The sequence below is a fragment of the Bifidobacterium sp. ESL1130 genome (genome assembly GCF_058507935.1).
In genome coordinates this window covers 1,786,786-1,844,456 of sequence record NZ_CP196379.1, presented here as the reverse complement: position 1 = coordinate 1,844,456, position 57,671 = coordinate 1,786,786, and the positions used below count along the sequence as shown (strand labels likewise).

Sequence of the window (57,671 nt, the reverse complement as noted above, 5' to 3'; positions counted from 1 at the left end):
AAAAATAAGTGCAACATGTTGCGGTATGGCATACATACCCGAAGGCCTACCGCGGTAGCGAACCGACAGCCGGACGGCGAGAGCAAAACCGATGAGATACATGAAGCAGGCACCGACCGCACCTGCCAGTGCTTCCATGACGGAGACAGACGGCCTGAGGGCGCTCGCCGCTGCTGCGAAGAGGCTTGGAAGACCAACGCATACGGCAGCGATTGGCATTAGTTGCTTGCGCAACAGTATGGCAATGTTCATGCCTTCGCGCCGCAGCGTGGCTAGCTCGGCATGCTGCCCTGCAATCGCGTTCAGCGCGAACTGGTCAAGCGCTGCAAGCGAGACGAGCAGCCCGCATACGAACCACAAGCCAGAGATATGAGGTTCGAGCCACACCATTATCGCCATTGCGCAGGCGGCGAAGAACACTATTTGAATGACGGCGGCCTTGGGGTGGGGGATAGGTGCCAGTGCGAGGCGGGCGTTGAGGCGCCAGCCTGACGAGGAGTGTGAGATGATGCGGCGGGCGGTGCGCAAGTGGTAGCGCGCACGGTCGCGGGCGTGCAGCGTCTGTGCGCCGGTGACCGCTGTCAGCGCGATGACGGTGATGAGTACTGCTGGCAGAGTGCGATTGACGAGCATAATGGCGCACGCTGCCACGGGTAGGGTGAGTTCTACAACCGGCACGCTTTGACGGCAACAAGATATATCGGCAAGAGCAGTGCTGACGCGGTGAGGAACCAGTAGAGCGTGGATGCTGAGCGGAATATCAATGCCAGCGGTGCCAGAAGCAGCATGCCGGAAAGAGTGGTGACAACGAAACGAAGCCATCGATGCGCGCCAACGCGAAAACCGGCGACAGTGTTGGCAAAGAAGCGGTCTTGCTCAGGGTCGTCGGTGTACATGACATAGAACAGAACGGTCATCGCCGAGAGCAGACTCAGTATGGCTTGTACCATGGTGAGGTTGATGCCGCTGCCGGCACTGTTGGCTCCGATGCTTAAGCCCCACGCGGCCAAAATTGCGGTTCCTTCGATGACGATGCCAGGGATAACGGTTTCGCTGAGCAGCTGCTTAATACTGCGGTGTTGGTACCGAAACTGCGTGGAGCGCGCCCGGGCGGAAGCCGCCCACGGTGGCGGGCCTGATGCCGCTCGATGGTTGAGCGAACGTTTGCTCACTGCGGCGTGTTTTCCCATATGCCTAGCGTAAATGATGCACTGCACAGCATGGTGCTGGAGTCTCGGATGCTAAGCGTGGAGCAGATGTGCAGCGCGTCATCAGGATAATGGATAACGGTTATCGTGATTGCTCTTGACATGCATATGATGCGTCGTTCATAGTGGTTATGGCGATTTTGCTGTAAAGGATATTGATATGAATCCCAATTCTCAGGTTACGCAGGCGGAGGTTGCGTATTTGCGTCACGAAATCGAAGGCCTTCGTGAGGAGGTTGCCAGTTTGCGTGGTCTCATACGCTCGTTTGCGGTCTCTGTCAAGTTTCGCCCTGATCAACCGTATGAGGCTTTTATGGCTGAACATATGATTGAGGACGATCAAAGGGGCACGCTGGGCGTTTTGATGCTGATCATCTTGAACCGCGCGGCTGAGGGTGACCCGCTCATTCCTTTAGGACCGCATGCGTCGAAGGTTGAGATTTATCGCGAGGCATACAAGAAGGAGCCGATTACTACTGATGAGGCGTTGCGCCTTATCGGCAAGCTGCTCGGTGGTGATACAGAGTTTGCGCGCAAGCTGCTGATCGCCCATCGTGATGCGGGTTTCGCTCCAGAGGCCTACGCGAAGCTCGACCTGTGACTATGCGCAGTCCGTGAGACAGCGGCCGTCCATCACTCCAGCCGTCCACGCCGCCACAGGTTGGCGCCGTGATGAAAGTCCCGGGCGGTGGTGTTGAGGTTGGATGCGGTGGCGAGTAAACGTGAGGCGTCAACGGCGTCACTGCTTTTGCCTCGGCGTTCCAAGGCTTTTGCCCGCAGACTCAAACCGCGCACGATGACCTCCGTGAACGCGGACGCGCGTTCGAGTGCCACGGCGAAATCACCGGTGAACGCTCCGGAGAGAATCGAATCGGCAGTACGGGCGATGTCCGCCTCGTCGGGTGCCTGGTCGACCCCGGCAATGGCTGAGGCTGCACTCAAGGAAGGTTCTCCCGCACGCCATAAACGAGCGATGAGGTCGCTGTGCCGGCGCATCCAAGTGCGTAGCAAGTAAAGGCGCCAGAGGATGCCGGGCAGCGATTCCGGTTCGGAATGGCTCCACAATTCGGCGATGATGTCCACGCCTTCGGTATCGACCAGCGTGACCACGCGTTCCACGATGTGCGGATCCTGCGTGTGATGTACTCGGTCGAGCAGCGCCGCGGCCGACGCATGGCTCATCTCGCTGATCTCCTCGGGATCGAGCCCGCCGGCCATGTGCTCGGTGAGCGCCGGATCCAGCTGAGTGGGACGGGACGGTCTGGATGAGCCGGTGCGGGCAGGAGCAAAGCCGGGGCGTGCAGAATTGACCGAGCCGGAACTGTAGTGCGTGGAGGAAACGGTGCGCACGTGGAAGCTGGAACCGCCAACGATGCCGAGGCTGCCGAAACCATTGAACACTGCGGGGAAAGCGAACGAATTAATAGACAAGTGGGGCCATTCTTTGAATATCGATAATGCGCGGTCCGTCCGGGGTTCGAACCAGGAACAAGGCTACGGCATTGCCGGTGGCCATGTACGGGGATTTCGCAACGAGCTGCTTTGCGTTCATCTTTGAACGGCATAAGGTTCGTAGATGTTCGAAAATGCCGCCGATGACCGGACGATGCAAGCAGATGAGTGTGGATCCGCTGCGATACGCGGCACCGGTTTCAAACATGCCGTCTTCGCCGCATTCGGTGCCTAGGGTGGTTTCGATTTCCTGCTCGATGCGCTGCCAAGCGGCCTGAGGGGAGTCGGCGAAAGCGTCTTCGGTAAGTTCTGGCGCGGTGGTGATGCTTAAACCGGTGTGCCATGCGTAGGATTCGATGGTCTCCATGCACCGCAGCCAAGGCGAGGAAACCAAGTTGGAAGGGTTGAAGCAGGCGAGTTCGCGTCCCAGCGCATAACTGGCCGCCGCCCCTCGCGGGGTGATGGGGCGATCGGCATCAGTGCCGTTCCAACGTTTGCGAGGTTCTGCCTTGCCGTGGCGCACGATGATGAGCGGGTGAGCGTTCAACGCCCCGTCTTCGACCCGAGCCACAAACTGGTCAAGTACGTCACGGTCGATGGAGTGCGAAAGTTTTTTGCGCGCTTTGGGTACAGAAAGCCATATCACATCATCTACTTCAGACTGTTTGGCACGGCGAATCGGCCCCAGCACTGGCCTTCGGCGCTCGGCTTCCTCGCTGCTGATAGGTTGCGCCATCCAGTAGGTCACGCGTTTAATAGTGACCGCGGACTTGCTTTTGGCCTTGGTGTGCTTGCTGTTCTGCCCCTCAGCTCCCAGCGCGTATTCCACCTGTCCCAATGTCGGGCCGAGCATCACCGCGGTGCCGCTTTCCTCCTCAATCTCGCGTACCGCAGCGTGTATTTTTGACTCTCCCTCTTCCAGTTTGCCTTTGGGCCAGCTCCAGTCGTCGTACTTTGGGCGGTGCACCAAGCACACTTCCAAGCCCTTGTAACGATTGTGCTCATCTGGTTCTGCCTTGGCGTTCCATCGATAGGGGATGCCACCTGCTGCTTCCACGACTCGTGGAGGTTGCGTATTCATGATCGTCCTGGCTTTCTGGAGTGGTACGTCAGCTGTGCTGATGTGCTTTGATGAGAAACTCTTGACAATCGATCAGTGGCTTGCCGTCCTCACTGCGAGCGTGGCGCACGTATGTGCCGTCGGGCTGCATGTGCCAGGAGGCAGTGGTGTCGGCCATCTGCAGGTCAACATAGTTGACGAGCGCTTCGACCTCATCCGGATCGTTGATACGCACCAGCGTCTCCACTCGGCGGTCGAGGTTGCGGTGCATCAGGTCTGCTGAACCGATCCACACCTCGGGGCCTTGGGTCGGTCCCTCACCGATCTGCGGGCCCACCGTGTTGGCAAACGCGTAAATGCGGCTGTGCTCAAGGAACCGGCCCAGAATGGAACGTACGCGAATGGTTTCGCTCAGCCCTGGCACCCCGGGTTTGAGCGCGCAGATGCCGCGTTCCACAATGTCGATTTTCACCCCGGCTTGGCTGGCGCGGTACAAGGCATCGATGGTCTGTTCATCCACTACCGAATTCACCTTGATTTTGATCCAGGCCTCATGGCCGGCGCGAGCTGCGTCTTCCTCTCGCCGGATGCGCTTGATAAGGCCGCTGCGAGCGGTACGCGGTGCTACCAGCAGGCGGTGGAAGCTGGACTTGGGCGCGTAACCGGAAAGCTGGTTGAACAGTTTGGCCACATCTTGGCCGACCACCGGGTCGCAGGTCAGCAACCCCAAATCGGTGTAGAGCCGTGCAGTCTTCGGGTTGTAGTTACCGGTACCCACGTGGCAGTAGCGGCGCAGCCCATCGGCGTCTTGTCTCACTACAAGCGAGAGTTTGCAGTGCGTCTTGAGTCCTACGATGCCGTACACCACGTGTACGCCCGCACGTTCGAGCTTGCGTGCCCACGCGATGTTGGCGTCCTCGTCGAACCGAGCCTTGATTTCCACCAATGCCAGCACCTGCTTGCCTGCCTGTGCTGCGTCAATCAGAGCGTCGATGATGGGCGAGTCGGCCGATGTGCGGTAGAGCGTCTGTTTGATGGCCAGCACGCGCGGATCGGCCGCAGCTTGGGTAAGGAAGGCCTGTACTGAGGTGGAGAATGAATCGTATGGGTGATGAAGCAGAATATCGCGCTCGCGGATGGCGGCGAAAATGTCCTGCTGTCGGCTCGACTCCACCGTGGCTATCTGGCGGTTGGTGATGGGGATGAACGGTTTGTTCTTCAAATCCGGCCGGTCCAGACTCTGCAGCTCGAACAAGACCGTGGCGTCGAGCGGTGCCGGCACACGGTACACCTCGTCCTCGCTCACGCGCAGCCTGCTGGCCAGCAGTTGCGAGAGCATCGGGCTGGTCTGATCGGAGAGTTCGAGGCGAATCGGCGGTCCGAACCGGCGGCGCAACAGCTCCTTCTCCATGGCATTCAGCAGGTTTTCGGCATCGTCTTCCTCCACGTCGATGTCTTCGTTACGTGTCACGCGGAAGGAACGTGCCTCCTTGATGGTCATGCCGGGGAAGAGCGACTCCAGATGGGAGATGATGAGGTTCTCCATGGTGATGAAGCCGTAACGCTCTTCGCGGCTCTCCTCGTCGGTCAGATCGTCGACGGGCACCAGGCGGTTCAGATTGTCGGGAATCTTGACTCGCGCAAAGTGTGTCTTGCCGCTTGCCGGGTTCTCGACGAGCACTGCCAAGTTGATGGAACCGCCGGAGATGTACGGGAACGGGTGTGCCGGATCCACGGCCAAAGGGGTGAGCACAGGGAACACCTGCTGGCGGTAATACTTGGAAAGGCGCTCCTGCTCGGCGTTGGAGAGCTTGTCCCAACTCAACAGCACGATGTGTTCGTCGGCGAGTTCCGGCAGCAGATGATTGATGACCTGATCGGCGTGCTCGTCCTGAAGTTCGTGCGCGCGCTCGCTGATGGTGCGTAGCTGCTGGCGTGGGCTCAGGCCTGATGCTGAGGTGACGGCGATGCCCGAGTCGATGCGGCGTTTCAGACCGGCTACGCGCACCATGAAGTATTCGTCGAGGTTCGAGGCGAAGATGGCGGCGAAATTGGCGCGTTCCAGCAGCGGTTGATCCGGGTCTTCGGCAAGTTCCAGCACGCGCTGGTTAAATTTGAGCCAGCTGAGTTCGCGGTCGAAGAAGCGGTCTTTGGGCAAGGGTTGCTCTTCGGGCACCCCCTCACGTTTGGCGGGTTTTTCCGTCTCGGCGATATGCTCGGCGATCTGCTTGCGCAGCTGCGCTTTCGAGGGTGCATCAAATATCTGGGCCATGATCCTAGTGTAGACGCACGTATAGAGGTTGTGTGATGTTTATCTCGCGCCGCTTCGCGTCTGATTCCAACCGTTGGAACCCTGCTGCTGCAAGGTGCCCCAAGACCATGTGGTGCCGTTCTGGTCTATGGCCAGAGCATAGGTGTCTCCAGCGGCCATGTCGCTGAATGCGGAGTGGCTGGGCATACGTACTTGCACTGGGCTGTCTTGGTTTTCGCCGCTGCCGTCCCCGAGTGCTCCCGCATTGTTCTTGCCCCACGACCACGCGGCCCCGTCTCGGCTCAGTGCGAATGAGTTGTTGGTGCCGGCGTGTACTTCACTGAACACGGTGTTTGCGGGCATGTGCACTTTGGTGGGGCTGATTTCGATGGAAGTGGTGCCGTCGCCAAGTTGGCCAAAGTCGTTATATCCCCAGCTCCAAACTTGCCCCTTGCTGTCAAGTGCCAACGAGTGCATGCCTCCGGCGTCGACCTGCATGAAAATGGTTTGTTCCTGTGTGCGTACTTTGAACGGCACGGTGGAGTCTGCAGTGCCATCGTTGCCCAGTTCGCCGTCGCTGTTGTATCCCCACGCGTAGATGTCTCCGGTGTCGTTCAAGGCAAGCGTGTGGTAGAGGCCCGCCCTGATTTGTGTGAATTTGCCGTGTGCGGGCATGGTGACTTGTTGGGGGCGCAAGGAGTTGGTGATGGTGCCGTTGCCCAGTTCGCCCTCTCCGTTGTATCCCCATCCCCAAGCGTTGCCGTTGCTATCAAGCGCCAACGATTGTTTGTATGAGGCGCTGATTTGGGTGAAGGTCAATGAGGAGGGGGTTTTAACCCGTACCGGCTTGTGCCGGTCAGTGGTGGTGCCGTCGCCGAGTTGTCCGGCATTGTTCAGTCCCCAAGCCCAGATGTGGCCGTCGGAGTCGAGCGCGAGGGTGTGCCAGTTCCCGGTGCTGATTTGGGTGAAGGTGATGCCGCTGGGGGCATCGGCTTTGACTGGTGTGGTGGTATCTTGCGTGGTGCCGTTGCCCAGCTCGCCCTTGAGATTGAGTCCCCAACTCCAGGCCTTGCCGTCACCGGTGAGCGCGACGGCGTGGTAAGTCCCTACGGCGACGTCGGAGAAGGTGCTGCCGGAGGGGGTCGGTGCCGGTCGCATGGTGATGTTGCTGGAACTGTTGGGATTGGCTTCCTGCGCGCGCTTGTCGGCGGCTTGCCGAACGGAGAATACGTCGAAAGCGTAGAGCCCTATGGCGAGCATCGCCAGAATCAGTATTATCGCGATGATGGTGTGGAAGAGGCGCCGACGTATGGGATGAGCGCTGTGGTTTGCGTGGCCGCGTTTATGTTCGCGCCTACGCCTTCTGGCGCGCGTATCTTTGATGATGAAGTTACCGTCGTCATCGTCACCGATGCCGGTGAAGTCCGACGTGGTAATGCTGTGCGGTTGCCTGTTTTCGCTCTCGTCGAGCCAGTTCAGCGTTGTATCGCTGTTGGTGATGGCGTGGCGTGGATCGTTTGTGTGGCTGTCCGCTTTGGCGGTATGGGGCGTTGCGTGTGAATCTTCGTGCGCACCGTTGGTCCCCATGTTCTCCTGCTGTTCGTCTATGCGTATGTGACCCAGTAACAGTGTTGTGCGTCACAGATAAATTTTATACATCTTAGAATGCTGTCACTTGTGGACAGTGCGCACGGCCGATGATGGACATATTGGCGGCGAATGTCCATAAGCGGCGCATGTGGAGGCGAAGAATCGCATAATATGAGGGTTTGCTGAGATGTTCTGATGATTTTCATGGAAAAGCGCGTGTCCGCCCAAAGGGTTGTGGGTGCAGGGTAGGCTACCTAAATATCAGCTGTCACGGCATCGTGCGCGTCTGGATTCGCTCCATGGCTGCCGACGCTGGATGATGGAATATATGAATTTATGTAAGGGGTGTCCATGAGCGAGAATACTAAAGATGATTACTTGGACTACATGCCTGAAGGCGACGGGCGAGGCGTTGCGCTTGGCGATGTCCCCAATGCCCGAGGTATAGGAGGGTACCCCACCACCGACGGTCACACCGTGCGTAGTGGTCTGTTCTTTCGTTCCGCAGGGCTGAATTTCCTGGGCGATAACGGACTTGAGGATCTGCGTGCGCTTGGGGTCAAGGAAGTGGTTGACCTGCGTGACCCGGCCGAGGTGAAACTGTGGCCTTACGAGTTGCCCGAAGACATCACTGTGGAGAATATTCCGCTGATTAAACGCGATACCGAAGCGCTTGATGCGGATGCCCTGCAGTCCAGCGACCCTGCCACTGCACAGCGTGCGGTGGGGGACATCAGTATGGAAGCGATGTATCACGACATTGCATTCAAATCCGGTGAGGAAATCGTCAGCATTCTCAAGAGGCTGCTTGAAGAGAATGGTCGCCCCATGCTCATCCATTGCACGGCGGGCAAGGACCGCACCGGTATCACTTCCGGTGTGCTGATGAGCCTGCTCGGCGTGAGTGACGACATGGTGGTGTCCTGCTACGCACGTTCCGGTGCCAATCTGGGTGAGGCGTTCAAGAAGACGGTGATGGGAGGCCTGGCGCAGGATGAGTCCGGTGCCGCAGAGGTGGATGCCGCCCAGACCGCGGTGCTGGCTTCCCCGCCCGAGCTGATGCGCGGCCTGCTGGGCGAACTTCATGAGGCGTATGGCACCGTTGAAGAGTACTGCCTGCAGCATGGCATGGCGCAGAGCGAAGTGGATGGTCTTAAGGATTTGTTCCTGCAATAACATGCAGTTGGCTTGCGGGCTGTAACCAGACTGATGGGTGACGTTGCTGTAGCCGGGACATGCGCAGGGCTGTCTGAATGATTGCTTGTCGCTGTGTCCTAGGCCACGTTTCGCTGGAAGGTAAGACCCTACTTCGTTTGGTGGCAGTAAGCTAGGAGACAGTAAGACTTAACGAAAGGCAAACAATGGCAGAAGCAAAGGCAAACATCGGTGTTGTGGGATTGGCGGCTATGGGCTCGAACCTGGCGCGTAACCTGGCGCATCACGGCAACACTGTGGCGCTCTACAACCGTCACTACGACCGCACCGAGACCCTCATCAACGAGCATGGCACCGAAGGCGACTTCGTGCCCGCCAAGACGGTGGCGGAGTTCGTCGGTTCTCTCAAGCGTCCCCGCACCGCCATCATCATGGTGAAGGCCGGCGGCCCCACCGATGCGGTCATCAACGAGCTGGCGGATGCGATGGAACCGGGCGATATCATCGTCGACGGTGGCAACGCCTACTTCAAGGACACCATCCGCCGTGAAAAGGACATCCGCGCTCGCGGGCTGCACTTTGTGGGCTGCGGTGTTTCCGGTGGTGAAGAGGGCGCTCTCAACGGCCCCTCGATGATGCCCGGCGGCACCGATGAGTCCTGGGAGACCTTGGGACCCATTCTGCGTTCCATCGCCGCACAGGCCGAGGGTGAACCCTGCGTCACTCACATCGGCGAGAACGGTGCGGGTCACTTCGTCAAGATGGTGCACAACGGCATCGAATACGCGGATATGCAGCTCATTGCCGAAAGCTACGACTTGATGCGTCGCGGCCTTGGACTCAACCCCGACGAGATCGGCGACGTGTTCGCCAAGTGGAACGAGACCGAACTGAACTCCTACCTCATCGAGATCACCGAGCAGGTGCTGCACCAGAAGGATGCCAAGACTGGCAAGCCGCTCGTTGACGTCATCGTTGATCAGGCCGGCATGAAGGGCACTGGTACTTGGACCGTGCAGACCGCTCTGACGCTGGCCACTCCGGTTACCGGCATTGCTGAGGCCGTGTTCGCCCGTGGTCTTTCCGGCCAGTCCGAGCAGCGTGAAGAGGCTCAGAAGCAAGAACTGACCGGTCCGACCGGTGACCTGCGTATCCCCGATTCCGAGCGCGATGCGTTCATCGAGGACATCCGTCACGCACTGTACGCGTCGAAGATCGTGGCCTATGCCCAGGGCTTCGATGAGATCAACGCCGGTGCCAAGGAATACGGTTGGAACATCGATCTGGCTGCTGTGGCGCGCATCTGGCGCGGTGGCTGCATTATTCGTGCACAGTTCCTCAACGTGGTCTCCGACGCATTCGAGTCCGGCGACGCCAAGGTGTCCCTGCTCTTCGCTCCTTACTTCAAGAAGGCCGTGGAAGAGGCTCAAGCTTCCTGGCGCCGTGTGGTGGCCCGCGCTGCCGAGTACGGCATCCCGGTTCCTGCCTTCTCCAGCTCGCTGTCCTACTACGACGGTCTGCGTTCCTCCCGTCTGCCTGCGGCCCTGATTCAGGGCCAGCGCGACCTGTTCGGCGCACACACTTACGGACGTGTGGACGAGCCTGGCGCCTTCCACACCCTGTGGGCGGAAGAAGGACGTAAAGAAATCAAGATGAGCTGACTGCTGTAGTAACTCCCGGTAAGGGAGTGTGGCAATAAAAATGGGGTCGGACACGCACAATGTGGCGTGTCCGACCCCACATTGTTTCTATGGATACGTGTGGGTTTCTCGCGGTTAATCGCAGTAGGGTTCGTTCCAAAAACCGCGCAGATGCCCGTCATGTTGCCGGCTCTGCTGCAATCGGTCGAAAACGGCATTGATGGTGGGTGCCATGGTGGCGAACGACATGGTGGCCGGCTCGTCCACATTGCGGCGGATGAGCGACAACAGGCCGCCCAACACAAATTCGATGGTGGTGTGTGTTTCAGTGTCGTCATCTTCAAAACTGATGCCGAGCATGGTCATCAGAGTAATGCGAAGAAATGTGCGTAATGCGGTTGCTAGGCGCATGGTGCTGTGTGAACTCGCCAACAGATTGATACGGTTGAGTTGGTGTTGCATACCTGGGTGTTCTATGGCTTTCTCGAATTTGAGGCGCGGTGTGCCATCGCTGTCATCAATGAATTCTTGTGTCAGCGCCAACGTTTTAATCTGGTCGATGACGTGTGCGATCGATGCGTCCGCCAAGTTCTGCAGATTGTCGAAATAATGGTAGAACGAGGTTTTGCTCACACCTGCCTGCGCAAGCACATCCTGCAGTTTTATGTCTGCGTATGGTTTGTCCGCCAGCAGCGTCCAGAAAGCATCCTCGAGCGCGATTTCCACGCTGGGCTGAGCGGTAGATACTCGCTTGGCGGAATGCGACACAGATTACCTTTCGTTAAAAATCGTTGATATTTCAATGATTCTGTGATGAACAAAATCCAGTGTATGACTTTTTATGGCGTTTCGTCAATTGTTGCCTCTGCGCGAGTCAAATATCGTGTCCTCTTGCGAAAAGAGCAGTTGGCGCAAAGCCTGTGAATCTCTGCTCGGCAGTGCAATACATTGATCAGTAAATTATAAGAGAGGCAACGTGTCGCAAACAGCGAACATAACGGATACCAAACGTACATCAGGGGGCAAGGGCTCCCTTATCGGCGGACTGATGCCGCTGATTTTCATCCTGTTCATGGCCTTCGGCATGACGTTGATGTTCTACCCGATGATGCACATGAAAATCGAGGGACTGCCTGTGGCGGTGGTCTCCTATGACGCTGGCGCGCAGAGCCCCCAAGGCAAGCTGAACGCCGGTGCGCAGATGTCTGAAAAGCTTATTGAGAGCGGTAAGCAGGCGCATGCTGCGATGGTATGGAGCAAACTTGACAGCAAAGCTGCGGCAGATAAGGCGATTGCCGATCACAGCTATTACGCCGTGCTGAGCATTCCCAAGGATTTCTCGGCCAAGACGCTCGCAGCCAAGCAGGCGCAGGCACAAGCCCAAGCTCAGGGCGCATCGAGCGCTGCGGCGCAGCCCCAGCAGGGTGCCAAGCAGCAGGCCGCCGGCCCCTCGGTCGATGTGACCGTGGACAACGGCAAGAGCCCGATGGCTGCCACGATCATCCAGTCCGCGCTGCCGCAGGCCATGCAGCAGTCCGGCATCACCGCGAACGTCAAGACCATCAACACCGGCACTCCCAGCAAAGACGGCGGCTTCAACTCAGCGATGATCGGTCAGAATGCCATCATTATCCCCGTCTATGTCTTCTCCATGCTCGGCGGCATGCTCACCGCCACCGTGTTCTCTCGCAAGAAGGTCTTCTCGAAGGGGGCGAGCTGGAAGAAGATGTTCACGCAGCTGCGTAACATCGTGGTGCTGTCTCTCATCGTTGCGCTCGTCATGGAGCTTATTCAGCGAGTGCTGACCGGCAATTGGATGAACGCCGCAGCCATCCCGTTCTTCTGGCTCTCCAGCTTCGCCGTCATGTCGATCGTGCTCTCCTTGGGCAACATCACACCGATGCTTGGCCAGTTCTCGGCCATGCTCATCATGTTCTGTGGTGTCAGCTCGGCCATGTTCCCACCCGAGATGCTGCCTGAATTCTGGCACAAGTGGCTCTACCCGTGGGTGCCTCACCACTTCATCGGTGATGGCTACCGTGCCATCAACTTCGATGGTGATGGCTTCTGGAACACCGGAACCGGCCCGATGTGCATCTTCCTGATTATCGGTCTGGTGCTCTTCGTGCTCGTCGGCCTGCTCAATGCGCACAAGGCTGAGAAGGCCGGCAAGGCCGAGGCTGACGCGTCTGTTGAAGCACAGGCGTGAGTCGGTTCGTCCAATGCGGACGGCGTAGGAGATATGGCTGTACGGTTGCGCGCGTAGGCGCGTAGCGGTGCAGGCAACTGTGGTGGCGGTGACCTCTATTGCTGGGGTTGCCGCCACCGTTTGTTTGGATGGGGCGGTCGAATCTCATGCTGCTATAGGTTCTGCCCGTTCAATGAAATCGTATGTACCGCGCGGCATTGCAAGCCTTACATGTGATGTGAGCGTGATAACACCGTATCGTATATCGCCCAAAGCGATACCTTGCGGCCTGCAAGACGCTAAACTGGAGACCATGACTGAACAATCTTGGGTAAACCCCTTGCGAGACCCTCGCGACCTGCGCCTGCCGCGCATCGCCGGCCCCTGCAGTGTGGTGATTTTTGGCGTCACTGGTGACTTGGCGCGCAAGAAGCTGCTCCCCGCCATCTACGATCTCGCCAATCGCGGCCTGCTCTCCTCGAGTTTCGGCCTCACCGGTTTCGGGCGTCGCGACTGGAGCAACGAGGAATTCGCTGAATTTGTGAAGGACGCCGTCAAAGAGCGCTGCCGCACACCTTTCCGCGAGTCAACGTGGGTGAACTTGGCCAAGGGCATCCGCTTCGTGCAGGGCACGTTTGACGATGCCGAGGCTTTCGAACGGTTGAGCCAGACGGTGAAGGAACTCGATCGCGACCGCGGCACGCGTGGCAACCACGCCTTCTACATGTCCGTTCCGCCTAGCGCCTTCCCCAAGGTCTCCAAGCAGCTGGCTGATTCCGGTCTGGCCAAGTCCAGCGAAGATGCCTGGCGCAGGGTCATCATCGAGAAGCCGTTCGGCCACGATTTGGAAAGCGCCAAGGAACTCGACCGTGTGGTCTCCGAGGTCTTCGACCCCAGTTCCGTCTTCCGTATCGACCACTACCTGGGCAAGGAAACCGTGCAGAACCTGTTGGCGCTTCGCTTCGCCAACTCCATGTATGAGCCCATCTGGAACTCCAACTACGTGGATCATGTGCAGATCACCATGGCCGAGGACATCGGCATCGGCGGTCGTGCGGGCTATTACGACGGCATCGGCGCCGCTCGTGACGTCATTCAGAACCACCTGTTGCAGCTGATGGCTCTCACTGCCATGGAGGAGCCGGTGAGCTTCTCGGCCAGCGACTTGACCGCGGAGAAGAAGAAGGTGCTTTCCGCTGTTCGTCTGCCCAAGGATCTGGGTGCGCACACTGCTCGCGGCCAGTACTCTGCCGGTTGGCAGGGCTCTCTGGAAGTGCCTGGATACCTGGACGAAAAGGGCATCGATCCCAAGAGCATTACCGAGACTTACGCTGCCATCAGGCTCGATGTGGACACCCGCCGCTGGGCCGGCGTACCGTTCTACCTGCGTACCGGCAAGCGTTTGGGTAAGCGCGTCACCGAGATCGCCGTGGTCTTCAAGCGCGCTCCGCATCTGCCGTTCGAGCAGACTTCCGTGCGCGAGCTCGGCAACAACGCCATCGTCATTCGTGTGCAGCCCAACGAGGGTGTCACCATTCGTTTCGGAGCCAAGGAACCAGGCGCTGCCAGCATGGAAGTGCGTGACGTTTCCATGGACTTCAGCTACGGCCGTTCTTTCACCGAGAATTCTCCTGAAGCTTACGAGCGCCTGATTCTTGACGTACTGCTCGGCGACCCGCCGCTGTTCCCCACCACCGACGAGGTGAACTTGAGCTGGAAGATTCTGGACCCGATCGAGCAGTACTGGGCGACGCTCGATCAGCCGCAGCCTTACCGGGCCGGCACTTGGGGGCCGAAGGAAGCCGATGATATGCTGGCGCGCGACGGCCGCCATTGGAGGATGCCATGATTATCACAATGCCGAACACCAACACCGGCGCCATCGCCCGCAAAATCGACGAACTGCACGCCGAGCGCGGTGAGGCCGCCAACGACCGCGTGCTCACCCTGCTTATTTCCACGGCCCAGTCTGACCTCGAACAGGCGCTCGAAGTGGCCAATGCAGTGAGTCGAGAACACCCCTGCCGCGTCATCGCCATCGTTCCCGACGCTTCTGCAGAAGCCGACAGCGTTGCAGATAGCACAGAGAGCCAGGCTACCGATTTAGATGCCGAAGTGCGTTTCGGCGCTGATGCCGGTGCTGGTGAGGTTATTATCCTGCGCCCGCGCCGTGGGCTGATTAATCATGCCGATACGCTGGTCATCCCGCTGCTCGTGCCCGATATTCCCATTGTTACGTGGTGGCCGACTAATCCGCCGGCCAATCCGTCTGAGGACCCGCTCGGTGCCATGTCAGCCACGCGCATCACCGATGCGCTACGTGCAGACGATACCGATGTGACGTTTGCTCAGCTGCAACGCAACTGGGGGCCGAATGACATTGACTTGTCTTGGACGCGTCTGACCATTTGGCGTGCCATGCTGGCCACCATGATTGACCAGCCCCCGCATCTGCCAGTCACGGCTGTCAAAGTGACTGGGCAGTCGGATTACCTGCCGGTACCGATGCTGGCAACTTGGCTCGAGCAGAGCTTGAATGTTCCGGTTGAGGTTGAGACCAGTGCGGATGCCACTGCTGTCACCGGCGTATATCTGACGCGCGAAGACGGTGTGATTTCCCTGGAACGCCATAGCCAAAGCGAGGCGGTTATCAGCCAGCCGGGGCAGAACCCGCAGCCGGTCGCGATGCCGTTGCGCACGTTGGAGGACTGCATGAGCGAGGAACTGCGCCGCATCGACCCGGACGAGATCTATGCCGAAGTGGTGAAGCGCGATCTGAAGCGCTGAGCTGCTGATGTTGGGCCGTTGCGGCTTGAGTGTAAACGAGAGGAACGATTATGAGCGAACGTACCCTGATGGTGTACCGGGATGCGAGCACCGTCGCCGAGGCGGTGGCTCAGCGCACGCTGCTGGCCATATTGGAAGGTACCAGCGAGCGGGCAGGGAGTGGTGCCGGCACCGCCGAAGTCTTGACGCGCAAGCGTTTTGACGTGGGTCTGACCGGTGGTTCCGATTCTCTCCTTTCGCTGCAATGCATGGCTAGGAATCCCTTGGTGGAGTCCATTGACTGGAGTCACGTGCACTTCTGGTGGGGCGACGACCGGTTCTCCGCTCCCGACAGCGATGACCGTAACTGCCTGCAGGCGCGTCATGCGTTCCTCGATTCATTGGTGGAACGCGGTCTGCTGCCGGAAGAAAATATCCACGAGATGGCTGCCGACACCCGTACCGCAGCGCAGGTGGCTGCTGCCAGTGACGAAGAAAACGATCGTCTGCTGGCTGCTGCGGCTGCGGCATATGAGCGGGAATTGATTGCTCAACTTGGTGGGGATTTCCTGGCTTCTCATGGCGCTGTCGATGCTGTGGACGATGGTCTTGACGACCCCACCCCGGCTGCCCAGGTGGAGCTTTCCCCCCAGGATGCTGCCCAGGCATTGGCAACGATCAAGCCGCTTGATGTGCTAGTTCTTGGCATGGGTCCCGACGGTCATTTTGGTTCGCTGTTTCCCGGGCACGATGAAATCAACGTTACCGATCGTCTGGCGGTCGGTGTCTCGCATTCCCCGAAAATGCCACCGCTGCGTGTCTCGCTCACCGCACCCTTCATGGCTCGTTCGTATGCCACATGGATGATGACCAAAGGTGAGGGCAAAGCGGCCGCCACAGCCGGGGTGTTCGGCAAACGCAACAACCCCGAGTTCCCCTCGAGTTTTGCCGATGGTCAGCACGAACTCATCTGGTTCACTACGCCAGATACGTTGACCCGGCTGGAGCGCTGACGTTCCGGAATGTGGCTGAGGGTGCCTGCCGACTGCGGTGGGCACCCTTGTGTATTCCGGTGTGCCTGCACGGTTTTGGAACACTGATCGTTCCATAGTTGTGCCGGTCTCTGCTCCTGCCTGGCCCGGTGACTCTGCCGCGCGTTAGGGTAGAGGGACAAAGTGAGGTGAATGATGGCAAAGGCAACGGACGAGACCGCAGGTGAGGCAATCCAGAAGGACGACCAGCGCAACGCCAATCAGGTCGTGGAGATCGTGCACGGCAAGGTGGCAGCGGTTCCGGTCTCCAAGCATCCCGTGGCCACCATTCCTGAGACCGATCTCTCGTGGGCTGATATTCAACGCCGTCGTGCCAACCCTTGGGCGTGGGCTGTGTACGTGGTGATGGTATTGCTTGCCATTGTGGTGCCCTACTGGTTGGGGCGTAATCTTGCGGTGAACCATACCGCAGGCGTGCTGCGCTTGATGAGTCCGTTCTCGGCACAGGGTATGGCGCTGATGTCCTGGACGGTTACGGTGGTGGCGTTCGCCTGCCTGGCATTGGCCATCGTGGAGTCGCACACGTGGGTGTGGCGCATTCTCTTCGCCGTGGCGTTGGCCGCAGTGCAGCTGGTGAGCGGGGTATCGCTGTTGAAATTCAACTTCTGGTATTCCACGCGCGTGGTCTACGGTGACGCGGCTTTATTACCCAATGCCGTTAACCTTGGGGTCATCGCCGCGCTCGCGGCTATAGCGGTTTATGCCGTCCTGTTTGTGGGGCTGCTGGTTGCCATCCGCAAAGATTCTCCGCTTAACGTGTTGACGCGCAGCTGGGCCTCGTTTATCTTGTTCTTTGTGCTTGAGGCTGTGGCACTGCTTATTGTGCTGTTTACCGGTATTCCTTCAGTGGGCTGATTCTTGGGTTCCTGGGTTTCTGGCTTCTTGGGTTCCGGGATGCGGATGGTCGAGGATTTCTATGTGAAGTCGGCTCTTGTTAACGGTGTTTAGACTGTTGTGAATTGTGCTGGCGTTTCTCTATGCCTTTCGCTAGTATGAGTGGTCTGGCGTGATTTCGCCCGCGGAATCAGAGCGCTTCTGGCATCGGGCCAGGGGCACCGCGCAGCAACAAAGGAGGATGCCGTGGCACTTACGGCTGAAGAGAAGCAGAACATTATTTCCGAATATGCGACGCACGAAGGTGACACCGGTTCCCCCGAGGTTCAGGTTGCGCTGCTCACCAAGCGTATCGCGGATTTGACCGAGCACTTGAAGATGCACCAGCATGATCACCACTCCCGTCGTGGTCTGCTGCTCATGGTCGGCGATCGTCGCCGTCTGCTGGACTACCTGAAGCGCGTTGACATCAACCGCTACCGCTCGCTTATCGAGCGTCTTGGTCTGCGTCGATAGCTGATATGCGCCCGAGCCCTTGTGCTCGGGCGTTTTGCATCGGTGGGGAAGCGGTCCGCACGCTGGAATCGTTCGGCTCCAAGGTGAGAGCCGGGGCTATAACTGAATGTGTACAGGTAACTGAAGCTGAGAAGTGAAGAACGGCATACGGAGCGACGTTTGCATATGCGGCAGGTGCCGCGGTCGGTTCGCTGCAATGGACATTTTGAAGTCTGTAGGATACAAGGAACAAACAAAGGAGGAGCCCGTGGAGGGTCCCGAGATTAAGGCTGTAGAAGCCGTTATTGACAATGGAACATTCGGCAAGCGCACGCTGCGCTTTGAGACGGGTCGCTTGGCCCAGCAGGCTGACGGCGCCGTGGCTGCCTACCTGGACGATGATTCGATGGTGCTGTCCACCACCACCGCCGGCTCCAGCCCGAAGGAAAACTACGATTTCTTCCCCCTCACGGTTGATGTGGAAGAGAAGATGTACGCTGCGGGCAAGATTCCCGGGTCGTTCTTCCGTCGTGAAGGCCGCCCCTCGTCCGAGGCCATCCTGGCATGCCGCATCATCGATCGTCCGCTGCGTCCGCTGTTCCCGCACACGCTGCGCAACGAGGTGCAGGTTGTTGAGACCGTGTTGTCCTGCAACCCGGAAGATACCTACGACATGATTGCCCTGAACGCGGCCTCCGCTTCCACTATGATTTCCGGACTGCCGTTCGACGGCCCGGTCTCTGGTGTGCGCCTGGCGCTTATCGACGACCAGTGGGTCGCCTTCCCGCGCTGGAGTGAGCGTGAGCGCGCTGTCTTCGAGATCGTGGTGGCCGGTCGTGTCGTTGACAACGGCGACGTGGCTATCGCCATGATTGAGGCCGGTGCCGGCAAGAACGCTTGGACGCTCATCTATGATGAGGGTCAGACCAAGCCGGACGAGGAAGTTGTGGCCGGTGGTCTCGAGGCTGCCAAGCCCTTCATCAAGGCTATTTGCGAGGCGCAGAACGAGCTCAAGGAGCAGGCTGCGAAGAAGACTCGCGAGTTCCAGCTCTTCCCGGAGTACACCGAGGATCTGTACAACTGCATCGACCAGATCGCGCACGCCGATCTCAATGAGGCGCTCTCCATCGCCGAGAAGCTGCCCCGACAGGATCGCATCCACGAGATCAAAGAAGGCGTCCGTACCAAACTGGCCAACGAGTTCACTGATATGGACGAGGCAGAGAAGGACAAGGAACTGGGCAATGCGTTCAAGGAACTGCAGCGCCAGATTGTTCGCCGTCGCATCCTCACCGAGGACTTCCGTATCGATGGCCGCGGCCTGAGCGACATTCGTACGCTTTCCGCAGAGGTCGGTGTAGTGCCTCGCGTCCACGGTTCTGCGCTCTTCCAGCGTGGTGAGACTCAGATTCTCGGCGTTACCACGCTCGGCATGCTCAAGATGGAGCAGACCATCGATGCCATCTCCGGACCTGCCACCAAGCGTTACATGCACAACTACGAGATGCCGCCGTATTCGACCGGTGAGACCGGACGTGTCGGTTCCCCCAAGCGTCGCGAGATTGGCCACGGTGCGTTGGCTGAGAAGGCTCTGACTCCGGTGCTGCCAAGCCGTGAGGACTTCCCGTACGCCATTCGTCAGGTCTCTGAGGCCATTGGTTCCAACGGTTCCACTTCCATGGGCTCGGTCTGCGCCTCCACGCTGTCGCTGCTGTCCGCAGGCGTGCCGCTCAAGGCTCCTGTGGCGGGCATTGCTATGGGCTTGGTGTCCGGAGATGTGGATGGAGAGCATGTCTACAAGACACTCACCGACATTTTGGGCGCCGAGGACGCGTTCGGTGACATGGACTTTAAGGTGGCGGGCACATCCGAGTTCATCACCGCGCTTCAGCTCGACACCAAGCTCGATGGCATTCCTGCCGACGTGCTGGCATCTGCGCTGCAGCAGGCCAAGGAAGCGCGCGCCACCATCCTCGACGTGCTTGAGGATTGCATTGACGCTCCGGCTGAGCTGAGTGAGAACGCTCCGCACATCATCACCACCTCCGTCCCGGTGGACAAGATTGGCGAAGTCATCGGACCCAAGGGCAAGATGATCAACCAGATTCAGGAGGACACCGGTGCCTCGGTCACCATCGAGGACGACGGCACTGTCTACATCTCCTCCGAGGGCGGCACTGGTGCCGAAGACGCCAAGGCCACCATCGACGCCATCGCCAACCCGCATGTGCCGGAAGTCGGTGAGACGTTCAGCGGCAAGGTAGTCAAGACCACGAGCTTCGGCGCGTTCGTCAACCTGACCCCGGGCACCGATGGCCTGTTGCACATCACTCAGATCCGTAACCTCACCGATGGCGAGCGTATCGATGCGGTCGAGGACGTGCTGTCCGAAGGCGATCAGGTTGAGGTCGTGGTGCAGAGCATCGACGAGCGCGGCAAGATTTCTTTGGCGATTCCCGGCTTCGAAGAGCAGCAGGATTTGCGCAATGAGCGTCGTCGTGATGACCGTGACGATCGTCGTGGCGGACGCCGCGAAGGTGGACGTGAAGGCGGGCGTGGATATCACGACCGCGAGCGTGGCCATGGTTATGAAGAGCGTCGTCGTGATGACCGTGACGATCGCGATGATCGTGATTTTGATGATCGTCCTCGCCGTCGTCGTGATGACCAGGATGATCGTGGTGAGCGTGATGACCGTCGCCGCGATTCCCGCCGCCGTGACCGTGATGATCGCGCAAGCCGTGATGATCGTGATTTTGATGATCGTCCTCGCCGCAGTGAAGGTCGTTATTCCGATCGTCGTGGCGGTGGCCGTCGTGATGGTGGACGTGGCGGCTACCGTGGTCGTCGTGACGACCGTAATCCGCGCTACGCATCTGATGATCACTATGATGAGTACCGTGCCGAGCGCACGGAACGCTCCGAGCGTCCTCGCCGCCGTGTGGTGCGCGACTTCGATCCGTACGAGGACTGACATGTTGCGCTGACACGCCTACAGGCGTGTCAGCCATGTCATCTTCTCCAGCCGTGTCACCTCCCTGCCATGCCACCTTGAGTGGCCTGTCACCTCCAACTGTGTCACCTTGACGCGGCATCAAGCAGATTGCAGATGGAGGAGTTACGGAGAGTGAACGCGTCGCAGCAACTACTCCAGTGAGTAATTCGTCTGGCGCCGAGATGACGGCAGATATATAACAACAGGGGTGCAGCCCACGCTGCCCCCTGTTCGTGTTCATGCAGATGACCTTGTGTTGACTTGCCTCATGTTGACAATCTTGTGCAGACGGCCTTGTGCAGACAACCCTACGTTGCTGGTCTTGTATGTCTGGTTCTGCGTTTACTGACTTTGTGTGCACTGACTTCGTCTTGACTGGTCTTGTGTTTGCTGTTCTTGTACTGACTGACTTTGTGCGCACTGATCTTGCATTGACTGACTTCGTGCTTACCGGTCTTGTATTGACTGGTCTTGTGCTCACTGATTTGTGTCGGCTGGCTTTGGTGCTCATAGCGTTGGATGGTCGACTTACGTCGCTTCAGTCGTTGCTGAGTTGTGAGTGACGTTTCTGTTGCGCGAGACGGCGACGTCGCATCATTTCCGTCTCTGATGGGCTGCAAGCGACGTTTTTGTTGCGTTAGGTAGCGGTTATTGCATCGTTTCGGTCGTTGAGAGCTTGTCGGTGACGGTTTTGTTGCGGCAGGTTTTGCGTGTGCATCGTTTCCGTTGATGATATCTTCTGAGCGACGTTTTTGTTGCGTGAGAGGGTGGCGTCGCATCATTTCCGTCTCTGACATGCTGTCAACGACGTTTTTGTTGCGTTAGGTAGCGTCATCGCATTATTTCCGTCTTTGCCGGGTTGTAGGCGACGGTTTTGTTGCGTTGGATGGTGGTATTGCGTTGTTTCCGTCTCTGACGGGCTGCAAGCGACGGTTTTGCTGCGTTAGGTAGTGGTTATTGCATCATTTCGGTCGTTGAGAGCTTGTCAGCGACGGTTTTGTTGCGGCAGGTTGTGCGTGTGCATCATTTTCGTCGATGGTATCTTCTGAGTGACGTTTCTGTTGTGTGAGAGGGTGGCGTCGCATCGTTTCCGTCTCTGATGGGTTGTCAGTGACGTTTTTGTTGCGTGAGACAGTAGCGTCGCATCATTTCCGTCTCTGACGTGCTGCCAGTGACGTTTTTGTTGCGTTGGATGGTGGTATCGCGTCGTTCCCGTCGTTGATGAGCTGTCAGCGTCGTTTTTGTTGCGTTGGGCAGCGGTGTCGCATCGTCCCCGAAGTCACGCTCGGCAAGTGACGTTTGCGTTACGCGGTTGCCGCCATATCGTGAGTAAACATCAATCAATGTGGACGAATAGACGCCGATTTGACACGCCGCTGTGCTGCGCCTCGTTTCCGCTGCACTGCGCGGCTTTTCCGTTGCGCTGTGCCTCGTTCCCACCGTGCCGCTCTTCTTTCCCACGAGTTGCTTGGACAGCAACGTTTGTTGACCGCGCGCTTACTTGGGGACAATGACAATGAATGCCCGGCAAGCAATGTGTTGATGTGGAACGAAAATCCAGTGCGCTTTCTACGCTGGAATCAGGATTATCGCGGCACCTGTCGCGTGCGGATGAAGAAACGGATGGGACATCATGGTGATGCACAGAAATCTGGGAACGGTAGATACCACAGCCATTGGCTTGGGAGAGATGCCGCTGACCATCGAGAACAATCTTGGTGAGGCTAAAGGCATTGAAACCATTCACGCAGCGCTTGACGCCGGGTGCCGTCATATTGATACTGCTTGGGCGTACTACTGTTCTGGTGGTGAGGAGCAGGCCGGCGAGAAGCTGGTGCGTCGTGCTATGGAGACGTGGGACGGTCCGCGCGGTGAAGTCACCATAGCCACCAAAGTCGGGCATTATCGCACGTTTGATGAGGCCGGAACCCCCATTTGGAAGGTCGATGGTCGCCCTGAGCGTTTGATTGAACATGCGAAGCAGTCGGCTCTGGCGCTCGGTGTCGACGCCATCGATCTGCTGTACTTCCACCGTCCCGACCCCTCGGTTCCGTACAACGAGTCCATCGAAGCCATCAATCAGCTGGTCGATGAAGGCGTGGCCAAGCAGGCGGGCATATCCAATGCTTCCGTCGAGCAGATTGATATTGCTCGGGGCATTTTGGGTGAACGTTTGGTGGCGGTGCAGAACCAGTTCTCACCTTCCTTCCAAGACACTCGCGATACGTTGGATTACACGGCCGGCAAGGGTATTGCATTTGTGGCGTGGAGTCCGTTGGGTGGATACCGCAAGACCAAGGATGAGAGCAAATATGATGTGTTCCGTGAGGTTGGCGAAGCCCATGGTGTGAGCTACCAGCAGGTGGTGTTGGCATGGGAGCTTGCGCTCGGTGACCACATGTTCGTCATTCCTGGCGCGCACCGTCCCGAGACGATTCTTGACAGTCTCCATGCCGGCGACTTGGCGTTGAGCCAGGACGAGATGGCGAAGTTGGGTGCATGAGCGATATGACGCAAACAGTACATGCAGGTGACAACGCGGCAGACGGGCGTGAGTTCGACGAGGCGATCATGGACAGCAACGCCATCAGCCCGGTGGATAAAGCCGGCAATCCCATCCCGGTTACCATTCCGATCGCCTTGGCGCCCGGCATCACAGCGGTGTATACGACCAGGCTTGGGGGAGTCAGTGAGGGTGATTGGGCCTCATGCAATCTCGGCGGCAAAGTCGGTGACGATGCCGTTGCGGTGACTCGGAATCGTGAGGCTTTGTCTCAGGCGCTTGGCATGCCGATCTCTTTGGTGAACCAAGTGCATTCCGGTGAGGCGGTTGACGTAGACGAGCTTGGTATCGACACCATTGGTACGATGGCTGAGGGCGGTGTTCTGAGCCTGAGAGTTGATGCCGATGCACAGGTGAGTTCTCGCAGTGGTGTGGCATTGGGCATGTTCGCTGCGGACTGCTTGCCGGTACTGTTGGCAGATCCGCAAACAGGCGTCATCGCCGCCGCGCATTGCGGTCGCCGCGGCTTACAGGCTGGTGTGCTGCGGCACACGGTAGAACTCATGGAAACCAAGGGTGCCAGCCCGGAGCGCATCGTGGTCACACTCGGCCCGAGCATCTGTGCCGATTGCTATGAGGTGGGCGATGAGATTGCCGACGAGTTCGATGCGCAGTTCCCCGGTACGTTCAGCCTGACTCGTTTCGGCGGACCGGGTATCAATATTTCCGCTGCTGCGTTGCAGGAGTTGCGCCAAGCCGGCGTGCCTGCCGACAATGTGGTTTCTTCGCTGCCTCGCGTAGCTGCCGCCGCGCAATATTTGGCAGAAGATCCGGAACTGGAAGGGTTGTGTGCCACGGATGGTGAGGGTGATGCCAGTCTGCACAAGCGAGTGCAGTCCGTTCGCGAGGGCATGTGCACTGTGGAGAACCCGTTGTGGTACTCGCACCGTCGGGCGGCCTTGGCTCACAAACCTCATGAGGGCCGTATGCTGGCACTCATCATGAGGGAAGGATAAAACATGACGCGAATCAACGTGGTGATTTCGGGATTTGACCCCTACGAGGGCGTTGAGGACAACCCGTCACGCATTGTCATTGAGCGGCTTGCTGAGCAAGGAGTCAGCGCCGACGGAAGTGACGATGTGCTGCATGGCGTTGATTTCGCGCTTACCTCGGTGTTGCTGCCGGTGAGTTTTGAGCGGGCATGGCCCGAGCTGAAGCGCACGCTGGACGAGGTGCACCCGGACATTGTGGTGGCGACTGGCCTCAAACGCACCGCCCGTGGCATTCTGCTCGAGCGGTGCGCCACCAATATGGTGGATGTGGTCCAGGCGGGTGCTGCTTCCGTCTCGTCTGACCTCGCCGAGGTGCGCGACCGCTCCGCTGACCGGCAACCTATCGATGCCAGTGGTCCAGCCGCTTTGTGGACGCGCCTGCCGTTGCGCTCCATACTCCACGATTTTGGCGAGCATGGTATTGCTTCGGCGCTGAGCTCGGATGCTGGTACGTTTGTGTGTAATACGCTGTTCTACCATCTCATGAACTGGACGGCTTTGCGTCCGCGTGTGCTTTCCGGGTTCGTCAGCCTGCCTGTCATCTCCCAGCATGAGTTGGACGCCATGGGTTTGACTGTCGAACAGCAGGTCGCCGCATGCCGGGACGTGGTGCTGGATACGGCACGATACTATCTCGAGCCCACATCGGCTGATATTCTGCTTGCCTGATTTTCAAGCATCAGAGTGGCTTTGACCTTTCTCGAGGTGCAAGGAACCATTGGGCAACGAGGATGAGTACGAAATATATTGTCAAAATTTTGTGTGCGGAGCGAGTTTTTTGGTCGTCCGTGCATTAGAATTGAAAACAACGATAATCGGTGTGCGTGCTCGGCGGTTGTGAGCCCGGCTTTCCAATGAAAGGAACCAATATGGTGGATCAGTTCCCAATTGTCATGCGAGGTTACGATAAGGCTAAGGTGGACGAGGCGCTTGCCGCAGCTCAAGATACCGTAAACCGATTGCGGGAACAGGTTAGTTCAAGCGATGAGACGATTCTGCGCTTGCAGGCCAAGTTGCAGGAAGAGAAAAACAACGTCAAGAAAGCGTCGAAGGGCGGTTCCTTCGCCTCCTTGGGTGCCAATGCGCAGCAGGTGCTCGCTTCGGCCGAACAAACCAGTGCCGAGTTGGTGAACCGTGCCAAGCAGGACGCCGCAAGCACTCGTGCGGCCGCTCAGTCCCAAGTGCAGACGCTCATCAACAACGCCAAACTTGACTCGCAGCACATCATTGACGAGGCCAATGCCAAAGCCGCCACGATTCTCGCCAAAGCCAAAACCGAGTCGGATTCCATCTCCACCAGCGCCAAGGAGGATGCTGCCAGGCTGCGTGACGAAACCGCAAAGGCGGTCACTGAGCAACGAGACACCGCCGCTATCGAGGTGCGTAACTCCCGAGAAGAGCACGATAAGCGTCTTGCATCCGAGAAGGCAAAGCACGAGCGAGAGATGTCCGATTTGAAGGCCAAGACCACCGAAGAGGTCGCCACACTGCGCAAGGACGCCAACGACGAAATCGCCAAGCTCAAAAGTGATGCCAGCGACCAGATCGAGGCCGCCATTGAGGAAGCCAACAAGAAGTTGGCCAGCGCTCGCGATCAAGTCTCTCGTATGACGTCTACTGCCCAGCGCAAAGCCGGTGAGATTACCGACGAGGCGCAGTCCAAAGCACAGGAGATTACCGACAAAGCTCAGGTCGAGGCCACCAAGACCAAAGCGCAGGTCAATGCCGAGGTGGAGCAGATTCGTGCTGATATCTCCGCCCAGCAGGACGATGCCACCAAGAAGGTGACCGAACTGCTCCAGCAGCTTGAAGAGCGCCGTGCTGCCGCCAAGGCTGAGGCTGACGGCCTGGTTTCCAAGGCCAAGGATGTGCGTGACGAAGCGGATGCCTATGCACTTTCCAAGCGCAAGGGTGCTGATGCGGAAGCGTCGAAGATTGTGGAGCAGGCCGGCGACGACGCACAAAAGAAGATCGATGAGCGTCGTGCTGCCGCTAAGGAGGAGCTGGATAGTCTTGACGCTCGCATCGCACAGATGCAGAACCGTGAGGCTGATATCACCAAGCGGGTCACGGAACTCAAGTCCATGTTCGCCAACGCCTTCTCAGGGTTCAACTTTGATTTGGAAAGCAAGCCCGAAACGAGTCCAGCACAGCCTGCGCAAGCCGAGCCGGAGCAGAGTGAGGAAGCCGCAGGGCTTGCAGCGTTGAGTGCTGCAGCGAACCAGGCGAATGCCGAGGCTGCACAGGATTCCGAGCAGTAAGCCGAATAAGAAAGAAAGTCAAATCGCATGGCTGACACAGCACCGGGCAGCAGGAACAATAATGAAACTCGCTGGGAAGACCAGATGGGCATGAGCCGAATCATCAATCGGAGGGTTTTTGAGCTTGAACCGCTGCCCACTCCGGCTGAGGTGCTGTCGAGTTACCCCCTCAGTGAGCAGTCCCAGGCGTTGGTGGCGAGTTCTCGTGATGAGATTTGCGCATGCCTGCGTGGAGAAGACGACCGGTTGCTTGTGGTAGTGGGGCCATGCTCGGTGCATGACCCCGAAGCCGCCCTCGACTATGCGCGTCGTCTTTCAGCACTGAACGGCGAGCTGAAGGACCGTTTGCTCATTGTTATGCGGGCGTACTTTGAGAAGCCACGCACCACCGTGGGCTGGAAAGGGCTGATTAACGACCCCGATATCGACGGCAGCTACCACATCGTAAAAGGTTTGCTCTTGGCGCGGCAGACCATACTGGGTGTGCTGGGTGCTGGGCTACCAGCCGCCACAGAGTTCCTGGAGCCTACCAGCCCTCAGTACATCTCTGATGCAGTGAGCTGGGGTGCCATCGGCGCGCGCAACACCGGTTCCCAAGTGCACCGGCAATTGGCCAGTGGCCTATCCATGCCGGTCGGTTTCAAAAACGCCACTGACGGTTCGGTGAAAGTGGCTGTTGACAGCTGCTTCACTGCGGCTCGTCGGCAGACATTCTTCGGCATCGACCACAATGGGCGTGCCAGTGCCGTGGAGACGCTGGGCAACCCGGACTGCCATGTGGTGTTGCGCGGTTCGAGTACCGGCCCTAACTATGATGCTGATTCGGTACGTCAAGCCATGGAGATTGTGCGTTCGCAGATGCCTGAAGATTGTGCGGCCTCACGAGGTCTGGTCATTGACTGTTCGCATGGCAACTCCGGCAAGGACGAAGAACGTCAGGCGCAGGTGGTCGAAGAACTGACTGAGCGTATCGCACACGGCGAGCCGGGCATTACCGGTTTGATGATGGAAAGCTTCATCGAAGGCGGTAATCAAGAGCCTGCACCGTTGAGCGAATTGGAATACGGCAAGTCTATTACGGACCGTTGTATCTCGTGGGAGCGCACCGAAGAACTACTGCGTGGCCTTGCCAGCGCGGTAACGTCTCGTCGCACGCGCCAGGAGTAGGGCTATTCTCACTTATCCATCAACCATCAACTCGAGAGGAATCTCATGAAGACCATCGCCATCATCGGAGCCATGGAAGAAGAAGTAGCCCACATTGCCAAGTCACTTGACGATGTTCGCCACGTCAAGGCCGCCAGTCTCGACATGCTCTCAGGTACCATCACCAACCGTGAAGGCGAACCTGTGCGGGTAGCGGCCACGGTCGGTGGCATGGGCTTGGTGAATGCCGCGGCTACCACTCAATGCCTTGTCGACACGTTTAGCCCCGAAGCGGTCATCTTCACCGGCATTGCCGGATCGCTCAACAAGAGCATGCATATCAACGATGTGGTGCTCGGTGGCACGCTGCGGTACTTGGATTCTGATATGCGCCTGATCGCTCAGTGGGAGCCGGTGACCGAGGAATTCCACAGCGACCAGCACCTGCTGGACGTGGCTCAGGACGCTCTGAACGATATGGGCATCCACCACATGGTCGGCACTATTGCCTCGGGCAATTACTTTGTCGATACTCCGCAGAAGATTGCTGCGGTCATCGAGGAGACCCAGGCGGATGCTGTGGAGATGGAAGGCGCTGCCGTGGCGCATGTGGCGGTGCGTAACGGTGTGCCGGTGCTGGTGGTACGTGCCTTGTCTGACAATGCAGACACTGATTATGAGGAATTCAAGGAGTTTGACATCTCCGAGTACGCCGATACGGCGGCCAAGTTGGCGGTCGATATCGTCACTCGCCTCTAGCTAAGTTCCGACCGAAGTCGCACTATTCTCGGCGTGTCGCGGCTTTCGGAGCGCGTGCCCAGCCCGACCGACACCTGTTTGGTCGCGCTGGGCTATGTGTTTTGAGACAATAGGGAGTAATGAGCATCAAGCGAACCTCCATATGGTGCCGCGCCTTGGCGGCTGTGTCGTGTCTCGCCCTGCCGCTGTCTTTGGTGGCATGTGGCGACAACGTAGACGATTCCGATACTGCGAATCGGCAAGCAGGTCAGGCCTCCGGCATCTCTGGTGAATTCTATGGTGCTGGCGCGTCCTCGCAGCAAGGTGCCACTGAGGCATGGATCGCTTCATACCGCAAGACCAACAGTCAGGCGAACATCGCCTACAATCCGACCGGTTCGGGTGCCGGAGTCACTACGTTCATGACCGGTGCCACCGCTTGGGCCGGCAGCGATGCACCGCTCAGCGATGCCCAGGTGGATCAGTCGGCAGCTGTCTGCGCCTCGGGCACAGCGTTTGACGTTCCGGTCTATATTTCTCCCATCGCCATCGTCTTCAACTTGCGGGGTGTCTTCTCTACAGGTGCAACGGCGGGGGAGCGGCATCTCAACCTCGATGCTGTCACGGTGGCTCGTATGTTCGATGGGCAGATCACCCGCTGGAACGACGATGCCATTAAAGAACAGAATCCGCTCGTGGACTTGCCCGATACTCCCATCACTGTGGTGCATCGTTCTGATAAGTCCGGCACCACGCAAAGCTTCACATCATACCTCAAAGCCGCAGCGGGGGAGGCGTGGCCCCACGATCCGCAAGAGAACTGGCCAAACGACGTGGGACAGGCTGCCAAAGGTACTGATGGCGTGGTGACCACCGTCTCTCAGGCTGACGGCACCATCGGCTACGTAGATGCGGCGAAAACCGGTGATTTCGGCACCATTGCAGTCAAAGTCGGCTCTGCTTATGTGCCGCCTTCTCCCGATGCGGCCTCCAAAGTGGTCGATGCATCCGCACTGCGTCAGTTCCCCAAGTCGAGCGGGCGCGTAGTGGTTGACGTCAATTATGCTACCCAAGCCAAGGATTCCTACCCGGTGGTGCTCGTCTCCTACGCAGTGGCCTGCCCGGCATACAAGGACGCCGGCACCGGTCGTTTCGTCCGCTCATGGCTGGAATATGTGACCGGCAGCCAAGGGCAGAAAGTGGCTCAAGACAACACCGGTTCCGCACCGCTGGGCTCCTCGCTGCAGGAGAAAGTGGCACGTAGCGTGGCAAAGGTTCAAACCTCATGACGCGTCCCGAGTCCAGCATGGCGCAGTCCGCGCCGACCGATTCCCCAACGCAACGCGCGCCGGAGAATAGCTCGTGGGCAGGGCGTGGAGCTGGCGCAGACAAGGCATTCCGCACGCTCGCGTTTGCTGCGGGAATCATCATTACTCTATTGCTCGGCGCGGTGTTGATTTTCCTTATGGTGCGCGCCTGGCCGGTACTTTGTGGCGATCAGAGTGAGGTCTCGCATACCTTCTCGGAACTGTCTGGCGGTAAGGCTTCAAACTTCTTGGGGTATGTGGGGCCGTTGCTTTTCGGCACTGTGCTCATCGCTGCTGTGGCTCTGGTTATTGCCTTATTCGTCTCCATCGGCGTCTCACTGTTTATCACGTTTTATGCGCCCAAACGACTGTCGCGACTGCTGAGCATGGTCGTTGACCTGCTCGCTGCCATCCCTTCGGTCATCTACGGCTTGTGGGGGAGCATCGTACTGGTACCGGCCACATACGGCTTCTGGAAATGGCTGTCCCGAGTGTTGGGTTGGATTCCCATGTTCTCCGGCCCAGCTGCCAACCCGCCTCGTACTGCTGCCACTGTGGCATTGGTGCTGGCCGTTATGATCATGCCCATCATTGCCTCCATGACGCGGGACCTGTTCCAAAGTTCCTCGCAGATCGGCATGGAATCGGCGCTGGCCTTGGGCGCCACCAAATGGGAAATGATTCGTCTTGCCGTGTTGCCGCAAGCCAAGTCCGGCATCGTCTCGGCAGCTATGCTCGCACTGGGGCGCGCTTTGGGTGAGACGATGGCCGTCATGATGATTCTCTCGCCCGGTTCCAGCTTCTCGTGGCATGTGCTGCAAGCTTCGAAAACGCAAACCATAGCCGCCAACATTGCCTCGCAGTTCCCTGAGGCCAACCCGCTGGGCGTGTCGGCTCTCACCGCCACCGGTTTGGTGCTGTTCGTTATCACATTCGTGGTCAACGTGGTGGCTCGCCGAATAACCGGCAAGTCCGCAGCTCCCAAAACCACTGGTCTGCGCGCGCGGTTGGGAACGGTGCTGGGAACGGTGCGCAGGCAGCGCAAGTCGGATGCTGTAACGTCCACTGCAATGCCGCCTGCTGTCGGTGAGCCCAAGCGCGGTGCCGATGAGGGGATGGTTTCAGACGCTGCAAAAGCACGCGTCCCCGATTTTTCCAAGCTGCGCCCCTCCGCCAGCCGTCTGCGGTGGCGCAAGATCGTTGATCTGGTCATGCGTTTGTTGATCATCGTTGCGTTCCTTGCCGCTCTCATCCCGCTCATCTCGCTATTGTGGACGACGGTTTCCAAAGGCATCGGCAGGCTTAACTGGAACTTCTTGAGCTACAACATGTCCGGTGTTATCGGCGGCAAGCCCACACCTTCGGGAGGGCACGGCGGCGTGGAGCATGCCATCATAGGCACGCTTGAAATCACGTTGGGAGCCATGGTCATCAGTGTGCCGCTGGGCTTGATGTGTGCGGTATATATCACCGAATATGCGCGCGACGGCTGGTTCAAGCGCACTGTGCTGTTGTTGGTCAACGTGATGAGCGGTATTCCCTCCATCGTGGCCGGCCTGTTTGCCTTCTCCATGTTTACGCTCATCTTCGGCCCCGGCACGCTCAACGGCTTCGAAGGCTCTGTGGCGCTATCCCTGCTCATGATTCCCACCGTGGTCAATTCGAGCGTGGAAATGCTGCTGGCTGTTCCTGTTGATTTGCGTGAGGCTTCTGTGGCGCTCGGCGTCACCAAGCAGCGCACCATTACCAAAGTGGTGTTGCGTACCGCTTTGCCTGGCATCGTTTCGGGAGTGCTGCTGGCTGTGGCTCGTGTCATCGGCGAGACCGCGCCGCTGCTCATGACCGCCGGCTTCATCTCCACCACGAACTTTAACCTGTTCTCCGGGCAGATGACCACTCTGCCGGTGTACGTCTACCAGGAATACACCAAGCTTTCGGTCACGTGCCCAGCCTCGGCCGGGCCGTCATGCGTAGAGAGTATCCCCATGGAGCGGGCGTGGGCCGCAGCGCTGGTGCTCATTGTGCTGGTGCTGCTCCTGAACTTCGCAGGCCGTGCCGTGCAACGCGTCTTCTCCCGTCAGCAAGGCAGAAAGTAGGAACCGATATGGGGCAACGTATAGAGGTGAAACACCTGAACGTCTACTATGGTGACTTCCTCGCCGTCCAGGACGTGAACATCACTATTGAGCCAGGCAAGGTGACCGCATTCATCGGGCCTTCCGGCTGCGGCAAATCGACGGTGCTGCGCACGATGAACCGTATGCATGAGTTGACGGCGGGTGCCCGTGTCACCGGTCAGGTGCTGCTCAACGGCGAGGACTTGTATGGTCAAGGGGTCGATCCGGTGGCGGTGCGGCGCGACGTGGGCATGGTGTTCCAGAAGGCCAACCCATTCCCGACCATGTCCATCAGGGACAACGTGTTGGCCGGTGTCAGGCTCAACAACCGCAAGATTTCCAAGGGCGATGCCGACGATTTGGTGGAGTGGGCGCTTAAGGGGGCAAACCTGTGGGCCGAGGTGAAAGATAGGCTTGACGCTCCGGGCATCGGCTTGTCCGGAGGTCAACAGCAGCGGCTGTGCATCGCCCGCGCGGTGGCGGTGCGCCCCAAGGTGCTGCTCATGGACGAACCCTGCTCGGCTCTCGATCCGATTTCCACGCTGGCTGTGGAGGATCTGATCGATGAGCTCAAGCGCGACTACACCATCGTGATTGTCACGCACAACATGCAGCAGGCCGCCCGCGTGGCCGACTACACCGCATTTTTCAATCTGCAGGCCGTGGGCAAGCCCGGTCATCTGGAATATTTCTCCGATACCGCCACCATGTTCAACAACCCGCGTAACGAGGCTGCCGAGCGCTACATCTCCGGCCGTTTCGGGTGAGTTCAATCCGGCTGTAGCAAGACGGTGCTGTCAGGCCGGCACTGTCAGGTTAGGTGAGGGGGGGGGGAGTGTCATGGTGCATATGGATTTGCATATGGGTAAGCGTGAGCAGCGCTTGCTATATGTCAAGAGATTGGCCGTTGCGGTAGTCAGCGTGATTGTGGTGTATGTGCTGTGTTAGATTGCTGCGGCGCGTCAGTTTGAGGCTGCGTCGCAACGATATGAGCACAATCAGATTGCGCTGCGCTACTCACTGAATGTGTTGGTAGGGGTTAATCTGCAGTTGGAGCGGCTTCCGCAGGCAGTACGTGATCAGGTCGATCCAGGGGAGCCATATTCGACCATTGATCCGAAGACGGGAAATCAATTTGGCACAAGCCTCCGGCTGATGTGTCGTGGGCTGTGTGGACGCTGTATATAGACGCGTATAGAGCTAACCGAGATGCACAAGAAGATGAGGCGGCCCGCTGCAATACAGAGCGTACGCTGTCGGTCATGGATGAGATGGACCGTGTGCAAGCCATTGTGGAGAACGCGCGCACGAGGCGCAGGACTGAGTCCCCATGTGCTTCATGAAGCTTTATGCTCTGAAGTGCTGAAAGTGCGATTGCTGTTTCAGTGAGATGTGGCGCACTGTATCGTGCGGTCGGGCAAGCTGCATCTGGCAACCCAATGCCGGTATTGCACGGTGCATGGTGGTATTTGTAATTCCCAGTATCGTAATAGGCGTTTCCTCGGGCATTTTGTGAAGTGCGTCATGGTAGGATGAGCGTATCCGCTGTTGGCGGGAACTGGCTTGGTTGTGTTGGCAGCTGGGCGTTGGTGCCCGCTGGTTTCGGACGAGTCGCAGCAACCTCTGCACGGCTCCGGCCAATCCCAAGTTTCCCTGTCGCACTTCAATGCTTGAACTGGCGTTGCCGGCTCAGGGGTTGATTTTCAGTGTTTGGTGAGGTCTTCCTGGGTGTGCCGGTCGTGCACAAACCAAGGAAAAGAGCATGATGGACAAGTTCTTCCATCTCAAGGAAAACAATACCAAAGTATCCACTGAAGTAGCCGCAGGTATCACCACATTCTTCGCGATGAGTTACATCGTCGTCGTCAATCCCCAGATTCTCAGTCAGACCGGTATGCCATGGGGCGGCGTATTCCTCGCAACCATCATCGCCTCAATCGTAGGCACGCTTATCATGGGCTTGTTCGCCAATGTGCCGTACGCCCAATCAGCCAGCATGGGTCTTAACTCTTTCTTCACCTACACGGTCTGCTTCGGTCTGGGCTTCACTTGGCAGGAGACGCTGTGCATGGTCTTTCTGTGCGGTCTGATCAACATCGTCATCACCGTCACCTCCATCCGTAAGCTCGTTATCGCCAGTATTCCCGAATCCTTGCAGCATGCCATCGGCGGCGGTATCGGCCTGTTCATCATGTACGTCGGTTTCCTTAACGTCGGTTTCATCAACTTCACCCCCAAAGATGCCAAAGAGGCCGGCACTGGTGTCGCCACCGCTGCAACTCCTGGTCTGGCAGTACTCAACAAGCCCGAATTGTGGGTCTTCCTCATCGGTCTGGTACTCGCCATCGTGCTCACCGTCCTCAACGTACGTGGCGGTCTGCTTATTGCCATCGTCGTAGCTGCCATCGTCGGTATCCCGTTCGGCATCACCACCATGTCCAGCTCCATGTCGGTCGGTCAGACCTTCTCTCAACTGCCTCAGACCTTCGGTGCCATTTTCAGTCCGCAAGGCTTCCCGGCACTGTTCTCCAACGTTTCACGACTTCCGCTCGTACTCATCACCATTTTCGCCTTCTCTATGTCCGACACGTTCGACACGATCGGCACGCTTGTTGGCACCGGCCGTCACACCGGAATCTTCACCGATGAGGACATCAAGAATATGAGCAGTGGCAAGGGCTTCAGCTCAAAGATGGACAAGACGCTCTTCGCCGACTCCATCGCCACGTCGATCGGCTCGGTCTTCGGCACCTCCAACATCAGTACCTATGTGGAATCGTCTGCGGGCATCGCCGCCGGTGGCCGTACCGGCCTGACTTCGGTTGTGGTGTCCTTGTGCTTTGCGGTCACCATTTTCCTCTCGCCGTTGGTCTCCGCCATCCCGTCTGCAGCTACTGCCGGCGTGCTGGTTGTCGTTGGTGCCATGATGGCCTCCAGTCTCAAGGAAATCGACTGGGGTGACATAGCCGAAGCTATTCCGGCTCTCTTTGCCTCGGTGTTCATGGCGCTGTCGTACTCCATCTCCAACGGTATTGCCGCAGGCTTCATCATGTACTGCCTGGTCAAGGTGAGCAAGCGCAAAGCCAAGGAGATTCACCCCGTCATGTGGGTGGTTGTCGCACTCTTCATCGTCGATTTTGCCTTGCAAGCCGTGCTATAACTGGCGCTTTTGTTGTGCAGATTTGTTCGAGGTAGTGACTTTGTCTTGCGCGTCGTGTTATGGCAAGCGGTTTTCCTGTACAAGCCGTGTTCTGGATGGTGACTGTGCCCTGCAAGTCGTGTTCGAACTGTTAACTTGGCTTTGCAAGTCGTGTTATGACCGTCCACTTTCCTGTACAACACGTGTCGCAACTGGCGATTTTGCTGTGCGAGCCGACTCTGATCGTTGGCTTTGCTTTGCAAGATGTAATTTATAGGCGGCTTTCCTGTGCAGCCCGTGCTATAACCGGTGACTTTACGGTGCAAGTCGACTCTAAATCATTGGCTTTGCTATGCGAGTCGTCGTATTCTCATGGTCGGCTTCCTGTATATGTCGTGTTGTAACCGACGAGTCTTGTCTGCGATGCCGTTGCATGATTCCATCGGCACCGCAATGTGACTCCTACAATCGTTCCCAACCTCCCGCCATCCCATCTTTAGCAACAGAACCGTCGCTGATTATCGATAAGCGACGGTTTTATTGCGTACGGTATCTGGTGCGCATCATTTCCGTCGTTGATTTCCAATTAGCGTCGGTTTTGTTGCGTATGGGCCTAGGCGCGCATTATTCCTGTCGTTGATTATCGATAAGAGTCGGGTTTGTTGCACGCTTTCTTCGATGTGCATTATTTCCGTCGTTGACTTTCGATTAGCGTCGGTTTTATTGCGTACGGTCTCGGGTGCGCGTCATTTCCGTCGTTGACCAGCTCGTAGCGACGGAAATGATGCGCTGCCGTACCCCTCAGCTCTCTGTAAGGTCGGTGCGGGGGATGCCGGCATTGATCAGTTTCTGTGCCATTGGTCGTTTTCTTACCATTTCGCGAAAGTTGATTCGTACGAGCCGGTCGATGCCATCATGGTACAACGCTATTTCACGATTGCGTTCATCGTGCACCGTTTCCGGGATCGTTTTGCCGCCGGTCATGGCAGGATCGGCATATTTTTGCTCGCCGTCGAACTCCACTGCGACAGTTGACCCATCGATGGCGGTAAATTCGAAGTCTACGCGTAGAGGACTGCGCGGATTGTTTGGGTTTCGGTGCGGTACCTGCAGTCGTGGGATGGGGAATCCGAGCTCGAGCATGGTGGCGCGGCACATCGACTCTCCGCCGTTTTCGCTGAGCGGATTTGCGTATGTGACCATGCGTAACAACCGTTTCAAGTGCCGTGAGCGCATAGGCAGGTTTAGTGAGCCAATATTCTTTTCGAGTTCTGAACGTTGTATCAGGCCGCTGCGCAGTGCGGAATCTACGAGGGGAAGTACGTCTGTGAGAGGGTATCGACTACCGCAGCTGATGAGGGTGTGCGCCACGCAGGTCACCGGCAAAGAATCGTATCGTGAGTCGCATGGCGTGTTCATGTAGATGTGCCGCAAGTGTGATTGTGCTCGTTCGCCATGTTGCCCACGGTGCTGAACGATATGTATGTTGCATGCTTGGTTGAGTCGATGATTGATCCACAATCCATAGATCGATGCTGCGGTTAGATCGGTGAAGACCCACTGCGGGTGTATTTGCGCTACTGCTCGAGCGATCCACAGCGTGCGTTCGCCGGTGGACAATGCATCCCATATTTCTGGTTCGATGAATGTTGCGGGGTAAGGGCTCACTAGTTCCCCGCACTGTCTGCGACGTTGCATAGCGCGTGCCATATGGCTGTTCGGAGCGGTCGCGCAGCGTTGTGCGTGGTGCGCTTGGTTCATGAGCGCGCAGAGTTCAGGATGACGTTTCATGCTCATACAGTATGCGATTGTCGCCGTATCGAGGGTGAAAATCAATCAATGTGGACGAATGGTCACCGATTCGACACGCCGGTGTGCTGCGACTCGTTCCGCTGTGCTGAGACGTGTTTCCAACGCGCTGCGTCTTGTTTTCGCCCGCGGCTTGTCAGTGATGTTTTTGTTGCGTGGTGTAGCGACTTTGCGTTGTTTCCGTCTCTGCGAGCTTGTCAGTGACGTTTTTGTTGCGTTGGATGGTGGTGTCGCGTTGTTTCCGTCGTTGATGGGTTGTGAGTGACGTTTTTGTTGCGTTGGATGGTGGTGTCGCGTCGTTTCCGTCGCTGGCGGGTTGTGAGCGACGTTTTTGCTGCGTGATGTGGAGCGTTGGATATTGAGCGCTGGACGTTGTATTGCGGTTGAGTGTTGCGCAGGTGTGGAGCACTGGACATGAGCATTGGACGTTGTATTGCGTCGGATGTTGTGTTGCGTTAGACGTTGCGCTGTGCTGCTTTAGGACGTTGGCTTGAGTATTACGCATTAAGTGGTTGAATTGCCTTGAACGTGACGTTGCATATTTGGCCGCGTCCTGCCATACTGCGACTTACCGCGTCATACTCGACAGAACACGTCATACTGTGCCAGATCACGCCCAATCACGCCCAATCACGCCAGATCACGACATGCTGCACTGCTTTGGAGAGATGGAAAGTCCTCGGCTTGGCGTACAGTAAACACCCGTAAACCACAGACTGTTGGTTAGGAGCGTAAGCTCCTCGAAGTTCGGTTCACCGAGCCAGCATAGGTTGCGCAAGTAAGAAGCCCCGCATGGGGTCGGTTTCGGCCGTTTGTTTGCTCTGCCTATGTGCAGGGCTTTTTTATTGCTCTGATGGCGCGGTTCGGACTTCCCGGTCAACGGTCGACTTAGGAAGGAACGCCATGAAAAGGCCCGAAAAGGAAGAGGTGATTGCGCAGCTGACGGACAAGTTCCGCGAGGCTGATGCCGTCTACCTTACCGAGTACCGCGGGCTTACCGTTCCGCAGATTTCCGATCTGCGCGAAAAGCTAGGCCGCGATACTTCCTACGCCGTGGCGAAGAACACTCTGGCACGCATTGCTGCTAAAGAGGCTGGCTACGAGGGCTTCGATGAAGTTCTCTCCGGCCCCTCCGCTATCACCTTTGTAAAGGGTGACTATGTGGAAGCCGCAAAGGTGCTGCGTGACTTTGCCAAGGACAACAAAGCACTCGTCATCAAGGGTGGTTTCGCAGACGGAACCATGTACGATGCCGAAGGCTTCAAGCAGCTCGCTGATCTCGAATCTCGCGAGACGCTGCTCGCCAAGATGGCTGGCGCGCTCAAGGGCACTATGTCCAAGGCCGCTCGCACGTTCAACGCACTGCCTACCAAGACTGTGCGCACGATCGACGCTTTGCGCGAGAAGCAAGAAAAGGCCGCCTGATTCGTTCCGGCTTAGCGCCGGTGCATCAACGGTTCTACATAATAAGAATTTTGGCTTGGGGTTACTAATTCACACCCGCAGGCCGTTACAGAAAGGAAGCCATCATGGCTAAGCTCTCAAGCGATGAGCTCTTGGACGCGTTCAAGGAAATGACCCTCGTTGAGCTCTCTGACTTCGTCAAGAAGTTCGAGGAAGAATTCGACGTCGAGGCTGCTGCCCCCGTCGCCGCTGTTGCTGCCGCTCCGGCCGCCGGCGGTGCCGCTGAGGAAGAGAAGGACGAGTTCGACGTCGTTCTCACCGCTGCTGGTGACAAGAAGATCCAGGTCATCAAGGCTGTCAAGGCCATCACCAACCTCGGCCTGGCCGAGGCCAAGGCTCTCGTCGACTCGGCTCCTAAGGCCGTGCTCGAAGGCGCCAAGAAGGACGACGCCGAGAAGGCCAAGTCCCAGATCGAAGAGGCCGGCGGCACCGTCGAGCTCAAGTAGTTCTGAAGGGCACACTTCGGTGTGTCCTTGGCTATTTTCTGCAAAAACCCACCAACGGTTTTCCCCGTTCGGTGGGTTTTGTTTATTTCTGCGGGTATCGTATAGGTTAAGCATGCTTTTGACAAAAGAAAGGTGGATCGAGGTGGCAGAACAACGAGCTGCGCAATGTTGGATCATCAAGGTCAACGGAGCGGAACAGGTTTGCGTCAACGCCGGCGAGGACGTGGAAATAGGACGACGTCCGCTCAGGCCGCTGCCTGAGGACGGGCATAAGAGGCTTGAAATCGAAGACAAGACTCGATCCATGTCGAAGCGTCACGCGGTGTTTGCCGTGGCGCAGGACGGTAGCGCCGAACTGACTGATATGAAGTCCACGAACGGCTCGTACCGGGTCAATGAGTCCGGCAATCTGGAACCGGTGAAGCCGGGGGTGGCGTTCTCGCTGCCGTCGTCTTCCGAGCGTTTCCAGTTCGGTGATGTTCCGGTCGATTTCGATCGCACGGACAAGCCTGAAGGAGAGGACGGCCCCACGAAGGTGGCTGACCTCTTCAACAACGCCTCTTTGACGGCAAAGCAGGAGCCAGACATGTCTGACATGTCGGTTGACGATATTCTCAACTTGCGTGCCGGTGAGCCTACGCGTGCGTTCAATGCGAGCGAGGTTGCCAAGCGTTTGAAGCAGAACGCGAAGGCACAGGCCAAAGCAAATGAGGAAGCCGACCAGGCTGACCAGGCTTTGGCTGCGGCCGCTGCGAAGAAGATTGACACGGTCGAGGGGATTTCCGTCAATGTGACGGCTCCTGGTGCCGCGCAGAATGGTGAGCGTGACTTGTTCCGTGATGCCATGGCGGCTGCAAGTTCCGATGAGCTGAGGGTTACTTCCACCGGGTCGAATGTGCAGAGCGTAAGCGAACATGCTTCTGCACCGGAGCAGAAGCAGAGTGCTGCCGCGCAGTCGGTGGAGCATCATCCTCGTCACCAGCGCGCCGAGCAGCAGACAGAGGAGTCTGTGAGCCAGCAGCAGGGTGCAGCACAGCCGACAGACGGGCAGACAATTGCTGCCGATGTCAAGGCTCAGCAGCCCTCCTCCGAGCAGCCGCAGACTGCAGTGCAGAACAGCAACACCCAGCAGCAGGCTGCAGCGTCTCAGGAGCAGTCCCAGCCGGTGCAGGTATCTCGTGGTCCAAAGGAGGAGGACTCTCACAATCCTCCCACCCAGCAGATCAAACGCGTTGATGCGCCGGAGCAGGCACAGAACCCGGCAGTTGCAGCCTCTGCGGCTCAGACGGCAGGTCAGAGTGCCCAGGCAAAGCCTGAGACCAAGAAGCACGAGTCTGCTGAGGAATCTCGTCCGCAGCCCAAGTTTGATTGGTCGGAATCAGATGATTTCCCCGAAGTGAAGCAGTCTGTCGCAACGCGTCCTTCTACCCGCCGTCCGGCAGCACAGCAGGCTGCCGCAGCGGCTCAGCCGGCGCAGACAGCCGGCAAGCAGGATTCCGGCGCCTCCTCCTCGCCGGTTGCAGCCGAAGCACAGCAGGGTGAGGCTACTGCGGTGTTCGAACCTGGTTCCATCTTTGACAAGGTGCATAAGGGTGAGTTTGATAAGGCGGCACAGGTCATCGAGGTCAACGGGCTGACGTCCGAGGATGCCAAGAAGACCACGGACTATGCCATCCAGTTCGAAATGGCCAAGCATCAGCCCCTGCTGCCGTTCTTGGCTATGAACCCCTCGTTGTATGACGACCTGTATGTGTGGCTTGAGTCTCAGGCCAACCAAGAGATTGACGCTTCGCTGTCCCGTAACCCCGGGTATGCCAAGTACCGTGAGTCGGTTGGGGGAGGATTCGCAGGATGAGCGAAGCAACGCAGGCTGGGTCGCGACTGAACAGACTGCGCGAATGGCGTGATGACTACCGCAGCGGGCTTGCCCCGTCTGCGCTGCAGAACATCGGGCAGCTTTCCGCGCAGTTGGACATGACGCATGCCCATCCCTCGGGGATTGCGCAGTTGTTCGCAAGCGGTCATGCCAAACTCGACTCCATGTTTCGTGATGCCGGCATGCTCCGTGCAGCCGGCCGTCAGCTGGAGCGTGTCTTTGCCGATCAGGAGGCGAAGGCACGGACTCAAGGCGTTGCCGATCTCTCTCTTGTAGTGGGTGTGGCGAAATGGAAAGGCAATGCCGTTCCAGTGCTGCTGTACCCGGTTGAGGTGGATTGCGATGCTGAGGGCCGCGAGGGCGATTCCGTGATTCGCTTTACCGGCAGTGTGCAGCTCAATCCTGCGTTTTCGACGCTGATGCGAGATCAGCGTATTGATTTGAATGAGGCCGAACTGTTCGACGAGAGACGCTACGAAGGTGGCTCCCCCGACACATCGGCCGTATTTGAGGCCATCAGCGATAAAGCCGCTACGGTGTTCGCAGAGTTTGACATTGAGCGTGACATTGTGCTGGGTTGCTTTATGGATCCGGCCATGCAGATGTTCTCGGAATCTCAGCGCATCATTGATGAGTTGGAAGACGGGCCAACCGGCAACGTGGTACTCGATGCCATCGCCGGAGACGAACAGTCCGCGGCGGAGCTTGACGAGGAGCTGCCCCCATACAGCCCGTTCGATAACGATCCTCACAACGAATATGAGGTCGGCGATGTCGATAACGTGGTGCGATATGCGGCGAATTTGGCTGGGACTGGGCATTCGCTGTTCGTCAACACCGGTATAGGTAACGATACTGCTCTTGATGCGGTGACCATCGCCTCGCGTTGTGTGGCAGCCAGCCGCTCCGTGCTGTACGTGCCGTGCGTGGACGAGCAGAAGCGTCGGTTCGTGCGTGCCGCGAGCCAGCAGTCCATCAGCCCGTTGGTGCTCGATGTGGCCGGCTCGAATTCGGCGCATAGCCTCGACAAGCGCCTCATCGGTGCGGTGAGTTTTCAGCCAGGCACGGCAACGGCTCACTTTGACCAGCTCGCCGACGAGCTGGTTGGTGTGCGTTCCCGCTTGACCCGTTACCTTGGTGATTTGCACACCCGCAACGAGCGTTGGGGCGTCTCCGCATACGAGACCATTCAGAACTTGGCTGAGATTTCCGCACTGCCTACGCGTCCGGTCACGCAGGTGCGCTTGCCGATAGAGACCGCGCAGAGCATCGCCGACGAACTTCCCAAGTGGTCAGGCAAGCTGCAGCAGGCCGGGGAGTATGGCGAATTCACCGTCAATCCAGAAGATACCGCTTGGTATAACGCCTCGCTCTACACCGAGCGCGATGCGGAAGACGCGTATGAATGCGTCGAGAAGATGTTGGAAAGTCTGCTGCCATCGATGCGCAGTCAGGTCACGTCCATCGTGGAGACCTGCGGATTCCCGGTGCCGAATACCATTGACGAGTGGAATCAGCAGGTTGTCGTGCTGCAGAACTTGCGGCGCGTACTCGATATATTCCAGCCTGAGATTTTTGAGCGCGACATCGACGCGATGATCGAAGCCACGGTTCCCAAAGAGGAGCGTAAGGCACAAGGCTCCGATATGAGCTTCATGGAGCGCAAACGCCTTGAGAAGGAAGCACGCAAGCTTGAGCGCGCCGGTGCGCATGTGGAAGATCTGCATGTGGCGTTGAAGATTGTGGCCAAGCAGGCTGCGGAATGGCGTACACTGTCTCCCCATGGCGGATGGCCAGTGCTGCCTGCCAGGCTTGATGCCATTCAGGAGACACAGGATGTGCTTATGCAGTGCATCACCAAGCTGAATTCGGTTCTCGCCACCACGGCGCAGGGAGCGAATTTGGAATCCGCTGAGCTGGCAAAGCTCGACGGCCGGCTTCGTGTGCTGTATTCCGACCATGAAGCGTTGGAGACGCTGCCGGGGAGAGCAAGCTTGGAGCGTGAGTTCCGCAGTGCAGGTTTCACGGATTTGGTTGAGGATCTGCGCGCTCGTGCGGTGCCGGTCGAGGCAGTCGATGGCGAGCTCCAGCTGGCTTGGTGGACGACGGTGTTCGAGGACATTGTCTCGTCCTCGGAGATTATCTCGAACCAAGACGGTATGGCTTTGGAAAGCGCGGCAGACCGGTTCAACAAGGTGGATCAAGAGCATTTGCGTGCAGTCGGGCCGATGATCGATCAGGAGTCGATGCGGCGCCTGAGCGATATGCTGTTCTCGAACACGCAGGAAGCGAACCAGCTGCATACTGAGTTGGCGAGTGGAACCCGTTTCTCGCTGGAACGTACTCATCGCGCGCATAGCACCATTCTGGCCATGGCCAAGCCGATCATCGTGGCTACGCCTTCCACGCTCGCGGCGTTGAGCGATCCCGAACCGCTGGCTGATGTCGCTATCATCGATGCAGGAGCACATATGCCCTCCATTGCGTTGTTGAGCGCAGTGAGCCGGGCTAAGCAGGTTGTGGTGCTTGCGCATCGTGATACGGTCACTTCTCCGGCGTTGAAGATACTCATCGACATGTTGCCGACTGTTACTGTGGAGCCGCGCCCCATGGGTTGTGATCCGCGTTTGCTGACGTTCTTGACCGATCATGACTACGGCAAAGTCCGGTATGATGTGGCCAGTGCCGACAGGCAGGGCAAGATTCGCCTTCATCAGGTAGAAGCCAATGGTGTACCGGTGTTGGCAACCGGGCTCATTGAGAGCAGCCAGCAGGAGATCGATGAGGTTATTCGCATCATCACCGAGCGTTTCGGCGAATTTACCTCTTCGATTCCGGTCGATTACACGTTAGCTGTGGTAACGCTTACTTCGGTGTTCCGTTCCCGTTTGGGTGTGGAACTGAAATCGTTGGCGGTCAAAGACAAAGCCATGTCCGGTTTCCTGAGACATGTGCGTTTGGTGAGTGTCGATGAAGCGGTCGGAGCCAAAGCTACAGATGTCATCCTTTCGCTGAGTGTGGCTAAAACTGCGCACGGTAGGCTGATGCAGCACTTTGGTACGCTTGAAGGCGTTGGAGGCGACAACAAGCTTCTTGATGCCTTGGCCTTGACCAATCGAGATCTTGATATCGTGGCAGCATTCGGCTCACAAGATATGGAAGCTGAACGTCTCCATCAGTCTGGTCCGCAGCTGCTGAAAGTGATGCTGAGCTGGGCTGAGCAGCTTGATGGTGCTCCGGTTCGACCTGCGGTCAAGTCGCGCGCTGGTAATGTGATTTTCAACGATTTGGCTTCTCGTCTCCGTGTCAAGGGCTTTGATGTCGCTGTCGATTATGGTTTCGACGACGGCATCCGCATTCCTTTGGTGGCAGGCAAACATGGCGAATCGTTCTCTGTTGCAGTGCTTGCCGACGACGAGGAGTTCATGAGTATGAGTTCTGTGCGTCGCCAGCATCGCTTGCTACGCCAGGATTTGGAACTGCTTGGTTGGTCGGTGATAACCGTGTGGGGTGTGGCCGCCTTTGTTAATCCGGACAAAGAGGTTGATCGCATTGCCAGCCATGTCGATGCACTCTTCAAGGATGAGCGTTGACCCGCTACGATCCTGATCGACGCTTGCCGCGTGGCCATCGTCGTACCGTCAAGCCCGGGACTGAGCGCTTCGATGTGGACGGTGTGAAGGTTGAACCGGAAGCGCAGCAAGCGCAGATGCGGCGTATGGCAGATGACGATGCACGCATACTTGGCGAGTTGCCGCCGCACTGGGGAGTGTTCCAAGAACGCATTTGATAGTGTCCGTTCCTGCGCGAGAACCGGATATCCATATGGAGAGGCGTGTAGGAGCGGATGGCAGTTCTCCTGTAGGGCCGGTTCTTGGGCGTTTCTTATTGTGGCGGTTGCTTTTCCGACGGTTGTGACGATGCTGGAACCACCATGATTGCAGATTGCTGCTGTGCGAGAGAGACGGTGGCAGCTTCCTCGGGAGGCAAGGCAAATTCCATCGCAATGCTTTCTCCGGACTGTTTCTGTTTGACTTCGCCGAGCACCAGGGCAGTTTTGGATAGCGTACAGGTGCCGCTGCCGGAAGGATTGCGCGGAACCGCTGCGTCGGGTGTGCCGGGTTGACGGCTTTGCTCGCAGTTGAGGGGTGATATCAGTGTTACCGTATCTCCGGCGATTACGGTCGATGAAGACTGTGTTACTCGCGCCTGTACCGCAGTAAGACCGGTCGGCAGTATTGGAGCTTTGCCTATCATGCTGTTGATGAGAACTGACCCAGCTGTGATATTGGTTTGCGCAATGAGCCCTTCTGCCTGTTCGCTATGGGAGAGTAGCGCGCTGAAAGCGCCATTGGCAGGAATGGTTTGTTCTGAAAAATCACTGGCCGTCAGTTTCTCGCCGCGCTCTATGGCATGTGAGGCAACGAGTGCTGTTTGCGTGCTCTGTGCGCCAGTGATAGCGCTCAGGCTAAAAAAGAGCGTTAATGCCGCAAATATGGCCATGGCAATACCGCGTATGCGCGCGATCCGCCTTCGCTGTGACAGTGAGTACCGTTGATGCGCTTTGCCACTGCGGTGCTGTGTACCGTTAAGAATAGTCATGCGCTCTATTGTGGGGCATGGAGAGTGGATGGCACAGAGAAATCGATCATTGTGGACGAATGGTCGGAGTTATCCACATTCCGGGCGTGTCGCTCTATTTTGTTCACTGAAAGGTGTGGCAATACTGGGGTTATGGCACTAAAAAGCCTCGGCCGTTTGAGGTCCGAGGCTTTGACAACAATGCGCTGTGTGATCGCCGGTCACTCGCCTTCGGAGGATGAACCGCCTTTATCTGTGCGGTAAAACCCGTGCCCCTTGAACTCGATCGGCACAGCGGAATAGACCTTGCGCACCTGTGCTTCACCGCACTTGGGGCACACCTCGATAGGGTCATCTTCAAACGACTGGTGCTCGGTAAAATCGTATCCGCACTGCTTGCAACGGTAATGATAGGTAGGCACGTTTCCTCCACGGTCCAGCATTTTCGGCAAGGGCTGTGAGCCCCTGAAATCTCACTGTTTATATCCTAGTGCCAGGGCGGACGAGCAAGCGATTTTGGGCTGAAGGCGTCGCGCGACACGCACGGAAAATTCTGGGCAAAAAGTCAGGAAGTCTCCTTATTCTTAAAACATGAATTACGAATGGATGAGCAGTTTGGTCGTGCTCGCCATTCTCGCTATCGCTGTTGTCGGATGGTTGCCTAGGCGTACGTTGGACAGCATGAACAAGGTGGTGGAGCATCGGGAGGATAAGTACTCGTCGTCCTTGCATCTTGTGGATGCTAACGCGAGCACGTATTCGTGCGATGAACACCAGTCGGCTCCGGGGGGAATAGGCATGCGCTCTAGAAGTGGTAACGATGCGGGCATCTCTCCGGAGCGTGTCAAACAGATTAGACAAGCCAGGCATAAGGCAACAGTACGTCGCCGTGTTCTTGCGGCGTTCCTGTTCGTCGCTACAGTGGCTGTTTTTGTTGCTTCGCTTTATCTTCCCTTCAGCGCGTTATTCTCGTTAATCCCCGCCGTACTGCTGCTGGTGGTTCTGATACTTGGTGCCAGGGCGTCCAAGAAGGCTCGGCAGTGGGAACACAAGCTTCATGAGCGTACCCGTTCCGTACCGTTAAAGTCGGGTGCTGCCTTGCATCATGAGCTTGGTGCGCGCGATGCGCAGACGCGTAAACGCCCCCAGTCCGCTTCCAGCACCAATACGCAGACAGCTGTTTCGCCATCACATACGGCGCCATCACACACGTCGGCATCGCGTCAGAGCGAGCAGCGTACGCGTCGTCGAGGCGAGAGCGCAACTTCCCAGCCGAAGCAAACAGCACAACAGTCACCGGCAAAGCAGCACTCATCGCAAAGCACTGCTGCTCATAACGGCGCGGTAACTGTCGAATTAAGCAAGCAGAAGAGGGTGCAGAAGCATAGCGCTGTACCGCAGCGTGTTCCTGCCAAAGAGACGGATCGTGCTGCAGCCAAGCCCAAGAGCAGCTCTCGTAAGCAGGATCTTATATCGTTCTCTCTTGGTTCTGCTTCTGCACAGAACGATGAGGTCAAAGCCGCACAGGCTCCACAGAGTCTCGAAATCAAGTCTTCGCGTCAGGTGACCAAGGTCAAGGTTAAGCCGATTGAACCGGTGACGTTGAAGAAGCCGACCGCAGATGAGACTGTACAGGTCCAGGATGCGGCTGCTGCAACAGCTTCTGATGGTGCCCAGCAGCGTACGAGCATGAAGGCTCACGCAGAGAAAACTGTTGCGCCGGAACTTCCTGAGACGAAGTCTGACCGCGCAAACGAGCAGATTCCTGTTTCACAGGCACCACGAGAAATGACAGCGCGTACCCGTCAGCCTGCGCAAGTAGCTTCGGCGGCTCCTCAAGGGCGTGACCGTGTGCACGCAAAGCCAAATACTGAGGCGAAGCGACGCTCACGTCGAGCGGCCAAGTCAGTGCAGCCGTTGTTGCATCTTGATTTTGCGGCCACGCGTCCTGCCGGTCTGGGCAATGTGAACGATCACGTCGCTTCGTTTGCTGACGCAGCCGCGTTCCATGACACTGAGACCAAGGCCGTGGTTGAGCCGCCGGCTGTTTCCTCGGACTCGCTGGGCACCGGATTGCAAGCAATTCTGGGGCGCCGGAATGCCGAGCAAGAGCGTGTTCACTCTCAGCGTTAGCACTCGGTTTGGCAGAGTGCTAATTTTCGCGCTACGATAGACAGGTAAGCGCTATGGGACGGTGCCAAAGTGATCGTCAGCCTCTTCAGCGGTGTCCTTGAGCGTACGATTGATATCTCTTTAGAAAGAGGGACTCACAGTGTCGATTTCACTTACACCGTTGGAAGACAAGATTATCGTCAAGCAGGCTGAGGCCGAGACTCAGACTGCCTCGGGACTGTTCATTCCCGAGAACGCCAAGGAGAAGCCGCAGCAAGGCGAAGTTCTTGCTGTAGGCCCTGGCCGCCGCGACGATAACGGCAACCGCATCCCCGTGGATGTCAAGGTCGGAGACAAGGTGCTGTACTCCAAGTACGGCGGCACCGACGTGAACTACAAGGGTGAGGATTACCTCATCGTCAGCGCTCACGACGTGCTGGCAATCCTTGACTAATTCACAGTTCTGGGTAAACCGACCTTTGGCTTACCTGGGCAGATAAGGTCATGCTTTCAGGGCGTGTGCTGCTAAGCGGGAAACCGCGAGGTGGCGCACGCCCCGATTGGTTTAGTGGGACGGATAAACCTATACAAATCATGTGTACGATTCACATTTTCCGTCTACAGCGTATACAATCGTAAGGTATGAGTTTCAAACATCGCGCGATCATTGATACCATTCCGTCATACAAGCAGGGCAAGCCGGCCGCTCTGGCTACGGGGCGTAAGGCATTTAAGATTTCCAGCAATGAGAATCCCTTCGCACCGCTGCCGTCGGTGAAGGAGGCGCTGCAGCTCGACGCCTTGGGCAGCATCAATCGATATCCGGACATGCACGGCACCGTACTGGTGGAGCGTTTGGTTCAGGAGTACAGGGTGTACGGCATTGAGTCGCGCAACGTAGTGTTGGGATGCGGTTCCACAGAGGTCATCACACAGCTGGTGAATCTGGTGTCCGGTCCCGGAGACGAAGTTATCTTCCCATGGCGCAGCTTTGAAGCGTACCCCATCATCGTAGCTGGCGCTGGTGCGACAGCTGTACCGATTGCGAACCGAGCGGACGGCGGGCACGACATTGACGCCATGATTGCCGCTGTCAATGATCGCACGCGTCTTGTGGTGCTCAATAATCCAAACAATCCCACTGCGGTTTCGCTCAGCGATGCCGAGGCGCGGCGTGTGATGGACGCTGTCCCCAGTGATGTGCTGGTGCTGGTCGATGAGGCGTACTTACAGTTCAACAATGCGGCTGACACCAACGTAGGTATGGATCTGTACCGGGACTACCCGAACGTGGTGGTAGCCCACACGTTCTCCAAAGCCTACGGCCTGGCGGGCTTACGTATCGGTTTTGCTGTGGCTCCCGCAGATGTGGCGGAGGGGATGCGCAAGGTGGCGTTGCCGTTTGGCGTCACGCAGTCTGCTCAGGTGGCCGCTTTGGCATCACTGGATGCAAACGAGGAGCTGATGCGCCGTGTGGAGTTCATCAAGGTGGAACGCAAGCGTGTGGTTACTGCTTTGCGGGCTCAGGGTTGGGAATTCCCGGAGCCCTATGCGAATTTCTTCTGGCTGGAGCTCGGATCCAGGACCGCTGCCGCTGTGCCGAAGTTTGAAGCCGCTGGCCTGTCGGTGCGAGCGTTTGCCGGAGAGGGGATTCGTATCTCCATTGGCGAGCCGGAGGCAAATGATGCGGTGATTGAGGTGTGCGCTCAGCTGAAATCTGAGGGCTTGGCCTGATTTCGACACACTTGCGCGTGTCGCGGGTTGCATGAGTCGCGACCTCGTGGCATTATGGTCAAGTTGCCTGCGCAGGAGTTTACGCTCTTGTGTGAGTAATGGCGGATTTCCCAAGCGGTCAAAGGGAGCTGACTGTAAATCAGCCGCTGTAAGCTTCAGTGGTTCGAATCCACTATCCGCCACGCCTCGATAGCTCAGTGGTAGAGCACTTCCTTGGTAAGGAAGAGGTCGTGAGTCCGATTCTCACCCGAGGCTCTCTGGCGGGATAGCTCAGCTGGCTAGAGCGCACGACTCATAATCGTGAGGTCAAGAGTTCGAGTCTCTTTCTCGCTACAAATACACCGGTGCCAGCCGGTGACGAACAAACGCAGAGGTGAAGCTATGGCAAGCAAGAGTGCCGCAGTCCGTCCGGGCATCACGCTCGCATGCACGGAGTGCAAGGAGCGCAACTACATCACGACCAAGAACCGTCGTAATACACCGGATCGCCTGGAGCTGAAGAAGTTCTGCCCGCGCTGCGGCAAGCAGACGGCGCACCGCGAGACTCGCTGAGTGTTTCGCTAACAGTAGTTTGTTGGAAAGGGTCTGAGGGAAACCTCAGGCCCTTTTGTTTTCCGGTGAAGTTTCCATCTCTCCGGTTTCTGGAATAGGCCAGCCTGTCTGCAGCTGCTTATGCCTATCATGAACCCTGCACAGTGGCAGTAGGTGGCGCAATTATGGACATTGACACAAATATCGACAGAAAACGGGCAGTTTGTGTCGATATTTGCGTCATGTCTAGGGATGGGGCTGAGGTGATGGCCTAGTTGGGTCATGGCTTTGGTGACCGAATGGTGTCAGCTAGAGTGGTTTGCGCAGAATGAGTGGGGTTTGGTGATTGAAGTGTACTCACTGTTGTGGTTTGTGATGGAATGTGGGTACGGTTTGGTCATAAAGGGTAAGCGGCAAAGTGTGTTCCATGATGGGCAAGGTTCAGCTGTGTCCGGCTGGGTGGGTTAGGGCTCACCGATTCGTACATCTCTGGCACATGGTCTGTTCTTTCTTCTCATGATTCCCTGCCGTCTGGAAAATGACGCGGAAGTCATTTCGCTCGCCTTGAGACCCGCCCGGGCAGAATAGTCGTGGCATGGATTTCGATGTGCATGTTGACTTGCAACAGCACCTGTTCGGCCACGGCGTTTCAACGAAACCAAGCCTTTTGAAGAGTGCAGATTATCGAGTAGTGACTACCGACCCTAGACAAGGCTTCTCATATGTGATACGTTCTTCAAGACACGGCGTTAAGTGGTTCATCGGTTTAGTAGTCCAGCTGTGTCACAGGCGATGCTCCGTGTCAGGTCCGAGTCGTGAATGATCGGTACGTGCAACGCCGCTTGTCGATTGGGACTGTGTCTTACGCAATCCCAACCATGTACCAAGGATAAGGGCTACCGCCAATGAGTGTATTCATCGAAAATTTGCAATATCGGTATCCTAAGGCGTCGTCACCGGCCGTAGATGTATCGCGTCTTGAACTGCGTGATAACGTTACGGCAGTCATTGGCTCGAACGGTGCTGGCAAGAGCACGCTGTTTAAATGTCTCGAAGGTTTTCTCAAGGCTCAATCCGGTTCGATATCGAAGCAGGGCGGGAGCGCAAAAGAGTTTCGCAGCGCGCAAGTGTTCCAGACCGAACAGTTCTTCGACCACATCACGGTACGCGAGTGGATTGAGTTTCATGCCCTGCTCAAAAGGATTCCGCTGGACGATGAGGGGATAGACGACTGCCTTGAGAGGTGCGGCCTTTCTGGCGAGGGGCACCGCATCGCGTCGCAATTGTCCGGCGGGCAGCAGCGAAGGTTGAATCTCGTGTGTGCACTCATTGGCTCTCTTGACCTCTTGATTCTTGACGAGCCTACCACCGGTCTCGGGCTCGACTATGTTGCGCAGTTCAGTGTTGAAAAGATGGGTAGATTCCATGCGTTCGAGGACTATGACAGATTCGAGGATTCGGGTATGGTCACCTTGTTCATCCCTCAGGAGCGAGATTTCTTTGCTCGCTTCGGCAGTCTGGAATCGCTGATCGCGCAGGGAATCGCTCTAAGACGGCCGGATATGAGCGACGTGTATACCCGTCACTACAAAGAGGTGATCCGATGACCGAACTCGTGAAACTCACACGTATCCTGTTCAGGATGGAATTGCGCAACTTCAAGATCTCCAGACTGCCGATGCGCATCATTGCTGTATCCATACTCATTACCCAGCTACTGTTCATGCTGTTGCAGACGGTGTTTGTGCTTGCCTTCGCATACTTGTTCTTGGGTGCGCGCTTCACGTTTACCGGCACTTCGTGGCTTTGTATTCCTGTGGTGCTGGTCGGACCGTTTGCGATGCTGGCTGTCGGTTTCTTGGTTTCGGCACGTACGGGCAACGCACGGGCGGCTACGATGATCGGGAATATGATCAATCTGGTGGCCATTTTCCTCGGCGGTGTCTTCTTTCCGTCGGATATCTGGCCGAAATTCATGCAGCCGCTCACCTGGATCAATCCGCTGACGTGGATTGTTGAAGCGCTGAGGAAATCGTGCCTGTACGGCACTATGGATCTGGCGGCATTCTGGCCGGAGATTGGTGCTGTTTCTGCAATCGCAGTGGTGTGTCTCGTTGCCGGGCTTAAACTGTTTCGCTATGAATAAGAAGCGGTGGCACGGCCGAAGTGTTCTGAACTGGTGCTGCGTGGCTTGGCTTATCAAGATTGTGCAAAGAGCTTGATTGAGGGCGCGCGATAGAGTTGTGGCATGGCTGATTTTTCTCGAGATACGAACGCTTGCCCTCGGTTTGCCGACCTCACCACCATGGGTGTTGGAGGCAGAATCGCGCGATTCGTGGAGCCGAGGACGGAGGATGAGTTTATTGCGGCAGTGCAAGATGCTGATGCCTGTAACCTGCCGTTGTGCGTGATTGGCGGAGGATCGAACATGCTGGTCTCGGATGACGATTTCGATGGGGTAGTGGTGCGGGATGCGAGGTGTGACCCACAACGTTATATCGAATTCGATCTAGAGGATGAGCGTGATGCGAGCGGTGAACAGCATACGAACGGTGAGGTGCGTGCGAATGCCGAACTATACGTGAGTGAATCTGCCGGTCTGATTGAGCGCGGCGAGCATGCTGGCGAAGAGGCGTTGACTGGCTCGGATATTCGGCCGGGGCGTCTCATTCCCAGCTCGGATGCTTATGGATATGTCACTGTTGCCGCTGGCGTGAATTGGGATGACTTCGTGGCTTGGTGTGCGGAGCGCGATCGCTCGCAGATTGAGGCGCTTTCAGGCATTCCGGGCACTGTCGGCGCGTCTGTGGTGCAGAACATCGGTGCCTACGGGCAGGAAGTGGCCTCCTTTGTGAACTCAGTGACGGTGTTCGACCGTCAGACTGGACAGAAGCGAACGCTGAACCACACGGATTTGAAGTTCGGGTACCGTATGTCGCTGCTCAAGCAATCCATGTACTGCGATGACGGAACCGATACTTCTGGCGGAACTGATACGTCCGTCGGGGTTGTCGCAGGCGTTGCGGCTGATGCGGATGCTCCGACCGGTGTGCCCGATACAGACGGCATATCCTCTGAACGCAGAGCCAATCGCTTTTTCCCCTCGCCTCGCTACATCGTGCTGGACGTGACATTCGGCCTGCCCAAAAGCAGAACCAGCATGGTCGGCGAGGTGAGCGCGGTGGACGGTGTGGCCGGCAACGGTGCCGGCGAGCGGCAGAGCGCTTCCGGACAGTTGTACCGCGCGCTGCTTGCCGAGGGGCTGGAAATTTCCAACAGCAATCTTGAAGTGCCCAATGCGCTTGTGCGCCAAGCGGTGCTTGCCATTCGCGCGCGCAAAGGCATGCTGGAAGATCCATACCGCTACGAGTCTCCTTGGATGCGTGGTACGAAAGACGAGGCCAATGTTGCCGAAGCGCAACGTATGTTTGACAAGACGGTGCAGGATAAGGCGCATGGGCTGTCTGAAGCTGAGTCTGCCAGCATCGCTGCCGAGCTGCGCGCCAACCGGCACAGCTGCGGCAGCTTCTTCACCAACCCGGTGCTGAGCAAGGAACAGGCGAAGCTGCTGCCAGAAGACGCGCCGAAATATCGCGTGGCGACTGGCGAGTATGGCGAAGATGAGCATCGGATATATCGCGTGAAAACTTCAGCAGCGTGGCTCATTGACCATGCGGGTTTCCATAAAGGCTTTGCGTTGCCATCAGACAGTGAGGGTGTTGGTGACATTCACGAGGGTGGCGATGAAGGGGCGAGCCGGTCTGCGGTCGGCGGTGTGAACGATGGTGCTGCCTCTGGGAAGGGTCACGCGGCTGGGGCTTCGCTCTCGACGGTGCACACGTTGGCGCTGACCAATCGCGGCGGGGCTTCGGCACAGCAGATCGCCGAGTTGGCGCGCGAAATCGTGCGCGGTGTGCGCGAGAAGTACGGTGTGCAACTGGTGCCGGAGCCTGTGGTGATAGGACTTGACCTATAGGTATCGCCGCAAGCACGCTGTGATTCGGCGAATTGTCGCAGTTGGATTAAGAGCGGTCTCGAACGGTTTGCAATTTGGCTCGCGGCTGAGGCTATTGGCTCTTGCCGTGTCGTATATTGAGCTGACGCACTCTGGTTTCGGTCAAAAGCGGTAGTATTGTCTATATAGCGAGGCTTTAAATTTTTAAACGTCTTTTCTGAAGCGTGCGTAAAAATAAAAACCTCTTTTTATTTTTTTTAAAACACTCGATATTGTTTTATACTTTTCAAAATTCCTGATACGCTATTGATATTCGTCATAGTTGACCCGATGCGCAAAGGAGAGATCATTGGTCACCTCAGAGAAACAATCGTTGGCCGGTATCCTGACCGACCGTAAGACGCTGGTGAAGGCGGCGATTTGCGTCGTTGTCGGCCTCGTCATTTTCCTTATTCCTGCTCCTGCAGGTGTTGACCCGCGCGGCATGCACTTGCTGGGCGTGTTCGTCGGCACGATTCTGGCGCTCATCCTTCAGCCGCTGCCCACCCCGGCCGTGGCGATCGTCGGCCTGGCGATTGCGATGCTCACTGGTTCCATGGATGTTTCCAAAGAGGCGTTCGAGGGCCTGGGCAGCTCGTCCATCTGGCTGATCGTCTCCGCGGTCTTCTTTGCCGAAGGTTTCGCTGCGACAGGTCTGGGACGGCGCATCGCTTTGCTGTTCATTTCCCTGCTGGGCAAGTCGTCGTTGGGCATCTCGTATGGTCTCGCCGCGGCCGACTTGGTCATCTCCCCGGCAACGCCTTCCAACACGGCGCGTCTGGGCGGTATTCTTTTCCCGATTATCCGCTCGATCAGTGATGTGCAGGGGTCGAACACCAAAACCGACGAGTCGCGTAAGAAGCTGGGCGCCTTCCTTGCCGCCACGGCGAGCAACGTCAACGTCATCACCTCCGTCATGTTCATCACCGCATGTGCCGCAGGTTCGGTGATGGCGGGCATGGCCGATCAGGCCGGCGTCCATATTCCGTGGGGCACGTGGGCCATTGCCTGCATCGTGCCTGGCCTGCTGTGCCTGCTCATCATCCCGGCTCTGATCTACAAGATCTTCCCGCCGACCATCAAGCATGTGCCCAGCGCCAAAGCCGACGCCAAGCGTGAGCTGCATGAGATGGGCAGTCTGACCGTTCAGGAATGGATCATGACCTTTACCTTCGTTCTCATGATTGTGCTGTGGGCCACCGGTTCGCTCACCGGCATGGCCGCGGTTACGGTCGCCTTCCTCGGTGTCTCGATTCTGCTGGTCACCGGCATCATCGACTGGAAGACGATGGCCGCCGACAAGTCCGCTTGGCAGACCCTTATCTTCTTCGGCATCATGGTCGGCATGGCCAAGCCGCTGAGCTCCTTGGGTGTCATCACCTGGATCGGTGACCGCATCACCGGTCTGGTAGGCGGTATGCCGTGGTATGCCACCATGGTGATCCTGGGTATCGCCTACGTGCTCATCCACTACCTCTTCGCCTCCGAGTTGGCGCAGGTCGTGGCTTTGTACACGCTGTTCGTCACTGTCACCATCGCAGCCGGTGCCCCACCGTTCGTGGCCTTCCTGGAGTTCGCTTGCATCTCCGGTCTGATGGGAGCCATGACGCATTATGCGTCCGGCCCGGCGGCGCTTATTTACGGAGCCGGGTACCTGAAGACCTCTGAGTTCCTGCGTGTCGGTATTATCTGCTGTGCGGTCACGGTCACTATCTTCCTCACGCTCGGTGTGGGCTGGTGGAAGGTGCTGGGCCTGTGGTAAATAGGTGAGCGCACAATGCGTTCGTGATATGTTTTCTGCGGCGGTCGCCCCTGTGTTCATGTGCACAGGGGCGACCTTTTGTTGGGCTGCCTTATATGCGTCCGCGTTCCTTCATGACCGCCGCGACGACCCGCAGGGCAACCGACTCGCTCATCACGATGTCGGTGAACAGTCCGCCACGCAATGCCCCGAGCAGTGCTTTGGTCTTGAATTTGGAGTTGATCATGGCGAAGCGTACCGGCGTCTTCATGATGGTTTCAAGATCCAGGCCGAAGGTGGTGTCGTGATCCTGATTGAGGAAGTTGCCGTGCACGTCGAACGGGCGCCCGTAGGCGAGCCCGGCGATCTGGTCGAGGCTGACACCGGGGAATACTCGGTCGATGTTCGTCCACCAAGCCGGGATGGATTTGACGGAGTCCAACGTGCCCAGGCTAGTAAACAGCAGTTCCATGTGAGTCGCCGTCTCAAGCGTCTCTCGGGTGGCGATTTCTTCTAGCATGCCTTTTCTGGTCGCATCGTCCACGATGTACAAGGGGCCGGCGAGGGTGCAGTATTTGCTGGAAAACTGCTTGGCGACACGTTCGACCATGCGCATGGAGCCTACTTCTGACTCGTATTTCATATTTTCGCCGATGAACTGCGTGAAGGTGACGGATTCGAGGATTTCGCGGCTGAATTCATCGGTCATGTTGTACACGGTGGAACCCCATGTCGTGCCAACGACGGAGCTTTGGCGGATATAACGCTCGATGCTGTGCGCTGCATATCGGTTGATATTGGTGTGATTGCTGGTGGGGTTGCCGCTGTTTTGCAGGATGTGCAGGTGCTTGATAGGGAATTCCTGCTGCAGCTGCTGCTCGAGCCGGTGGTTGCGTGCCTCGGGGGATTGGATGATGAACGTGACGATGCCGCGCTCGCGCGCCTCCTTGAGGTATTTGTTGACCAGGTAACGGCTGAGCTGGTATTTGGATGCAATCTGCTCGAGGTTGAGCTCCGAGAGATAGTAGTCCTGGGCGATGTTGGCGAGCAGTTCCTGTGGTTCCATGATTGGTCCTTTCGGTGGTGCCGGCAAACGCAGCAGACGATTTTTAATATTTTAAACCTGCTTGCGGTAATTGAGTAAAGAGTAAAACGTATTTTCGTTATTTTAAAAATTTATAGCTCAGATTTACAACTTTTAAACTTCTTGCTACACTTGTGCACATCGGGATTGTTCACTATCGAGCAATGCTCGAAGGTTGTTTGTCCATGAAAAAGGAGTTGGGTTTGATGGACCAAGAAAAGATTCTGCAACTGCATCGTTCGCACACCGGTGTGTTGGATATCGCCGCCGATTTGCCGGTGACGAACAGGGCAGAGTTGGCTGAGGCCTATACCCCCGGAGTGGCTGGTCTGGCCAAGCTTATTGAGCACGATCCCCACGCCAAGGATCTGTACACGGTCAGCGGCAAGCTGGTTGCCGTCATCACCGACGGTTCGGCGGTGCTGGGCTTGGGCAACATAGGCCCTGCCGCGGGTCTGCCGATTGTGGAAGGCAAGTCGTTGCTCTATAAGCAGCTTGCCGGCGTTGATGCCATCCCCATGACGGTCGAACAGGTGAGCGCCGATGAATTCGTCGATACGGTAGTCAATATTTCACAGTCTTTTGCCGGTATTCACTTGGAGGACATCGCGGCTCCGAAGGTCTTCGAAATCGAAGAGAAGCTTAAGCGGCGTGTGAATATTCCGGTGTATCACGACGATCAAACCGGTACGGCCATCGTGGTGCTTGCGGCGCTCATCAATGCGGCCAAAGTGGTCGGCAAGCCGCTGAAGGACCTCAACGTTGTCATCAATGGTGTGGGCGCTTCGGGCGTGGCGACGGCCAAACTGCTCTACGCCGCCGGCATCACCCACCAAACGCTGGTCGACATTGACGGCGTGGTACGAGCGGATGACGACCGGTTCAACCCCTACCAGCGTGAAGTGGCGGGACGTATGGAATCGGCTGACGGTTCAACGCTCGACGAGGTGATTGACGGTCAAGACGTATTCATTGGGCTCTCTGTCGACCATGTGCTGTGTGCAGACCAGGTGCGCCGTATGGCCAGCGATCCCATTATCTTTGCCTTGGCGAACCCGGTTCCTGAAATCGACCCCGACGAGGCGCATGATGCGGGAGCTGCGGTAGTGGCTACCGGTTCGTCGCAGTGGCCGAACCAAGTCAACAACATTCTTGCTTTCCCGGGTCTGTTCAAAGGGTTGCTGCGCTACGGGGTCAAAGAAGTGAGTGTCGAGTTGCAGCTCGAGGTATCTGCCAAGCTGGCTGCTCTTGTTGAGCGACCGGACGCACAAAATGTTGTTCCGGGCGTGTTTGCGGATGGTGTGGTTGAAGCCGTTGAAGTGGCGGTTTCCCACTTCGCTCCAGCGC

General features: G+C 57.5%; 46 protein-coding genes, 3 tRNA genes and 1 pseudogene (2 of these 50 only partly in view). 38 read left to right on the top strand and 12 right to left on the bottom strand.

What is annotated here, in order from left to right:
* Together ACSYSO_RS07330 and ACSYSO_RS07325 are read right to left on the bottom strand one after the other, a co-directional pair.
* Positions 1-678 carry the 5' portion of a hypothetical protein gene (locus ACSYSO_RS07330; RefSeq protein WP_491701736.1) on the bottom strand. The gene continues 150 nt to the left of window position 1, outside the view, so the window shows 678 of its 828 coding nt (coding positions 1-678); it begins with the start codon at positions 676-678; the stop codon falls past the left edge of the window.
* Entirely contained in the window at positions 666-1,190 is a 525-nt protein-coding gene (locus ACSYSO_RS07325) for a hypothetical protein (protein WP_491701735.1), read from the bottom strand. Before ACSYSO_RS07325 ends, ACSYSO_RS07330 begins: the two co-directional genes overlap by 13 nt.
* 178 nt (positions 1,191-1,368) lie before the next feature.
* On the opposite strand from ACSYSO_RS07325, the gene ACSYSO_RS07320 reads away from it, so the two are divergent.
* Positions 1,369-1,809 (top strand): hypothetical protein, encoded by a 441-nt coding sequence (locus ACSYSO_RS07320; protein ID WP_491701734.1) that lies wholly within the window; start codon positions 1,369-1,371, stop codon positions 1,807-1,809.
* 32 nt (positions 1,810-1,841) lie between these two features.
* On the opposite strand, the gene ACSYSO_RS07315 is transcribed toward ACSYSO_RS07320, so the two are convergent.
* From ACSYSO_RS07315 to ACSYSO_RS07300, 4 genes are all read right to left on the bottom strand, one after another.
* Entirely contained in the window at positions 1,842-2,426 is a 585-nt protein-coding gene (locus tag ACSYSO_RS07315) for a hypothetical protein (RefSeq protein WP_489760948.1), read from the bottom strand.
* A gap of 202 nt (positions 2,427-2,628) precedes the next feature.
* A complete protein-coding gene (locus ACSYSO_RS07310; protein ID WP_489760920.1) occupies positions 2,629-3,741 on the bottom strand; it encodes an NUDIX hydrolase in 1,113 nt (370 codons plus the stop codon).
* 28 nt (positions 3,742-3,769) lie between these two features.
* The gene (locus ACSYSO_RS07305; RefSeq protein ID WP_489760921.1) at positions 3,770-5,992 is read right to left on the bottom strand and encodes an RNA degradosome polyphosphate kinase; all 2,223 of its coding nucleotides are present in this window, start codon (positions 5,990-5,992) and stop codon (positions 3,770-3,772) included.
* 39 nt (positions 5,993-6,031) lie between these two features.
* Positions 6,032-7,558 carry an RCC1 domain-containing protein gene (locus ACSYSO_RS07300; RefSeq protein WP_489760922.1) on the bottom strand — a complete coding sequence of 509 codons (1,527 nt, stop codon included), beginning with the start codon at positions 7,556-7,558 and terminating at the stop codon, positions 6,032-6,034.
* Between the two features lie 354 nt (positions 7,559-7,912).
* Between ACSYSO_RS07300 and ACSYSO_RS07295 the strand changes: the two genes are divergently transcribed.
* Both ACSYSO_RS07295 and gnd read left to right on the top strand, forming a co-directional pair.
* Positions 7,913-8,737, top strand: a complete 825-nt coding sequence (locus tag ACSYSO_RS07295) for a tyrosine-protein phosphatase (protein ID WP_489760923.1) — start codon at positions 7,913-7,915, stop codon at positions 8,735-8,737.
* 185 nt (positions 8,738-8,922) lie between these two features.
* Positions 8,923-10,377, top strand: coding sequence for an NADP-dependent phosphogluconate dehydrogenase (gene gnd / locus ACSYSO_RS07290; RefSeq protein WP_489760924.1), 1,455 nt, complete (start codon positions 8,923-8,925; stop codon positions 10,375-10,377).
* Between the two features lie 114 nt (positions 10,378-10,491).
* On the opposite strand, the gene ACSYSO_RS07285 is transcribed toward gnd, so the two are convergent.
* Complete coding sequence (locus ACSYSO_RS07285) at positions 10,492-11,124, bottom strand: TetR/AcrR family transcriptional regulator (protein WP_489760925.1); 633 nt, start codon at positions 11,122-11,124, stop codon at positions 10,492-10,494.
* 208 nt (positions 11,125-11,332) lie between these two features.
* Here ACSYSO_RS07285 and ACSYSO_RS07280 point away from each other — a divergent pair, with 208 nt between their 5' ends.
* The 7 genes from ACSYSO_RS07280 (at position 11,333) to ACSYSO_RS07250 (ending at position 20,665) form a co-directional block, all read left to right on the top strand.
* The gene (locus ACSYSO_RS07280; protein WP_489760926.1) at positions 11,333-12,565 is read left to right on the top strand and encodes an ABC transporter permease; all 1,233 of its coding nucleotides are present in this window, start codon (positions 11,333-11,335) and stop codon (positions 12,563-12,565) included.
* A gap of 292 nt (positions 12,566-12,857) precedes the next feature.
* Positions 12,858-14,393 carry a glucose-6-phosphate dehydrogenase gene (gene zwf, locus ACSYSO_RS07275; RefSeq protein ID WP_489760927.1) on the top strand — a complete coding sequence of 512 codons (1,536 nt, stop codon included), beginning with the start codon at positions 12,858-12,860 and terminating at the stop codon, positions 14,391-14,393.
* Positions 14,390-15,331: a glucose-6-phosphate dehydrogenase assembly protein OpcA gene (locus ACSYSO_RS07270; protein ID WP_489760928.1), complete on the top strand. Its 942-nt coding sequence runs from the start codon at positions 14,390-14,392 to the stop codon at positions 15,329-15,331. Before zwf ends, ACSYSO_RS07270 begins: the two co-directional genes overlap by 4 nt.
* 50 nt (positions 15,332-15,381) lie before the next feature.
* The gene (locus ACSYSO_RS07265) at positions 15,382-16,323 is read left to right on the top strand and encodes a 6-phosphogluconolactonase (protein WP_489760929.1); all 942 of its coding nucleotides are present in this window, start codon (positions 15,382-15,384) and stop codon (positions 16,321-16,323) included.
* A 174-nt stretch (positions 16,324-16,497) separates the two neighbouring features.
* Positions 16,498-17,217: a hypothetical protein gene (locus ACSYSO_RS07260; RefSeq protein ID WP_489760930.1), complete on the top strand. Its 720-nt coding sequence runs from the start codon at positions 16,498-16,500 to the stop codon at positions 17,215-17,217.
* A 225-nt stretch (positions 17,218-17,442) separates the two neighbouring features.
* The gene (gene rpsO, locus ACSYSO_RS07255) at positions 17,443-17,712 is read left to right on the top strand and encodes a 30S ribosomal protein S15 (RefSeq protein ID WP_489760931.1); all 270 of its coding nucleotides are present in this window, start codon (positions 17,443-17,445) and stop codon (positions 17,710-17,712) included.
* Positions 17,713-17,959: 247 nt separating this feature from the next.
* Entirely contained in the window at positions 17,960-20,665 is a 2,706-nt protein-coding gene (locus ACSYSO_RS07250) for a polyribonucleotide nucleotidyltransferase (protein ID WP_489760949.1), read from the top strand.
* A gap of 1,128 nt (positions 20,666-21,793) precedes the next feature.
* On the opposite strand, the gene ACSYSO_RS07245 is transcribed toward ACSYSO_RS07250, so the two are convergent.
* A complete protein-coding gene (locus tag ACSYSO_RS07245) occupies positions 21,794-22,147 on the bottom strand; it encodes a hypothetical protein (RefSeq protein ID WP_489760933.1) in 354 nt (117 codons plus the stop codon).
* Between the two features lie 172 nt (positions 22,148-22,319).
* Between ACSYSO_RS07245 and ACSYSO_RS07240 the strand changes: the two genes are divergently transcribed.
* The 11 genes and pseudogenes from ACSYSO_RS07240 to ACSYSO_RS07190 all read left to right on the top strand — a co-directional run bounded on the left by ACSYSO_RS07240 (position 22,320) and on the right by ACSYSO_RS07190 (position 34,973).
* Positions 22,320-23,189, top strand: a complete 870-nt coding sequence (locus tag ACSYSO_RS07240) for an aldo/keto reductase (RefSeq protein WP_489760934.1) — start codon at positions 22,320-22,322, stop codon at positions 23,187-23,189.
* Entirely contained in the window at positions 23,186-24,205 is a 1,020-nt protein-coding gene (locus tag ACSYSO_RS07235; RefSeq protein WP_491701733.1) for a purine nucleoside phosphorylase YfiH/LACC1 family protein, read from the top strand. Before ACSYSO_RS07240 ends, ACSYSO_RS07235 begins: the two co-directional genes overlap by 4 nt.
* A 3-nt stretch (positions 24,206-24,208) precedes the next feature.
* The gene (locus ACSYSO_RS07230; protein WP_489760936.1) at positions 24,209-24,913 is read left to right on the top strand and encodes a pyroglutamyl-peptidase I; all 705 of its coding nucleotides are present in this window, start codon (positions 24,209-24,211) and stop codon (positions 24,911-24,913) included.
* 200 nt (positions 24,914-25,113) lie between these two features.
* A complete protein-coding gene (locus ACSYSO_RS07225; RefSeq protein WP_489760937.1) occupies positions 25,114-26,505 on the top strand; it encodes a cell division protein in 1,392 nt (463 codons plus the stop codon).
* A 27-nt stretch (positions 26,506-26,532) separates the two neighbouring features.
* Positions 26,533-27,672, top strand: coding sequence for a 3-deoxy-7-phosphoheptulonate synthase (locus tag ACSYSO_RS07220; protein WP_489760938.1), 1,140 nt, complete (start codon positions 26,533-26,535; stop codon positions 27,670-27,672).
* Positions 27,673-27,717: 45 nt separating this feature from the next.
* A complete protein-coding gene (locus tag ACSYSO_RS07215) occupies positions 27,718-28,410 on the top strand; it encodes a 5'-methylthioadenosine/adenosylhomocysteine nucleosidase (protein ID WP_489760939.1) in 693 nt (230 codons plus the stop codon).
* Between the two features lie 119 nt (positions 28,411-28,529).
* Positions 28,530-29,678: a phosphate ABC transporter substrate-binding protein PstS gene (locus ACSYSO_RS07210; RefSeq protein ID WP_489760940.1), complete on the top strand. Its 1,149-nt coding sequence runs from the start codon at positions 28,530-28,532 to the stop codon at positions 29,676-29,678.
* Between the two features lie 17 nt (positions 29,679-29,695).
* Positions 29,696-30,676 (top strand): annotated as a pseudogene (gene pstC, locus ACSYSO_RS07205) (phosphate ABC transporter permease subunit PstC); the annotation flags it as partial.
* A gap of 135 nt (positions 30,677-30,811) precedes the next feature.
* Positions 30,812-31,792, top strand: a complete 981-nt coding sequence (gene pstA / locus ACSYSO_RS07200) for a phosphate ABC transporter permease PstA (protein WP_489760950.1) — start codon at positions 30,812-30,814, stop codon at positions 31,790-31,792.
* An 8-nt stretch (positions 31,793-31,800) separates the two neighbouring features.
* Positions 31,801-32,580: a phosphate ABC transporter ATP-binding protein PstB gene (pstB, locus tag ACSYSO_RS07195; RefSeq protein WP_489760941.1), complete on the top strand. Its 780-nt coding sequence runs from the start codon at positions 31,801-31,803 to the stop codon at positions 32,578-32,580.
* Positions 32,581-33,578: 998 nt separating this feature from the next.
* The gene (locus tag ACSYSO_RS07190; RefSeq protein ID WP_489760951.1) at positions 33,579-34,973 is read left to right on the top strand and encodes an NCS2 family permease; all 1,395 of its coding nucleotides are present in this window, start codon (positions 33,579-33,581) and stop codon (positions 34,971-34,973) included.
* Positions 34,974-35,753: 780 nt separating this feature from the next.
* Here ACSYSO_RS07190 and ACSYSO_RS07185 read toward each other — a convergent pair.
* On the bottom strand, positions 35,754-36,155 hold the full coding sequence (locus ACSYSO_RS07185; RefSeq protein ID WP_491701732.1) for a hypothetical protein: 402 nt from the start codon (positions 36,153-36,155) through the stop codon (positions 35,754-35,756).
* Positions 36,156-37,664: 1,509 nt separating this feature from the next.
* Between ACSYSO_RS07185 and rplJ the strand changes: the two genes are divergently transcribed.
* The 5 genes from rplJ to ACSYSO_RS07160 all read left to right on the top strand — a co-directional run bounded on the left by rplJ (position 37,665) and on the right by ACSYSO_RS07160 (position 44,337).
* Positions 37,665-38,186 carry a 50S ribosomal protein L10 gene (rplJ, locus tag ACSYSO_RS07180; protein WP_489760943.1) on the top strand — a complete coding sequence of 174 codons (522 nt, stop codon included), beginning with the start codon at positions 37,665-37,667 and terminating at the stop codon, positions 38,184-38,186.
* A gap of 104 nt (positions 38,187-38,290) precedes the next feature.
* Positions 38,291-38,671 carry a 50S ribosomal protein L7/L12 gene (gene rplL, locus ACSYSO_RS07175; protein ID WP_489760944.1) on the top strand — a complete coding sequence of 127 codons (381 nt, stop codon included), beginning with the start codon at positions 38,291-38,293 and terminating at the stop codon, positions 38,669-38,671.
* Positions 38,672-38,813: 142 nt separating this feature from the next.
* Complete coding sequence (locus ACSYSO_RS07170; RefSeq protein WP_489760945.1) at positions 38,814-40,526, top strand: variant leucine-rich repeat-containing protein; 1,713 nt, start codon at positions 38,814-38,816, stop codon at positions 40,524-40,526.
* A complete protein-coding gene (locus tag ACSYSO_RS07165) occupies positions 40,523-44,140 on the top strand; it encodes a helicase (RefSeq protein WP_491701731.1) in 3,618 nt (1,205 codons plus the stop codon). Before ACSYSO_RS07170 ends, ACSYSO_RS07165 begins: the two co-directional genes overlap by 4 nt.
* Positions 44,137-44,337 carry a hypothetical protein gene (locus tag ACSYSO_RS07160; protein ID WP_489760946.1) on the top strand — a complete coding sequence of 67 codons (201 nt, stop codon included), beginning with the start codon at positions 44,137-44,139 and terminating at the stop codon, positions 44,335-44,337. The genes ACSYSO_RS07165 and ACSYSO_RS07160 overlap by 4 nt, the downstream gene beginning before the upstream one ends.
* A 95-nt stretch (positions 44,338-44,432) precedes the next feature.
* On the opposite strand, the gene ACSYSO_RS07155 is transcribed toward ACSYSO_RS07160, so the two are convergent.
* Both ACSYSO_RS07155 and ACSYSO_RS07150 read right to left on the bottom strand, forming a co-directional pair.
* Complete coding sequence (locus tag ACSYSO_RS07155; protein ID WP_489799469.1) at positions 44,433-45,149, bottom strand: SAF domain-containing protein; 717 nt, start codon at positions 45,147-45,149, stop codon at positions 44,433-44,435.
* Between the two features lie 200 nt (positions 45,150-45,349).
* Positions 45,350-45,550 (bottom strand): FmdB family zinc ribbon protein, encoded by a 201-nt coding sequence (locus tag ACSYSO_RS07150; RefSeq protein WP_489799471.1) that lies wholly within the window; start codon positions 45,548-45,550, stop codon positions 45,350-45,352.
* A 169-nt stretch (positions 45,551-45,719) separates the two neighbouring features.
* Here ACSYSO_RS07150 and ACSYSO_RS07145 point away from each other — a divergent pair, with 169 nt between their 5' ends.
* The 11 genes from ACSYSO_RS07145 to ACSYSO_RS07095 all read left to right on the top strand — a co-directional run bounded on the left by ACSYSO_RS07145 (position 45,720) and on the right by ACSYSO_RS07095 (position 55,261).
* Positions 45,720-47,261: a hypothetical protein gene (locus tag ACSYSO_RS07145; RefSeq protein ID WP_489799473.1), complete on the top strand. Its 1,542-nt coding sequence runs from the start codon at positions 45,720-45,722 to the stop codon at positions 47,259-47,261.
* Positions 47,262-47,400: 139 nt separating this feature from the next.
* Complete coding sequence (gene groES / locus ACSYSO_RS07140; RefSeq protein ID WP_489799475.1) at positions 47,401-47,694, top strand: co-chaperone GroES; 294 nt, start codon at positions 47,401-47,403, stop codon at positions 47,692-47,694.
* Between the two features lie 188 nt (positions 47,695-47,882).
* Entirely contained in the window at positions 47,883-48,974 is a 1,092-nt protein-coding gene (locus ACSYSO_RS07135) for a histidinol-phosphate transaminase (RefSeq protein ID WP_489799477.1), read from the top strand.
* 100 nt (positions 48,975-49,074) lie between these two features.
* A tRNA-Tyr gene (locus ACSYSO_RS07130) sits at positions 49,075-49,156 on the top strand.
* A gap of 1 nt (position 49,157) precedes the next feature.
* Positions 49,158-49,229: transfer RNA gene (locus ACSYSO_RS07125), tRNA-Thr, on the top strand.
* Between the two features lie 4 nt (positions 49,230-49,233).
* Positions 49,234-49,307, top strand: a tRNA-Met gene (locus ACSYSO_RS07120).
* Between the two features lie 48 nt (positions 49,308-49,355).
* Positions 49,356-49,526, top strand: coding sequence for a 50S ribosomal protein L33 (gene rpmG / locus ACSYSO_RS07115; protein ID WP_489799479.1), 171 nt, complete (start codon positions 49,356-49,358; stop codon positions 49,524-49,526).
* A gap of 884 nt (positions 49,527-50,410) precedes the next feature.
* Positions 50,411-51,112: an ATP-binding cassette domain-containing protein gene (locus tag ACSYSO_RS07110; RefSeq protein WP_491701730.1), complete on the top strand. Its 702-nt coding sequence runs from the start codon at positions 50,411-50,413 to the stop codon at positions 51,110-51,112.
* Positions 51,109-51,651 carry an ABC transporter permease gene (locus ACSYSO_RS07105; protein ID WP_489799482.1) on the top strand — a complete coding sequence of 181 codons (543 nt, stop codon included), beginning with the start codon at positions 51,109-51,111 and terminating at the stop codon, positions 51,649-51,651. Before ACSYSO_RS07110 ends, ACSYSO_RS07105 begins: the two co-directional genes overlap by 4 nt.
* Positions 51,652-51,753: 102 nt before the next feature.
* The gene (locus tag ACSYSO_RS07100) at positions 51,754-53,481 is read left to right on the top strand and encodes an FAD-binding protein (RefSeq protein ID WP_489799484.1); all 1,728 of its coding nucleotides are present in this window, start codon (positions 51,754-51,756) and stop codon (positions 53,479-53,481) included.
* A 328-nt stretch (positions 53,482-53,809) separates the two neighbouring features.
* Positions 53,810-55,261, top strand: a complete 1,452-nt coding sequence (locus ACSYSO_RS07095; protein ID WP_489799486.1) for a DASS family sodium-coupled anion symporter — start codon at positions 53,810-53,812, stop codon at positions 55,259-55,261.
* Between the two features lie 91 nt (positions 55,262-55,352).
* Here ACSYSO_RS07095 and ACSYSO_RS07090 read toward each other — a convergent pair whose 3' ends face one another.
* Complete coding sequence (locus tag ACSYSO_RS07090) at positions 55,353-56,306, bottom strand: sugar-binding transcriptional regulator (RefSeq protein ID WP_491701729.1); 954 nt, start codon at positions 56,304-56,306, stop codon at positions 55,353-55,355.
* A gap of 224 nt (positions 56,307-56,530) precedes the next feature.
* Between ACSYSO_RS07090 and ACSYSO_RS07085 the strand changes: the two genes are divergently transcribed.
* Positions 56,531-57,671, top strand: the 5' portion of a protein-coding gene (locus ACSYSO_RS07085) for an NAD(P)-dependent malic enzyme (protein ID WP_489799593.1). It continues 17 nt past the right edge of the window; the window shows 1,141 of its 1,158 coding nt (coding positions 1-1,141); its start codon is at positions 56,531-56,533; its stop codon lies beyond the right edge, outside the window.

Excerpts from the sequence above, each read along its gene's own strand:
- ACSYSO_RS07325 (WP_491701735.1), bottom strand. The coding sequence starts at position 1,190 with ATGGGAAAACACGCCGCAGTGAGCAAACGTTCGCTCAACCATCGAGCG.
- ACSYSO_RS07135 (WP_489799477.1), top strand. The coding sequence starts at position 47,883 with ATGAGTTTCAAACATCGCGCGATCATTGATACCATTCCGTCATACAAG.
- ACSYSO_RS07310 (WP_489760920.1), bottom strand. The coding sequence starts at position 3,741 with ATGAATACGCAACCTCCACGAGTCGTGGAAGCAGCAGGTGGCATCCCC.
- ACSYSO_RS07105 (WP_489799482.1), top strand. The coding sequence starts at position 51,109 with ATGACCGAACTCGTGAAACTCACACGTATCCTGTTCAGGATGGAATTG.
- ACSYSO_RS07260 (WP_489760930.1), top strand. The coding sequence starts at position 16,498 with ATGGCAAAGGCAACGGACGAGACCGCAGGTGAGGCAATCCAGAAGGAC.
- pstB (WP_489760941.1), top strand. The coding sequence starts at position 31,801 with ATGGGGCAACGTATAGAGGTGAAACACCTGAACGTCTACTATGGTGAC.
- ACSYSO_RS07315 (WP_489760948.1), bottom strand. The coding sequence starts at position 2,426 with ATGGCCGGCGGGCTCGATCCCGAGGAGATCAGCGAGATGAGCCATGCG.
- ACSYSO_RS07155 (WP_489799469.1), bottom strand. The coding sequence starts at position 45,149 with ATGACTATTCTTAACGGTACACAGCACCGCAGTGGCAAAGCGCATCAA.
- ACSYSO_RS07190 (WP_489760951.1), top strand. The coding sequence starts at position 33,579 with ATGGACAAGTTCTTCCATCTCAAGGAAAACAATACCAAAGTATCCACT.
- ACSYSO_RS07225 (WP_489760937.1), top strand. The coding sequence starts at position 25,114 with ATGGTGGATCAGTTCCCAATTGTCATGCGAGGTTACGATAAGGCTAAG.
- ACSYSO_RS07300 (WP_489760922.1), bottom strand. The coding sequence starts at position 7,558 with ATGGGGACCAACGGTGCGCACGAAGATTCACACGCAACGCCCCATACC.
- pstA (WP_489760950.1), top strand. The coding sequence starts at position 30,812 with ATGGTTTCAGACGCTGCAAAAGCACGCGTCCCCGATTTTTCCAAGCTG.
- ACSYSO_RS07270 (WP_489760928.1), top strand. The coding sequence starts at position 14,390 with ATGATTATCACAATGCCGAACACCAACACCGGCGCCATCGCCCGCAAA.
- ACSYSO_RS07320 (WP_491701734.1), top strand. The coding sequence starts at position 1,369 with ATGAATCCCAATTCTCAGGTTACGCAGGCGGAGGTTGCGTATTTGCGT.
- rplJ (WP_489760943.1), top strand. The coding sequence starts at position 37,665 with ATGAAAAGGCCCGAAAAGGAAGAGGTGATTGCGCAGCTGACGGACAAG.
- ACSYSO_RS07235 (WP_491701733.1), top strand. The coding sequence starts at position 23,186 with ATGAGCGATATGACGCAAACAGTACATGCAGGTGACAACGCGGCAGAC.
- ACSYSO_RS07265 (WP_489760929.1), top strand. The coding sequence starts at position 15,382 with ATGAGCGAACGTACCCTGATGGTGTACCGGGATGCGAGCACCGTCGCC.
- gnd (WP_489760924.1), top strand. The coding sequence starts at position 8,923 with ATGGCAGAAGCAAAGGCAAACATCGGTGTTGTGGGATTGGCGGCTATG.
- ACSYSO_RS07240 (WP_489760934.1), top strand. The coding sequence starts at position 22,320 with ATGGTGATGCACAGAAATCTGGGAACGGTAGATACCACAGCCATTGGC.
- ACSYSO_RS07230 (WP_489760936.1), top strand. The coding sequence starts at position 24,209 with ATGACGCGAATCAACGTGGTGATTTCGGGATTTGACCCCTACGAGGGC.
- ACSYSO_RS07295 (WP_489760923.1), top strand. The coding sequence starts at position 7,913 with ATGAGCGAGAATACTAAAGATGATTACTTGGACTACATGCCTGAAGGC.
- ACSYSO_RS07210 (WP_489760940.1), top strand. The coding sequence starts at position 28,530 with ATGAGCATCAAGCGAACCTCCATATGGTGCCGCGCCTTGGCGGCTGTG.
- rpmG (WP_489799479.1), top strand. The coding sequence starts at position 49,356 with ATGGCAAGCAAGAGTGCCGCAGTCCGTCCGGGCATCACGCTCGCATGC.
- ACSYSO_RS07305 (WP_489760921.1), bottom strand. The coding sequence starts at position 5,992 with ATGGCCCAGATATTTGATGCACCCTCGAAAGCGCAGCTGCGCAAGCAG.
- ACSYSO_RS07165 (WP_491701731.1), top strand. The coding sequence starts at position 40,523 with ATGAGCGAAGCAACGCAGGCTGGGTCGCGACTGAACAGACTGCGCGAA.
- rplL (WP_489760944.1), top strand. The coding sequence starts at position 38,291 with ATGGCTAAGCTCTCAAGCGATGAGCTCTTGGACGCGTTCAAGGAAATG.
- ACSYSO_RS07220 (WP_489760938.1), top strand. The coding sequence starts at position 26,533 with ATGGCTGACACAGCACCGGGCAGCAGGAACAATAATGAAACTCGCTGG.
- ACSYSO_RS07110 (WP_491701730.1), top strand. The coding sequence starts at position 50,411 with ATGAGTGTATTCATCGAAAATTTGCAATATCGGTATCCTAAGGCGTCG.
- ACSYSO_RS07145 (WP_489799473.1), top strand. The coding sequence starts at position 45,720 with ATGAATTACGAATGGATGAGCAGTTTGGTCGTGCTCGCCATTCTCGCT.
- ACSYSO_RS07215 (WP_489760939.1), top strand. The coding sequence starts at position 27,718 with ATGAAGACCATCGCCATCATCGGAGCCATGGAAGAAGAAGTAGCCCAC.
- zwf (WP_489760927.1), top strand. The coding sequence starts at position 12,858 with ATGACTGAACAATCTTGGGTAAACCCCTTGCGAGACCCTCGCGACCTG.
- ACSYSO_RS07185 (WP_491701732.1), bottom strand. The coding sequence starts at position 36,155 with ATGGTCACATACGCAAATCCGCTCAGCGAAAACGGCGGAGAGTCGATG.
- ACSYSO_RS07090 (WP_491701729.1), bottom strand. The coding sequence starts at position 56,306 with ATGGAACCACAGGAACTGCTCGCCAACATCGCCCAGGACTACTATCTC.
- ACSYSO_RS07100 (WP_489799484.1), top strand. The coding sequence starts at position 51,754 with ATGGCTGATTTTTCTCGAGATACGAACGCTTGCCCTCGGTTTGCCGAC.